Origin of the sequence: Facivitalis istanbulensis (assembly GCF_040560405.1) — a bacterium.
Taxonomy (GTDB): domain Bacteria; phylum Pseudomonadota; class Alphaproteobacteria; order Sphingomonadales; family Sphingomonadaceae; genus Sphingomonas; species Sphingomonas istanbulensis.
In genome coordinates this window covers 56,204-111,382 of the sequence record NZ_JAVSCQ010000007.1, presented here as the reverse complement: position 1 = coordinate 111,382, position 55,179 = coordinate 56,204, and the positions used below count along the sequence as shown (strand labels likewise).

The 55,179-nt window shown below is 68.1% G+C and carries 57 protein-coding genes (2 of these 57 only partly in view); 29 read left to right on the top strand and 28 right to left on the bottom strand.

The features are described from left to right. The 4 genes from RN629_RS06850 to RN629_RS06835 all read right to left on the bottom strand — a co-directional run. On the bottom strand, positions 1-374 hold the 5' portion of the coding sequence (locus tag RN629_RS06850; RefSeq protein ID WP_407034528.1) for a YbgC/FadM family acyl-CoA thioesterase. Its footprint begins 97 nt before the window's first position; 374 of the gene's 471 nt are visible here — the first part of the coding sequence; its start codon is at positions 372-374; its stop codon lies beyond the left edge, outside the window. Between the two features lie 110 nt (positions 375-484). After that, positions 485-1,279, bottom strand: a complete 795-nt coding sequence (locus RN629_RS06845; RefSeq protein ID WP_407034527.1) for a hypothetical protein — start codon at positions 1,277-1,279, stop codon at positions 485-487. A gap of 166 nt (positions 1,280-1,445) precedes the next feature. Beyond that, positions 1,446-2,492, bottom strand: a complete 1,047-nt coding sequence (locus RN629_RS06840; protein ID WP_407034526.1) for an NAD(P)H-dependent flavin oxidoreductase — start codon at positions 2,490-2,492, stop codon at positions 1,446-1,448. A gap of 84 nt (positions 2,493-2,576) precedes the next feature. Next, positions 2,577-3,827, bottom strand: coding sequence for an aspartate kinase (locus tag RN629_RS06835; protein WP_407034525.1), 1,251 nt, complete (start codon positions 3,825-3,827; stop codon positions 2,577-2,579). A 54-nt stretch (positions 3,828-3,881) separates the two neighbouring features. Here RN629_RS06835 and ubiG point away from each other — a divergent pair, with 54 nt between their 5' ends. The 3 genes from ubiG to RN629_RS06820 are packed head-to-tail and all read left to right on the top strand — an operon-like array spanning position 3,882 to position 6,807. Then, positions 3,882-4,619 carry a bifunctional 2-polyprenyl-6-hydroxyphenol methylase/3-demethylubiquinol 3-O-methyltransferase UbiG gene (gene ubiG, locus RN629_RS06830; protein WP_407034524.1) on the top strand — a complete coding sequence of 246 codons (738 nt, stop codon included), beginning with the start codon at positions 3,882-3,884 and terminating at the stop codon, positions 4,617-4,619. A gap of 11 nt (positions 4,620-4,630) precedes the next feature. Further along, positions 4,631-6,070 (top strand): hypothetical protein, encoded by a 1,440-nt coding sequence (locus RN629_RS06825; RefSeq protein WP_407034523.1) that lies wholly within the window; start codon positions 4,631-4,633, stop codon positions 6,068-6,070. Beyond that, positions 6,067-6,807, top strand: a complete 741-nt coding sequence (locus tag RN629_RS06820) for a DUF2334 domain-containing protein (RefSeq protein ID WP_407034522.1) — start codon at positions 6,067-6,069, stop codon at positions 6,805-6,807. Before RN629_RS06825 ends, RN629_RS06820 begins: the two co-directional genes overlap by 4 nt. 54 nt (positions 6,808-6,861) lie before the next feature. Here RN629_RS06820 and RN629_RS06815 read toward each other — a convergent pair whose 3' ends face one another. The 3 genes from RN629_RS06815 to RN629_RS06805 are packed head-to-tail and all read right to left on the bottom strand — an operon-like array spanning position 6,862 to position 9,525. After that, positions 6,862-8,046: a glycosyltransferase gene (locus RN629_RS06815; RefSeq protein WP_407034521.1), complete on the bottom strand. Its 1,185-nt coding sequence runs from the start codon at positions 8,044-8,046 to the stop codon at positions 6,862-6,864. Between the two features lie 10 nt (positions 8,047-8,056). Then, positions 8,057-8,593 carry a DUF2141 domain-containing protein gene (locus tag RN629_RS06810; protein ID WP_407034520.1) on the bottom strand — a complete coding sequence of 179 codons (537 nt, stop codon included), beginning with the start codon at positions 8,591-8,593 and terminating at the stop codon, positions 8,057-8,059. Continuing rightward, positions 8,590-9,525: a hypothetical protein gene (locus RN629_RS06805; protein WP_407034519.1), complete on the bottom strand. Its 936-nt coding sequence runs from the start codon at positions 9,523-9,525 to the stop codon at positions 8,590-8,592. The genes RN629_RS06810 and RN629_RS06805 overlap by 4 nt, the downstream gene beginning before the upstream one ends. 223 nt (positions 9,526-9,748) lie before the next feature. On the opposite strand from RN629_RS06805, the gene RN629_RS06800 reads away from it, so the two are divergent. Then, entirely contained in the window at positions 9,749-10,897 is a 1,149-nt protein-coding gene (locus RN629_RS06800) for a glycosyltransferase (RefSeq protein WP_407034518.1), read from the top strand. Here RN629_RS06800 and RN629_RS06795 read toward each other — a convergent pair. Genes RN629_RS06795 through pyrE form a run of 5 tightly spaced genes read right to left on the bottom strand, consistent with a single transcriptional unit; the run spans position 10,826 to position 14,684 of the window. After that, positions 10,826-11,911: an AI-2E family transporter gene (locus RN629_RS06795; protein ID WP_407034517.1), complete on the bottom strand. Its 1,086-nt coding sequence runs from the start codon at positions 11,909-11,911 to the stop codon at positions 10,826-10,828. The two genes, RN629_RS06800 and RN629_RS06795, sit on opposite strands and share 72 nt — an antisense overlap. A 5-nt stretch (positions 11,912-11,916) precedes the next feature. Further along, entirely contained in the window at positions 11,917-12,912 is a 996-nt protein-coding gene (gene lepB / locus RN629_RS06790; protein WP_407034516.1) for a signal peptidase I, read from the bottom strand. Then, positions 12,909-13,319, bottom strand: coding sequence for a holo-ACP synthase (gene acpS, locus RN629_RS06785; protein ID WP_407034515.1), 411 nt, complete (start codon positions 13,317-13,319; stop codon positions 12,909-12,911). Before acpS ends, lepB begins: the two co-directional genes overlap by 4 nt. 55 nt (positions 13,320-13,374) lie before the next feature. Next, positions 13,375-14,103: a pyridoxine 5'-phosphate synthase gene (locus RN629_RS06780; protein ID WP_407034514.1), complete on the bottom strand. Its 729-nt coding sequence runs from the start codon at positions 14,101-14,103 to the stop codon at positions 13,375-13,377. Further along, entirely contained in the window at positions 14,100-14,684 is a 585-nt protein-coding gene (pyrE, locus tag RN629_RS06775) for an orotate phosphoribosyltransferase (protein ID WP_407034513.1), read from the bottom strand. The genes RN629_RS06780 and pyrE overlap by 4 nt, the downstream gene beginning before the upstream one ends. A gap of 242 nt (positions 14,685-14,926) precedes the next feature. Between pyrE and coxB the strand changes: the two genes are divergently transcribed. From coxB to RN629_RS06750, 5 genes are all read left to right on the top strand, one after another. Then, complete coding sequence (gene coxB / locus RN629_RS06770) at positions 14,927-16,075, top strand: cytochrome c oxidase subunit II (protein WP_407034512.1); 1,149 nt, start codon at positions 14,927-14,929, stop codon at positions 16,073-16,075. A gap of 3 nt (positions 16,076-16,078) precedes the next feature. Continuing rightward, on the top strand, positions 16,079-17,752 hold the full coding sequence (gene ctaD / locus RN629_RS06765; RefSeq protein WP_407034511.1) for a cytochrome c oxidase subunit I: 1,674 nt from the start codon (positions 16,079-16,081) through the stop codon (positions 17,750-17,752). Between the two features lie 205 nt (positions 17,753-17,957). After that, positions 17,958-19,700, top strand: coding sequence for a DUF1800 domain-containing protein (locus RN629_RS06760; protein WP_407034510.1), 1,743 nt, complete (start codon positions 17,958-17,960; stop codon positions 19,698-19,700). 5 nt (positions 19,701-19,705) lie between these two features. Continuing rightward, complete coding sequence (locus tag RN629_RS06755) at positions 19,706-21,088, top strand: DUF1501 domain-containing protein (RefSeq protein ID WP_407034509.1); 1,383 nt, start codon at positions 19,706-19,708, stop codon at positions 21,086-21,088. A 35-nt stretch (positions 21,089-21,123) separates the two neighbouring features. Beyond that, positions 21,124-22,137 (top strand): alpha/beta fold hydrolase, encoded by a 1,014-nt coding sequence (locus RN629_RS06750; protein WP_407034508.1) that lies wholly within the window; start codon positions 21,124-21,126, stop codon positions 22,135-22,137. Here RN629_RS06750 and RN629_RS06745 read toward each other — a convergent pair. Beyond that, positions 22,077-22,652 carry a hypothetical protein gene (locus RN629_RS06745; protein WP_407034507.1) on the bottom strand — a complete coding sequence of 192 codons (576 nt, stop codon included), beginning with the start codon at positions 22,650-22,652 and terminating at the stop codon, positions 22,077-22,079. The genes RN629_RS06750 and RN629_RS06745 overlap by 61 nt on opposite strands. A 92-nt stretch (positions 22,653-22,744) precedes the next feature. After that, positions 22,745-23,959: a UbiH/UbiF/VisC/COQ6 family ubiquinone biosynthesis hydroxylase gene (locus RN629_RS06740; protein WP_407034506.1), complete on the bottom strand. Its 1,215-nt coding sequence runs from the start codon at positions 23,957-23,959 to the stop codon at positions 22,745-22,747. 126 nt (positions 23,960-24,085) lie between these two features. On the opposite strand from RN629_RS06740, the gene RN629_RS06735 reads away from it, so the two are divergent. Beyond that, positions 24,086-26,401, top strand: coding sequence for a DNA translocase FtsK (locus tag RN629_RS06735; protein ID WP_407034505.1), 2,316 nt, complete (start codon positions 24,086-24,088; stop codon positions 26,399-26,401). Between the two features lie 128 nt (positions 26,402-26,529). On the opposite strand, the gene RN629_RS06730 is transcribed toward RN629_RS06735, so the two are convergent. Then, positions 26,530-28,299, bottom strand: a complete 1,770-nt coding sequence (locus RN629_RS06730) for an AcrB/AcrD/AcrF family protein (RefSeq protein WP_407034504.1) — start codon at positions 28,297-28,299, stop codon at positions 26,530-26,532. A gap of 95 nt (positions 28,300-28,394) precedes the next feature. On the opposite strand from RN629_RS06730, the gene RN629_RS06725 reads away from it, so the two are divergent. Beyond that, complete coding sequence (locus RN629_RS06725) at positions 28,395-28,823, top strand: GtrA family protein (RefSeq protein WP_407034503.1); 429 nt, start codon at positions 28,395-28,397, stop codon at positions 28,821-28,823. Positions 28,824-28,827: 4 nt separating this feature from the next. After that, positions 28,828-29,556, top strand: coding sequence for a class I SAM-dependent methyltransferase (locus tag RN629_RS06720; RefSeq protein WP_407034502.1), 729 nt, complete (start codon positions 28,828-28,830; stop codon positions 29,554-29,556). Positions 29,557-29,575: 19 nt separating this feature from the next. Here the strand turns inward: RN629_RS06720 and RN629_RS06715 are convergent, their stop codons facing one another. Next, a complete protein-coding gene (locus tag RN629_RS06715; protein WP_407034501.1) occupies positions 29,576-30,352 on the bottom strand; it encodes a hypothetical protein in 777 nt (258 codons plus the stop codon). A gap of 246 nt (positions 30,353-30,598) precedes the next feature. Between RN629_RS06715 and RN629_RS06710 the strand changes: the two genes are divergently transcribed. The 9 genes from RN629_RS06710 (at position 30,599) to RN629_RS06670 (ending at position 37,678) form a co-directional block, all read left to right on the top strand. Continuing rightward, a complete protein-coding gene (locus tag RN629_RS06710) occupies positions 30,599-31,660 on the top strand; it encodes an NAD(P)-dependent alcohol dehydrogenase (RefSeq protein ID WP_407034500.1) in 1,062 nt (353 codons plus the stop codon). A gap of 187 nt (positions 31,661-31,847) precedes the next feature. Beyond that, on the top strand, positions 31,848-32,750 hold the full coding sequence (locus tag RN629_RS06705) for a heme o synthase (protein WP_407034499.1): 903 nt from the start codon (positions 31,848-31,850) through the stop codon (positions 32,748-32,750). After that, a complete protein-coding gene (locus RN629_RS06700; RefSeq protein ID WP_275044973.1) occupies positions 32,747-32,881 on the top strand; it encodes a hypothetical protein in 135 nt (44 codons plus the stop codon). The genes RN629_RS06705 and RN629_RS06700 overlap by 4 nt, the downstream gene beginning before the upstream one ends. Continuing rightward, positions 32,881-33,432: a cytochrome c oxidase assembly protein gene (locus RN629_RS06695; protein WP_407034498.1), complete on the top strand. Its 552-nt coding sequence runs from the start codon at positions 32,881-32,883 to the stop codon at positions 33,430-33,432. The genes RN629_RS06700 and RN629_RS06695 overlap by 1 nt, the downstream gene beginning before the upstream one ends. A gap of 36 nt (positions 33,433-33,468) precedes the next feature. Further along, positions 33,469-34,380 (top strand): cytochrome c oxidase subunit 3, encoded by a 912-nt coding sequence (locus tag RN629_RS06690; protein WP_407034497.1) that lies wholly within the window; start codon positions 33,469-33,471, stop codon positions 34,378-34,380. Next, complete coding sequence (locus RN629_RS06685; RefSeq protein ID WP_407034496.1) at positions 34,340-34,780, top strand: DUF983 domain-containing protein; 441 nt, start codon at positions 34,340-34,342, stop codon at positions 34,778-34,780. The genes RN629_RS06690 and RN629_RS06685 overlap by 41 nt, the downstream gene beginning before the upstream one ends. Next, positions 34,777-35,397: an SURF1 family cytochrome oxidase biogenesis protein gene (locus RN629_RS06680; protein ID WP_407034495.1), complete on the top strand. Its 621-nt coding sequence runs from the start codon at positions 34,777-34,779 to the stop codon at positions 35,395-35,397. The genes RN629_RS06685 and RN629_RS06680 overlap by 4 nt, the downstream gene beginning before the upstream one ends. 13 nt (positions 35,398-35,410) lie before the next feature. Beyond that, complete coding sequence (thrC, locus tag RN629_RS06675) at positions 35,411-36,799, top strand: threonine synthase (protein WP_407034494.1); 1,389 nt, start codon at positions 35,411-35,413, stop codon at positions 36,797-36,799. Between the two features lie 9 nt (positions 36,800-36,808). Continuing rightward, complete coding sequence (locus RN629_RS06670) at positions 36,809-37,678, top strand: class I SAM-dependent methyltransferase (RefSeq protein ID WP_407034493.1); 870 nt, start codon at positions 36,809-36,811, stop codon at positions 37,676-37,678. A gap of 22 nt (positions 37,679-37,700) precedes the next feature. Here the strand turns inward: RN629_RS06670 and RN629_RS06665 are convergent, their stop codons facing one another. From RN629_RS06665 to RN629_RS06650, 4 genes are read right to left on the bottom strand one after another with little or no spacing between them, the layout of a single operon-like run. After that, a complete protein-coding gene (locus RN629_RS06665) occupies positions 37,701-38,474 on the bottom strand; it encodes a methyltransferase (protein ID WP_407034492.1) in 774 nt (257 codons plus the stop codon). 3 nt (positions 38,475-38,477) lie between these two features. After that, positions 38,478-39,116 carry a heme exporter protein CcmB gene (locus RN629_RS06660; RefSeq protein ID WP_407034491.1) on the bottom strand — a complete coding sequence of 213 codons (639 nt, stop codon included), beginning with the start codon at positions 39,114-39,116 and terminating at the stop codon, positions 38,478-38,480. Continuing rightward, positions 39,113-39,703 (bottom strand): heme ABC exporter ATP-binding protein CcmA, encoded by a 591-nt coding sequence (ccmA, locus tag RN629_RS06655; RefSeq protein ID WP_407034490.1) that lies wholly within the window; start codon positions 39,701-39,703, stop codon positions 39,113-39,115. Before ccmA ends, RN629_RS06660 begins: the two co-directional genes overlap by 4 nt. Continuing rightward, positions 39,700-40,131 carry a metallopeptidase family protein gene (locus RN629_RS06650; protein ID WP_407034489.1) on the bottom strand — a complete coding sequence of 144 codons (432 nt, stop codon included), beginning with the start codon at positions 40,129-40,131 and terminating at the stop codon, positions 39,700-39,702. Before RN629_RS06650 ends, ccmA begins: the two co-directional genes overlap by 4 nt. A 2-nt stretch (positions 40,132-40,133) precedes the next feature. Here RN629_RS06650 and RN629_RS06645 point away from each other — a divergent pair, with 2 nt between their 5' ends. Beyond that, positions 40,134-40,478, top strand: a complete 345-nt coding sequence (locus RN629_RS06645; protein ID WP_407034488.1) for a 4a-hydroxytetrahydrobiopterin dehydratase — start codon at positions 40,134-40,136, stop codon at positions 40,476-40,478. Between the two features lie 45 nt (positions 40,479-40,523). On the opposite strand, the gene RN629_RS06640 is transcribed toward RN629_RS06645, so the two are convergent. Beyond that, the gene (locus tag RN629_RS06640; protein ID WP_407034487.1) at positions 40,524-41,525 is read right to left on the bottom strand and encodes a fumarylacetoacetate hydrolase family protein; all 1,002 of its coding nucleotides are present in this window, start codon (positions 41,523-41,525) and stop codon (positions 40,524-40,526) included. Positions 41,526-41,803: 278 nt separating this feature from the next. Here RN629_RS06640 and RN629_RS06635 point away from each other — a divergent pair, with 278 nt between their 5' ends. Continuing rightward, positions 41,804-43,171 carry a DEAD/DEAH box helicase gene (locus tag RN629_RS06635; protein ID WP_407034486.1) on the top strand — a complete coding sequence of 456 codons (1,368 nt, stop codon included), beginning with the start codon at positions 41,804-41,806 and terminating at the stop codon, positions 43,169-43,171. A 112-nt stretch (positions 43,172-43,283) separates the two neighbouring features. Continuing rightward, positions 43,284-43,550 (top strand): hypothetical protein, encoded by a 267-nt coding sequence (locus RN629_RS06630; RefSeq protein ID WP_407034485.1) that lies wholly within the window; start codon positions 43,284-43,286, stop codon positions 43,548-43,550. A gap of 32 nt (positions 43,551-43,582) precedes the next feature. Here RN629_RS06630 and RN629_RS06625 read toward each other — a convergent pair whose 3' ends face one another. After that, positions 43,583-45,508 carry a potassium transporter Kup gene (locus RN629_RS06625; protein ID WP_407034551.1) on the bottom strand — a complete coding sequence of 642 codons (1,926 nt, stop codon included), beginning with the start codon at positions 45,506-45,508 and terminating at the stop codon, positions 43,583-43,585. A 174-nt stretch (positions 45,509-45,682) separates the two neighbouring features. On the opposite strand from RN629_RS06625, the gene pdeM reads away from it, so the two are divergent. Then, positions 45,683-46,345 carry a ligase-associated DNA damage response endonuclease PdeM gene (gene pdeM / locus RN629_RS06620; protein WP_407034484.1) on the top strand — a complete coding sequence of 221 codons (663 nt, stop codon included), beginning with the start codon at positions 45,683-45,685 and terminating at the stop codon, positions 46,343-46,345. A 22-nt stretch (positions 46,346-46,367) separates the two neighbouring features. On the opposite strand, the gene RN629_RS06615 is transcribed toward pdeM, so the two are convergent. The 5 genes from RN629_RS06615 to rpmF form a co-directional block, all read right to left on the bottom strand. Beyond that, on the bottom strand, positions 46,368-46,736 hold the full coding sequence (locus tag RN629_RS06615; protein WP_407034483.1) for a MerR family transcriptional regulator: 369 nt from the start codon (positions 46,734-46,736) through the stop codon (positions 46,368-46,370). Continuing rightward, complete coding sequence (locus tag RN629_RS06610; protein ID WP_407034482.1) at positions 46,720-47,019, bottom strand: integration host factor subunit alpha; 300 nt, start codon at positions 47,017-47,019, stop codon at positions 46,720-46,722. The genes RN629_RS06615 and RN629_RS06610 overlap by 17 nt, the downstream gene beginning before the upstream one ends. Positions 47,020-47,123: 104 nt before the next feature. Further along, positions 47,124-48,092, bottom strand: coding sequence for a beta-ketoacyl-ACP synthase III (locus tag RN629_RS06605; RefSeq protein ID WP_407034481.1), 969 nt, complete (start codon positions 48,090-48,092; stop codon positions 47,124-47,126). Continuing rightward, positions 48,089-49,117, bottom strand: a complete 1,029-nt coding sequence (gene plsX / locus RN629_RS06600; protein ID WP_407034480.1) for a phosphate acyltransferase PlsX — start codon at positions 49,115-49,117, stop codon at positions 48,089-48,091. The genes RN629_RS06605 and plsX overlap by 4 nt, the downstream gene beginning before the upstream one ends. A 38-nt stretch (positions 49,118-49,155) precedes the next feature. Next, on the bottom strand, positions 49,156-49,335 hold the full coding sequence (gene rpmF, locus RN629_RS06595; protein WP_407034479.1) for a 50S ribosomal protein L32: 180 nt from the start codon (positions 49,333-49,335) through the stop codon (positions 49,156-49,158). A 204-nt stretch (positions 49,336-49,539) separates the two neighbouring features. Here rpmF and RN629_RS06590 point away from each other — a divergent pair, with 204 nt between their 5' ends. After that, positions 49,540-49,977, top strand: coding sequence for an MAPEG family protein (locus RN629_RS06590; RefSeq protein WP_407034550.1), 438 nt, complete (start codon positions 49,540-49,542; stop codon positions 49,975-49,977). Then, positions 49,974-51,617: a M28 family metallopeptidase gene (locus RN629_RS06585; protein ID WP_407034478.1), complete on the top strand. Its 1,644-nt coding sequence runs from the start codon at positions 49,974-49,976 to the stop codon at positions 51,615-51,617. The genes RN629_RS06590 and RN629_RS06585 overlap by 4 nt, the downstream gene beginning before the upstream one ends. A 22-nt stretch (positions 51,618-51,639) precedes the next feature. Here RN629_RS06585 and RN629_RS06580 read toward each other — a convergent pair whose 3' ends face one another. Further along, entirely contained in the window at positions 51,640-52,335 is a 696-nt protein-coding gene (locus tag RN629_RS06580; RefSeq protein WP_407034477.1) for an MBL fold metallo-hydrolase, read from the bottom strand. A gap of 82 nt (positions 52,336-52,417) precedes the next feature. On the opposite strand from RN629_RS06580, the gene pabB reads away from it, so the two are divergent. Next, complete coding sequence (gene pabB / locus RN629_RS06575) at positions 52,418-54,166, top strand: aminodeoxychorismate synthase component I (protein WP_407034476.1); 1,749 nt, start codon at positions 52,418-52,420, stop codon at positions 54,164-54,166. 51 nt (positions 54,167-54,217) lie between these two features. Next, positions 54,218-55,179, top strand: partial view of a pyridoxal phosphate-dependent aminotransferase gene (locus tag RN629_RS06570; RefSeq protein WP_407034475.1) — the 5' portion only. It continues 238 nt past the right edge of the window; 962 of the gene's 1,200 nt are visible here — the first part of the coding sequence; it begins with the start codon at positions 54,218-54,220; the stop codon falls past the right edge of the window.

Here is a 55,179-nt window from a genome sequence, read left to right as displayed (position 1 = left end):
GCGACGGTAACCTTGGCATCGGTCAGCTTGACCGTGCCGCACCTGACTGTCTGATGAATGACGACGCGCACCGGACTGAGTTCGACCAGGCGCGACGTGACGAGCAGATCGTCGTCGAGCCGCGCCGGGGCGGCATAGCGGATCGCGATATCGGTGACGGCATAGGCGCCCTCGCCCGCCTCATGCGCGGCGCGCTGGTCGATTCCGGCGACGCGCAGCATGTCGGAGCGGGCCCGCTCCATATAACGCAGATAATTGGCGTGATAGACGACGCCCGACAGATCGGTGTCCTCGAAATAGACGCGCACCGCAAAGCGATGCTCGCCCGCTTCGAAGCGGCCGCCCTTTGGCTGATCGTCGCACATCACCGTCATGGTGGGCGCCCGTTAACCCATCCGCCCCAGGGAAGGAAGGCACTTGCGCAAAGCGCGGACGCCGGCATGGCCACCGCCATGCCATGGGATGCTCCCCTGCGCCGCGCCGCTTACTGAAGCGCAGCCGGATCGACCGACAGGCTGGGCGGGCGGATCACCGGGCGCGGCGTATAGGGCGTGGCGGCGGGAACCGGCTGGCTCGACAGGATCGCACCGCCCGCGACACGCGGACCGACCGGGGCCACCGCGTTGCTCGCGACGGTCAGCGGCGCGGCGACCGTCCGGACCGGCACCATCGTGCCCGCACGCCACGCGTCATAGGCCCGGAAGAAGGCGATGAACGGGGCATCGAGCTGATCCAGCCGCTGCGCCGCCACGGTCTCGAACCCCTGGGCCGGGGCCGCGCTGATATCGGCCAGCACCTGGTCGGCCGCCGCGCAGAATCCCTTGCGGGCCGGAGTGATCGAGAAGAAATTGTAGAGCCGCGTCATCGCGTCGTCATAGCGATCACGCCAATCGCCGCCCTGCGCCTGATATTCGGCCGAATAGCGTTTTTCCGCCGCCGCCAGCGCCGTCTTCTGCGTGGTCAGCATCGTGTTGTAGCGGGTGACGATCAGCCCTTCGTCCGCACCGCGACAGGCGAGCGCCGCGACGTTGAGCGCTGAACGAAGATGCCAGATCGTGGCGGCGCTGGTCAGCGCGCGGTTCGGTGTCGCATAATTGCCGTCGGGCAACAGCGCGGGAATGCGCATCCCCGGCGTCGCCCCCGGCGGCAGCGGCGCGCGCGCGACCTGGGGCGCGGGCACCATCACCGGCGGCGGCGCGACCTTGGCAGTCTCCCGCGCCGTACAGCCCGCCAACGAAAGACCGATGGCCATGCCAGTCCAGATACGCGTCTTCACCATAACCCGATCCTCGGAAAACCAGCCCCCCAGCTTGAACGACTCCGATCATGCCGAATCGAGGTTAACAGGTCGTAAGCCGTGCGACGAAGCGAGCCACAGCTTCGGGGAATCAAGGATTTTGAAGAGGATGACGCCCATCGCCCCCGGATCGGCGCCGCCGCGCCGGTCAGGCGCTGCGCGCGACCAGCGCGGCGGCGGCTTCGGCCATGAGCTGCGCCAGGATGTCGGCGATCGGCTCTTCCTTCGTCACCATGCCGACCGACTGGCCCGCCATCACCGATCCATATTCGACATCGCCATCGATCACCGCGCGGCGCAGCGCCCCCGCCCAGTAATGTTCGATCTGGAGCTGCGCCTCGCCCATTGCGACCGCGCCCTCGTCCAGCGCCTGTGCGACGTCACGCTGCTTGGCGGTGAAGAGGTCGCCGCCCGCATTCTTGAGCGCGCGCACCGGAATGACCGGCAGGCGCGGATCGATCTGCACACTCGCCACCGCGTCGCGGGCCGAGGCGCGGATGAACGCCTTCTTGAAGTTCGGATGCGCGATCGATTCCGTGGCGCAGACGAAGCGTGTGCCGAGTTGAACCCCCGCCGCGCCCATGTCGAGATAGGCGGCGATCGCCTCGCCCCGGCCGATGCCACCCGCGACGAAGACCGGCACCTGCCCGGCGATCTCGGGCAGCATCTCCTGCGCCAGCACGCTGGTCGAGACCGGGCCGATATGGCCGCCCGCCTCCATCCCCTCGATCACCAGCGCATCGACGCCGGAACGGATCAGCTTCTTGGCGAGGCTGAGCGCGGGGGCGAAGCAGATGACCTTGGCCCCCGTCGCCTTGATCGCCTCCAGCGCGCCCTTGGGGGGCAGGCCGCCCGCCAGCACGACATGGCCGACCTGATGACGGCCGCACACCGCAATCAGGTCGAACAGCTGCGGGTGCATGGTGATGAGGTTCACGCCAAACGGGCGCGTCGTCATCGCCTTGGTCGCGGCGATCTCGGCGTCGAGCAACTCGGGCGTCATCGCCCCGCACGCGATCACGCCGAAGCCGCCCGCATTGGACATGGCGGAGACGAGATGCCGCTCCGACACCCAGGACATGGCCCCCGCCATGATCGCCATGTCGGCGCCCAGGAATGCCGCGCCGCGCGCCATGCGGGTGGCAAGGCGCTGTTCGCCGGTAGTGGTCGGGGTGGAAAGGAGCATGTCAGTCATCGACGCTCCATGCCGTGCCGGGGGACGGACGGCAAGCGGCGGCACGAAATCCTCCCCGTCGCCGGGCGGGGAGGATTCGGGCGCTCAGGCCGCTTCGGCGTCCAGCCCGTAGGCGGTGTGCAGCACGCGCACCGCCAGTTCGGTATAATCCTCCTCGATCAGCACGCTGACCTTGATCTCCGAGGTGGTGATGGCGAGGATGTTGATGCCGCGCGCGCCCAGCGTCTGGAACATGGTCGACGCGACGCCCGCATGGCTGCGCATGCCGACGCCGACGACCGAGATCTTCGCCACGCGGGTGTCATGCACCATCTTGGCATAGCCGATGTCGCCATTCGCCTTTTCCAGCACGTCCAGGCAGCGCGCGAGGTCCGCCGAGGGGACGGTGAAGGTCACGTCGGTCGACCCGGTCGAATGCGCGATGTTCTGGACGATCATGTCCACGTTGATCCCCGCATCGGCCAGAGGCGCGAAGATCGATCCGACCGCGCCGGGGCGATCCGGCACGGCGGTCAGGGTGATCTTGGCTTCGTTCTTGTCATGCGCGATGCCGGTGATGAGCTGGCGTTCCATATCGTCGATTTCCTCTTCGCCCACGATCAACGTGCCGCGATACCCGTCTTCGTCCCGTGCGTCGTCGAACGAGCTGAGCACCCGCACGCGCACCTGTTCCTTCATCGCCAGCCCCACCGAGCGGGTCTGGAGCACCTTGGCACCGACGCTGGCGAGTTCCAGCATCTCTTCATAGGTGACCTTCGACAGCTTGCGCGCGCGCGGCACGATGCGCGGATCGGTCGTGTAGACGCCATCGACATCGGTGTAGATGTCGCACCGCTCCGCCTTCATCGCCGCCGCCACCGCGACCGCGCTGGTGTCCGATCCGCCGCGCCCCAGCGTGGTCACGCGATTGCCCTCGGCGACGCCCTGAAAGCCGGGGATGACCGCGACCACGCCAGCCGCCAGGCTCTGGTCGAGCGCGGCGGTGTCGATCTCGCCGATCCGCGCCTTGGCGAACGCCGTGTCGGTATGGATCGGCAACTGCCAGCCCAGCCACGAGCGCGCGGGCACGCCCATCGCCTGGAGCGTGATCGCCAGCAGCCCGCTGGTAATCTGTTCGCCCGCCGAGACGACGACGTCATATTCCTGCGGATCGTAGAGCGACGAGGCCTCGCGGCAGAAACCGACCAGCCGGTCGGTCTCGCCCGCCATCGCGGAGACGACGACCGCGACCTGATGGCCCGCCTCCACCTCGCGTTTGACCCGCGCCGCCACGTTGCGGATGCGCTCGATTCCGGCCATCGAGGTGCCGCCGAACTTCATCACGATACGGGCCATGCGGTTTTTGCCAATCTCCTTGGGGTAAAACGGCGGTCCTGATAGGTAGACCTCATGACGAACGCAAGCGATTTGAACGATTCTACCATTATCGGGGCCGAAGCCGCACATTTCGGAAAGATGGCGGCAGATTGGTGGGATCCCAAAGGGTCGAGCGCGATGCTCCACCGGCTGAACCCGCCGCGACTCGGCTATATTCGTGAACAGATCGACCTGCATTGGGATGTCGATGGCCAGGGCTTCACGCCCTTGGCGGGCAAGCGCGCACTCGACGTCGGCTGCGGCGCGGGGCTGTTGTGCGAGCCGCTGGCGCGTCTGGGCGCGGACGTCACGGGGCTGGACGCCGCGCCGGAGAATGTCGCGGTCGCCGCCGCGCATGCCGCGCAATCCGGCCTGTCGATCCAGTATCGCGCGGGCAGCGTCGAGGGGCTGGCGGGCGGGACCTTCGACCTCGTCACCTCGCTGGAGGTGATCGAGCATGTCGCCGATCCGGCGCGATTCGTGCGCGGGCTGGCAGATGCGCTGGCACCGGGCGGGCTGGTGATCCTGTCGACCCCCAACCGGACGCCGCTGTCGAAGCTGGCGCTCATCACCCTGGCGGAGGGGACGGGCATGATCCCCAGGGGCACGCATGACTGGTCGAAGTTCCTGACGCCCGAGGAGCTGACCGCGCTGCTGACCGATGCGGGGCTGACGGTGCGTGACGTGCGCGGCCTGAGCTTCTCGCCGACCAAGGGGTTCATGGTCAGCGACTCGACCGCGCTGGACTATTTCGTCACCGCGACCCGCTAAGCCCCCGCATCATGATCCGTTCCGCTTCGACGCCGATGGTCCGGCGTCTGCTGGTCCTGTTCCTCGTCGCGGTGGCGGCGCGGGCGCTGACCTTCGGCAATCCGGTCGTCCATGTCGATGAGGAATTCTACTTCTTCACCGGCACGGCGATGCATCACGGCGCCTGGCCGTTCGTCGATGTGTGGGACCGCAAGCCGATCGGGCTGTTCCTCCTTTACGCGCTGCCCGCGGCGCTTGGCTATCCGGCAGGCATCTGGGGCTATCAACTGTTCGCGCTGGCCAGCGTGGTGGCGACCGCCTGGGCCATTGCGCGGATGGCCGATCGGCTGGGCTGGACCACGGGCGCGACGGCGGCCGGGATCGCCTATATCCTCTGGCTCGACCTGCTGGGCGGACAGGGCGGGCAGGCGCCGGTCTTCTACAATGCGCTGATGATCGGCGCGGCGTGGCTGATCCTCGAATCGGACCGACGGCGCGCGCGTGCGCCGGGGCTGGCCGCGATGGCGCTGGTCGGGATCGTCCTGCAGATCAAATATTCCGCCGTGTTCGAGGGGATGGTGTTCGGGCTCTGGCTGCTTGGTGCCGAATGGCGGCGGTCGCGCTCCCCGGGCGCGCTGGTCGGCTACGGCGCGGCGCTGGTCGCGGTCTCGCTGGCCCCGACCGCGATCGCCGCCGGAGTCTATGCCGCGATCGGCCAGTGGGATGCGTTTCTCTACGCCAATTTCCTGTCGATCTTTCATCGCAACCCCGATCCCCTGCCCGAGCTGGCGGCGAATCTGGGGCAGATGGTGCTGATCCTGTCGCCGATCGTCACGCTGGCCGTGCTGGGGCTCCAGCGGACGTGGCGGGCGCCGGACGCCCCTGCGGAACGGGGGTTTCTCGCGGTCTGGCTGGACGCGGCGATCGTCGGCGTGCTGCTGTTCCGTCCCTGGTTCGACCATTATGGCCTGCCTATCCTGCTGCCCGCCTGCACCGCCGCCGCGGCGATGCTGGGTCGCGCGGCGTGGCGACGGCGTCTTGCGCCCGCGCTGTTGCTGGTCGTCGCGCTGGGCGGACAGATCGTGCTGCTCGCGCTGCGGCATGAGCGGGGCGGCCCGGCCGAGTTCGCCGCCTTGTCGGCGGCGGTCGGCCGGGGACCGGGTTGCCTCTATGTCTATTCAGGCAGCACGATGCTCTATGTCGCGACGCGGCGGTGCGCCCTGTCGCGCTATATCGTGCCCGCGCATCTCAGCCGCGCGCGCGAGGCGGGGGCGACCGGCGTCGACCAGGATGCCGAGATCGCGCGCATCCTCCGCGCCCGGCCCGCTGTGGTCGTCATGCGGCCGCCCTATAATGGCGAGCGGCCCGCCGCCCATGCCCGCGTGATGGCGGCCATGGCGGACGGCTATCGCCTGACCGCCAAACTGCCGATGGGCAACGAGACGATCCGGGTCTATAAATCCATCCCATGAAACGCCTTCTCGCCTCGATCCATGACGTGTCCCCCCGTTTCGAGGGCGCGGTCGACGCGCTGTTCGACCGGCTGTCGGGGCATCTGGGCGGGCCGCGTCTCGCCATGCTGGTCATTCCCGACCATTGGAACAGCGCCCCCATCGCGCCCGGCACCCCCTTCGCCACCCGGTTGCGCAACTGGGCCGACATGGGGATCGAGATGTTCGTGCACGGCTGGTCGCACAAGGACGACATGGAGCATAGCGATCCACGCATCGCGCTGAAGGCCAAGCATATGACGGCGGGCGAGGGCGAGTTCGTGGGGCTCGACCGCGCCGAGGCGCTGCGCCGGATGCAACGCGGCACCGCGCTGGTCGAGGACATCATCGGCCGCCGCGCGACGGGCTTCATCGCCCCCGCCTGGCTCTATTCGGACGATGCGCGCGTGGCGCTGGGCGAGGCGGGCTTCGGCCTGGCCGAGGATCATTTCCGCGTCTGGACGCCGATCGACGGCAAGATCGTCGCGCGCGGTCCCGTCGTCACCTGGGCCAGCCGGTCGCGCGGTCGCCAGCTGAGTTCGCTCGCCGCCGCCGCCGTGCTGCGCCACGGCCTGCGCCCGGCCCCGGTCGCGCGGGTGGCGGTCCATCCGGGGGACAATGGCGTCCCCGCGCTGCTCGACAGCATCGACAAGACCTATTCGCGGCTCGCCAGGACGCACCGGCCGTCGCGCTATGCGGATCTGCTCGCCGCCGCCTGACCGGCCCGCCAGTGCGGCCTGGCCCGTGTAGGGTGAAGCCCGGGACGACGGACGTCAGGCCGCGGCCTGGTCCCGCCGCTCGCTGTCGAGCAATTGCTGATAGCGCGCGGTCAGCGCCTCGGCATGGTCGCGGTCGCTGAACACCTTGCCCGCCGCGATCCGCGCGGCGTGGCGCAACATCCGCTGGTCGCGTGACAGCAACCGCTCGATCGCCTCGGCACAGGCCGCGCCGTCGCGGGCGCGGAAGGTTTCGGCGAACAGCGGATTGGCGACCTCGGCACAGCCGCCATAATCCGGTACCACCAGCGGCAGGCCCGACGCCAGCGCCTCCGACGCGACCAGCCCGAACGTCTCGGTCTCGCACCCATGCACCAGCGCGTCGCAGCTCGCCATGATCCGGGCGAGGCGCGGACGATCATAGACCGGGCGGAACAGGCGGATATGCGGACTGCCCGCGATCCGTTTTTCCAGCGCGCGGCTGGCCACGCCGCCGCCGATCAGGATCAGGCCGACAGGGCGGCTCGCCGCCACGCGCTCGACCGCGTCGATGACCATGGTCCAGCGCTTCTCGGGGTGATGCCGCCCCAGCCCGAGCAGCAGATGCGCATCCTCGGGCAGCGCGCATTGCGCCAGAAGCGCGGCGCGCAGGCGTTCGTCGCGGTGGTCGGGCGAGAAGAAATGCCGTTCGATGCCCAGCGGAATCCCTTCGTCCACCCGCACGCCGCGCTTGCCCAGCCGCTTGACCAGCGCCGGACCGTTGGACAGCACCAGATCATAATGGTCGAGAAAGCGGTTCATGTAGCGGCTGTACCAGCTGAACCAGTCCTCGACGCGCTCCTGCGCGACAAAGCCGTCCAGCCAGCGGACCGGATAGGTGCCGACATTGTCGTTGTGCATGAAGAAGACCTTGCGCGCCCGGCCCTGCCAGTTGGCGACGAACCAGGCGGGCTTGGCGGGCGAGGAGACCTCGACGATGTCGGGATCCAGCTCGTCGAGCAGGCGGCACACCGGCGCGCCGTCCCAGAACATGCCGTAATTGGTGTCCAGGATCAGGCGTGGCGCCTTTACATAGATGATCTTGCCGCCGCCGGGACGCTCCTCGACCCGATCCTCGGTCCCCGGCGCCAGGACGATCAGTTCATGGCCCATCTCCGCCAGGATCGCCATCTTGCGATCGATATAGGTCCGCACGCCCCCGCCGGTGGGGGAGTAGAACTCGTTGACGTCGACGATGCGCATCCGCTCTCTCTCAGTCGATGGGGCCGAAGCCACCCAGACCACGTAGATATTGGGCACGAATGGTGACATTTGCCACCCCGCTCGGCACATCGATCAACGCGGAGGCGAGCGGCGGCTTGCGCCGGCCCAGCTTGGTGTTGGCGGGAAAGCCCGCGCCATCGGTCCAGAAATTGAACTTGTTCTTGCCGTCCCGGTCATGGGTGAAGAGCAGGGCATAGCGGCCCGGATGCGGCACGCGGATGCACATGGCCAGCGGCCCGCTGCCCGCCGGGGTCGGCACCTGGACGCGGCGGAACGTCTTGCCCGCCCGCTCCAGCACGCCGTCATCGGCCAGGAAATCCTCCTCATCGGCGGGATAGAGTTCCAGCTTCAGATTGCCCTTGCGATCCTTCAGCCCCTCGATCCGCGCCAGGATCGCCGGACCGCCGCCGCCGGTGCAGGCCGCCGCGTCGCTGCCCAGCACCTGCGCGCCCGCCGCGCGCGGCAGCATGATGGCCATCGCCGCCGCCACCGCCGCCGTCATCCACTTCGTCCACGCACGGGTCATGCCCGAACCCTCCGAACCAGTTCCGCCAGGCCGAAGCCCGCGATCAACACCACATGCACGAGCAGCGTCAGCGCCGCCGTAAACGCTATCAAATCGCTCAGTTCCTGATCCTGCCCGATCAACAGGATCGCGAAATTGGCGAAAAGAAGATCCTTGTTGGGCACCAGCGGCAGGCGCGAGACGAGCAGCCGCGCCGCCGACAGGAACAGCCACATGCCCAGCGACACCTCGGGCATCCCCAGATGCCATGCCAGCGCGATCAGCACCGAACTGGCGATCAGGCGCAGGCAGTGGACCATGAACACCCACCACAGGGTATTCCGGTCGAGCGAGAAGACCCGCCGCGAAAAGATCAGGAAAGGCAGCGAGGTCGCCATCACGATCCCGATCGAGCCCCAGACGATGCGCAGTTGGTCGGGGGTCAGCAACTCGCGGCCAAAGGGCAGCGCGAGGCCGATCATCACCAGCGTGATCGCATTGCCCGCGATCGCCGACAGGATGCCCACATCCTTGACCGCGCCAAAGGGGGCCGCGACCATCTTCGCATTGGCGCGGGCCCAGGCGTAGAAATAGGCCTCACCCGAATAGCTGAACGCCACCTCATTGGCGATCCGCTTGCGGATCAGCGCGGCCAGGCCGCTGGGCGGGATGTTCCACAGGCGGCGGAAGATGACATAGTCGCCGATCGGCAGCGCCATATAGAGGGCGACAAACACCACGTAGAAAAGCGGATCGGTCGGCACCGAATGGCTCAGCCCCACCAGCCCGCGGCCGAGCAGTTCATGCCCCAGCCCCACGACCATGGCGAGCGTCAGCAGCGCGCCGATGATCGTTGGCCAACGGCTCTTGACCGTCTTCAACGGCTCCAGCTCGGCCAGATCGGGCACGACCGCCCCGGCCTGGCCGGGCGAAATCGCCTGTTGCGGGATCATCGGGTCATCTCGTTCATTTTGCACGTCTAGGACAATCCTCGGCGGCGCGCGGACACCGATGCGCCCGCTAACCTCAACTCTGCTTTCTTACACCTGAATATGGAACCCGCTGTGTCTTTGGAATGTGTCCGCGATAGGGCTGAGCCTGACATAATTGCGCGACAAGGTGCGATTATTGCGGCCCCTCCTTTAGAGATCCGCCTGTAGAGCCCTGCCTCCCACCATGCCTGCAGATCATATTCTCACCTATGCCCTGGCCATGCGTGGCGGGGTCGAAGCCGCTTTGGGGCGGATGCTCGGCGGCTGGATCGCACAGGGGCGACGCGTGTCGCTGATCCTGGGCGAGGCCAGCGGCAGCTTCCAGCATTCGGTTCCGCCGGGCGTCGAAACGACGATGCTGGGGCACCAGAACTATGCCGGTCTGGCCGCCGCGCTGCCCGGCCTGGTCGCACAGGCCCGGCCCGACATCATCTTCTGTCCGGGCAATCATTATACGGCGATGGCCGCCTGGACCCGGTTGCGACTGGCCCGGTCGTGCCCGCCGATCGTCGCCAAGATGTCCAATGCCGCCGAGCGCGGGGACCATCACCCGCTCTTCGCCTGGGGGCAGCGGCAATGGCTGGCGCGGCATCCGCAGTTCCTGGACGCGTTGGTGGCGATGACGCCCGCGACCGCCCGCGCGGCGCAGATCGCAACGGGCCTGTCGGTCGCGGTCATCCCCAACCCGCCCTCGGCCCTGCCCGCCGCAACGGTCGATCGGGGCGCGTCGCCCGGTTCCGGGGGGCCCCGCCATATCCTGGGCGTCGGTCGGCTGGAGCCGCAAAAGCGCTGGGACCGGCTGATCACCGCGATGACGCATCTGCCCCCCGACGTGACGCTGACCATCCTGGGAGAGGGCAGCCTGCGGCCCGCGCTGACCGCGCAGATCGACATCCTCGGGCTGGCCGACCGGGTGTCGATGCCCGGCCACGCCGCCGACGCGCCCGCCGCCATGGCCGCCGCGCAGGTGCTGGCGCTGCCGTCCGATTATGAAGGCGTGCCGGGAGTGCTGCGCGAGGCGCTGGCGGTGGGGACGCCCGTCGTCGCCACCGATTCGAGTCCCGCCGTGCGCGAGATCGTCCGCGATGCCAGCCTGGGCAGCGTGGTGGCGCGCGACGATCTGGCCGGACTGGTCGCGGCGCTGCGCCACTGGGTCGACCCGGTCGTGGCGCGCCCGGCACCGGTGCCGCAGCCGGGGCAGGATTCGGCCCGCCGCTATCTGGCCCTGTTCGATTCGGTGGTCGCCACGCGGGCGGCGGGTTCAGCCGAGATCGGATTCGGCCCGCATGCCGTCGCCGTCGCGCGCCGCTTCGCGCTCCGACCGGCGCTGTAGCGCGGACTTCGCCATCGCGGTCATCGGATCGGCCAGCGCCAGCCCCAATATCCCGAACAGCGCGCTCGCCATGATCTGCGTCGACAGGGTCAGCGCGGGCGGCAGGTCGACGGTGCGCTTGGCGACCATCGGCACCACGACATAACCGTCGAAGGTCTGCACGATCAGATAGGTCCCGATCGCCCAGAAGCCCGTGTCCATGCCGGCCGAAAAGCCGACCGAGACCATCAGCGTGCCGGTGATGATCGCGCCGATATTGGGAATGAAGGCCAGGATCCCCGCGATGATGCCGAGCAGCAGCGCCATCGGCACGCCGCCGATCATCAGCGCGATGCCGGTCAGCACCCCCTCCACCGCCATGCCCAGCAGCCGCCCGGCGAGCAGCCGCCGCAGGGTCGACATGACGCACGCCTGGGTAATCGCGAATTCCGCGCGCGCCGCCCGCGGCACCATCCATTGCAGCCCGCGCGCATAACCGTCCGGGTCCATCGCCAGGAACAGGCCGATGATGAGGATCATGAACATCGAGGTGATCGCGCCGATCGCGGTGCCGACCCAGGAGGTCAGCCGTCCGATCGACCCCAGCGACTGGCGCAGCAGGCCGTTGATGTCCGACGTCCGGGGCATCAGCCCCTGTCCGGCCAGCCAGTCCGTGACGCGCACGGCCTGGGTCTCCAGCGTGGCACGCAATTGCGTCACCTGCTGCGTCATCTCCACCCCGGTCAGGTAGAAGGTGCCGAGCAGGAAGATCGTCACCGCCAGCACGACGATCAGCAGGCGCCAGCCGCGCCCGATCGGCAGCACCCGGCCGAGCAGCCGCACCCCGCCGTCGAGCAACGTGGCAAAGACCAGCCCGGCGAAGATCATCAGCAGCGGCTGCACCAGCAGCACGGCGATCGCCATCGCCGCGACCAGGCCCAGCCAGATGGCGGCCCGTGTCAACTCCCGCCGGACGAAGCCGTCCCGCATCTCCATCGGTGCGGGACGGTCCGTCAGCGGGGTCGGATCCGTCATGGCGATCAGTTCACCGTGGTCGGGTGCAGCGAAGTGCCCGCGCGGCCCGCGCGAAGCGAACTCCACCAGGTCAGCGGGTTGAGCGTCGCATCGCCGTCCAGGCTGAACGTCACGAACTCGGCCCGGCCGCCGATATTCTCATAGGGCACCGGCCCGCCCAGCCCCAGCTCGGCCAGCGGGAAACGGCTGTCGGCCGAACGGTCGCGATTGTCACCCATCAGGAAGACATGGTCGGCCGGAATGGTGATCGGCCCGTAATTGTCGCCCGGGCTCCAGCCCAGTTCGACCGTGTCGTAGCGGCGGTGATTGGGCAGCGTCTCGGTCACGATCGGCAGGTGGCAGACCCATTCGCCGCTGGGCAGGCGCACCCGCGCCTGGTCGCCATAGTCCGACGCCTTGCACGGACTGTTCGTGTCGACCGGGATGTCGATATAATGCAGCGGCCCGCGCTCGACCGGCTTGCCGTTCAGGATGACCACGCCGTCGCGCACTTCCAGCCGGTCGCCGGGCAGCCCGATGACCCGCTTGATATAGTCGTTATGCGTCCCCGGCGGGGTGACGATCACCACATCGCCGCGCTTGGGCAGCGAGCCGAACAGGCGACCATGGATGAACGGCAACTGCCAGCTCCAGCTTTCCTCGGGCTGGCGCAGGACGACGGATTTGAAGATCGCGACCGGATTGGGAATGGTCGGCGACACGAACGACCAGCCATAGGCGAATTTCGTCACCACCAGCCGGTCGCCGACGCGCAGGCCCGGCAGCATCGATTCCGACGGGATGTAGAAGGGCTTGGCGATGAAGCTGTGAAAGCCCAGCACGATCAGCAGCAGCCAGAACAGCCCCTTGACCTCAGACCACCAGTCGGTGCCCTTTTTCTGTACGGGCGGAGTCTGCGTTGGCGGAGTCTGGGCCGGCGGAATTTGGTCGGGGGGCGGCGTCGTGCTTCCCGTCCTATCGGCGGGCGCGCCCTGGTTCGTGTCCAACACCGCGTCCTTCATGCGGAAACTTCCGGTAACGCCTCGATCACGACAAAGGCCTGCGCCCAGGGGTGATCGTCGGTCATGGTCAAGTGGATATGGGCGACGTGGCCCGGCGGGGTCATCGCGTCAAGTCGTTCGCGCGCGCCGCCGGTCAAAGCCAGGGTCGGCGCGCCGCCCGGTTTGTTGACGACACCGATGTCGCGCAGGAACACGCCCTGCGCAAAGCCGGTGCCGACCGCCTTGGAAAAGGCTTCCTTGGCGGCGAAACGCTTGGCGTAGGTGCCCGCGCGGGTAAAGGGGCGTCCAGCCGCCTTCGCCCGCTCGATATCGGTGAAGCAGCGCGCCTCGAAGCGCGCCCCATGCCGGTCGAGCGCGGCCTGGATCCGCGCGATATTGCAGAGGTCAGAGCCGAGTCCGATGATCATGGGAGCCTCTCCGGCACCGCCGGGCGACGGCCCCCCTCCCCAAACCGGGGAGGCGTCAACGTGCGACGTCCATCGCGGCGCGCATATTGCGCACCACGGCAGGCAGCCCTTGGAACAGCGCGTCGGCAATCAGGAAATGGCCGATATTCAATTCGCGCACCTGCGGAATGGCGGCGATGGCGGCCACATTGTCATAGGTCAGGCCATGACCCGCATGAACCTCGATACCGTTCTTCGCCGCCAGCGCGGCGGCATCGGCCAGGCGACGCAGCTCGTCGGCGCGCGCCGGCCCCTCGACCTCGGCATAGCGGCCGGTGTGCAGCTCGACCACGGGCACGCCCAGATGCAGTGCCGCCTCGATCTGGCGGGGATCGGGTTCGATGAACAGCGAGACGCGGATGCCCGCCTCGCCCAGTTGCGCGACCATGGGGGCCAGCCATTCGCGCTGCCCGGCGGCGTCGAGCCCGCCCTCGGTCGTTCGCTCCTCGCGCTTTTCGGGCACGATGCAGGCGGCGTGCGGCCGATGCTTGAGCGCGATGCCCAGCATCTCCTCGGTCGCCGCCATCTCCAGGTTGAGCGGGACGGACAGTTCCGCCGACAGCCGCGCGATATCGGCATCGGTGATGTGCCGCCGATCCTCGCGCAGATGCGCGGTGATGCCGTCCGCGCCAGCCTCCGCCGCGATCAGCGCCGCCTTGACCGGATCGGGATAGCCGCTGCCCCGCGCGTTGCGGACGGTCGCGACATGATCGATATTGACGCCCAGGCGCAGGTGACCGGTCATGCCGCCGCGCGGCTCCCCGGCTTGATCGCGGGGATCGCCGCCAGTTCGGGGGGCAGGTCGTCGGGGCTGTAGGTCGGCACGTCGAGCCGGATCAGCGGGAAGAAGGGCACGCCCAGATCGGCGGTGCCGTTGGAGCGATCGACCAGCGAGGCCGCGGCGATCGTCGCGCCCCCCGCCCGGCCGATGGCGGCGATCGCCTCTCGACTCGACAGGCCGGTGGTCACCACGTCTTCCATCATCAGCACCTTCTGCCCCTGGTCCAGGCGGAAGCCGCGGCGCAGCTCGAAGGTTCCCTCGGGCCGTTCGAGGAACATGCCCGGCACGCCCAGCGCGCGCGCCATCTCATGCCCGACGATGACGCCGCCCATGGCGGGCGCGACGACTGCGCTGATCTGCGCCCGGATCTCCGCCGGGATTTTCGCCGCCACCGCCTCGCACAGCCGGGCCGCGCGCGCCGGGTCCATCAGGACGCGCGCGCATTGCAGGTAACGCGGGCTGCGCAGCCCGGAGGACAGGATGAAATGACCTTCGAGCAACGCCTCGGCGGCGCGAAACTCGGCAAGGACGTCTTCATCGGTCATGGGGCAACTCCGGCAAGGGAACAACAGGTGACCGCGCCTCATAGGATCGCCCCTCGCCCCGTGCAATGATGCGCGGTGGCATGGCGTACAGCTTTGGGTTGAGGGGGCGACGTCCCGTGCTATAGTCTGGCCAACAAAAAGACATAAGACCCCGTCGAGCCCAGGATGGGCCGGCGAGGGCGATGGGAGGCGAGAGCGGGATGAGCGAGGTCGAGCGCATGTCCGGACCCCGGAGGATGAGGATGCCGATTCGGATGAAGACGCTGGCGATCGCCGCCGGGCTGGGATGCGCCGCGCTGTCCGTGGCGGCCACGGCCGCCCCGGTCGCCGCACCGAAACCAACGCCGCAGACATCCGCCCAAGCTCCCGCCGCCAAAGCGACCAGCACCGCCCCCACGACCAGCCCGCTGCTCGCGCAGGACGGCGCGCCCGCGACGACGATCGACCCGCATGTCGGCCAGCCGATCGACGGCCGCATCGGGCTGCAGCCGCAGGTGACGAAGAATGGGAAATTCGCCCACTGGATGCACAATGGCGTGCTGCTGCCAGTCATCACCGCGATCTGCATCCTGGTGCTGTTGCTGCTCGCCTGGGTGGTGGTCCGCTTCCGCCGCGCCGCCAATCCGGTGGCGTCGAAGACCAGCCACAACACGCTGGTCGAGGTGCTGTGGACTCTGGGCCCGGTCGTCGTGCTGGTCGCGATCGCGGTGCCCTCGATCGGGCTGCTCCAGGCGCAGTTCAAGCCCGCCCCCGCCGGAGCCGTCACGCTCAAGGCGATCGGCAACCAATGGTATTGGACCTATCAATATCCGGACCATGGCGGGATCGAGATCACCGCCAACATGCTGAAGGAAAAGGATCAGGTTGCGCCGGGCGAACGCGCGCGGACCGATGCCGACGGTCCGCGCCTGCTGGCGGTGGACAATCGCATCGTCCTGCCCGTCGGCGTCCCGATCCGCCTCATCACCACCTCGAACGACGTCATCCATAGCTGGGCGATCCCGGCCTTCTGGATGAAGCTGGACGCGGTGCCCGGCCGGTTGAACGAGACGAGCTTCACCATTGAAAAGCCGGGCCTGTATTTCGGCCAATGCTCCGAATTGTGCGGCGCGCGCCATGCCTTCATGCCGATCGCGGTGCAGGCGGTCAGCCCGGCGCAGTTCGCCGCCTGGGTCGCGGCCAAGGGCGGCAAGATGCCGGGTGCGGCGGCCCCCTCCTCGGCCGTGATCCCGCAGCCCGGGGCCGAGGGCTCGGCCGTCGAAGCCGCACAGGCCAATGCGGCGGAGGCCGTGACCGGCCCCGCCGCCAACGAAGCCGCCCCCACCCCATCCTCCCCTTCCGCGCAGGGCGCCACCGGCAATCCGGCGGGCCCCGGCAACGCTGGACATTAAGCCATGACCGACACCGCACTGCACCCCGGATCGGCTTTCGTCGGTCATGAACCGCACGACCACGCGCATCATGGCGCGGACCACAAGCCCGGCTTTTTCGCGCGCTGGTTCCTGTCGACCAACCACAAGGATATCGGCACGCTCTACCTGATCTTCGCGATCGTCGCGGGGATCATCGGCGGCGCGATCTCCGGCCTGATGCGCGCCGAGCTGCGTGAGCCGGGCATCCAGTATCTGGGCATCTGGGCGGGGATGCTGCACGGTGGCGCGCAGAGCCTCGACCAGTCGCTGCACCTGTGGAACGTGCTCATCACCGCGCACGGGCTCATCATGGTGTTCTTCATGGTGATGCCCGCGATGATCGGCGGGTTCGGCAACTGGTTCGTGCCGATCATGATCGGCGCGCCCGACATGGCCTTCCCGCGCATGAACAACGTGTCCTTCTGGCTGCTGATCCCGGCCTTCACCCTGCTGCTCGCCTCGCCCTTTTTCGGGTCGGGCGCGGGCGTGGGCTGGACCGCCTATGCCCCGCTATCGACCTTCGGCGAGCCGGGGCCGTCGGTCGACATGGCGATCCTCGCGCTCCACCTGGCGGGGGCGTCGTCGATCCTGGGCGCGATCAACTTCATCACCACCATCTTCAACATGCGCGCGCCGGGGATGACGCTGCACAAGATGCCGCTCTTCGTCTGGTCAGTGCTGGTGACGGCATTCCTGCTGCTGCTGTCACTGCCGGTGCTGGCCGCCGCGATCACCATGTTGCTGACCGACCGTAATTTCGGCACGACCTTCTTCGATCCCGCCGGGGGTGGCGACCCGATCCTGTACCAGCATCTCTTCTGGTTCTTCGGCCACCCGGAAGTCTATATCATGATCCTGCCGGGCTTCGGCATCGTCAGCCAGATCATCGCGACGTTCAGCCGCAAGCCCGTCTTCGGCTATCTCGGCATGGCCTATGCCATGGTCGCGATCGGGGTGGTCGGCTTCGTCGTCTGGGCGCACCACATGTTCGCCACCGGGCTGAGCGTGAATACCAAGATGTATTTCACCGCCGCGACGATGATCATCGCGGTGCCGACCGGCATCAAGATCTTCTCATGGATCGCGACCATGTGGGGTGGATCGCTGTCGTTCAAGACGCCGATGGTCTGGGCGATCGGCTTCATCTTCATGTTCACCGTCGGCGGCGTGACCGGCGTGGTGCTGGCGAATGGCGGCATCGACGATTACATGCACGACACCTATTATGTCGTCGCCCACTTCCACTATGTGTTGTCACTGGGCGCGGTGTTCGCGCTGTTCGCGGGTTTCTATTACTGGTTCCCCAAAATGTCGGGGAAGATGTATAACGAGCTTCTCGGCCAGCTGCATTTCTGGGTGTTCTTCGTCGGCGTGAACCTGTTGTTCTTCCCGATGCACTTCCTGGGGTTGCAGGGGATGCCGCGCCGCTATCCCGACTATCCCGACGCCTATGCGATGTGGAACGCGCTGGCGACCCATGGCTATGAGATCATGGCGCTGGGCATGGTGATCTTCTTCGTCAACCTGGTCTGGTCGCTGGTCGCGGGCAAGCCCGCCGGCGACAATCCCTGGGGCGAGGGCGCGACGACGCTGGAATGGACGCTGTCCAGCCCGCCGCCCTATCACCAGTTCGAAACGCTGCCCCGCATCGATTGAGGCACGGAAACCCGATCCGTCGACAAGGGCCCCGGACACCGCTTTCGGGGCCCTTATTGTATGAGGCGGCCGCCGGATCAGGACCGAACAGGCCCAACGGCCTTGGCGGCACGACAAGCCGAGACGCATTTTCATGATTTGTTAGCCATGAAAATCCCATTTTCCCGGCGGTCGCCGACATATGGCCATAGCGGGATTTTTCAGGATGATGGGGCGGGCTGAAGGGGCGGGGCCGGTAATGGCGACCGTCGGGGACGATAGCGGCGGGCGCGCCGTCATGCGGGATGCCGCGCCATCCGCCTTGTCGACGGGAGCGGCGCTGTTGCCTTTCCTCGCGCTGGCGGCCTGTGGCGAGGGCAGCGGGCCAGTGGGCGGCAGCGGCACGGGCGGCTCGGGCAACACCGGCGGTGGCTCCACCCCGGTCGTCGTCGTCACCCCCGCCCCCACCACCACCGAGGCGAGCCGCTTCCTGGCCCAGGCGACGATGGGAGCGACCCGCAGCACGATCGATGCCGTCGTCTCGCGCGGCTATGATGGCTGGCTGGACGATCAGTTCGCGATGGCGCGCGCCACCACCCATTGGGACTGGCTGATCGCCAACGGCTATGACGCCGCGACCAACATCAATTCCGCCGCAGGCCTCGACCCGACCCTGTGGCGGCAGATGATCGTCGAGCCCGACCAGCTCCGCCAGCGGATCGGCATGGCGCTGCTCGACATCCTGGTGGTCGGCGCCGACAGCCTGACCGGCCAGTGGCGCGCGTTCAGCATGGCCGCCTATGTCGACATCCTGCTCGACAATGCCTTTGGCAATTATCGCGACATATTGGGCGCGATCACGACCAATTTCGCCATGAGCAGCTTCCTGACCTTCCTCTACAACCGGAAGGCCAATCCGACGACCGGCGCGGAGCCCGACGAAAATTACGCGCGCGAGTTGATGCAGCTGTTCACACTGGGCCTTTACCAGTTGAACATGGACGGTTCGCAGAAGCTGAGCAACGGGCAGCCTGTCGAGACCTATAACCAGGCCGATGTGTCCGGGCTGGCGCGCGTGTTTACCGGGCTGGCGCCCGCCTCGACAAACACCTCGACCCCGGCGCGCAGCCGCGCGCCGCTGGGGATCATCGCCGGGATGAACGAGACCGGAGCGTCGAGCTTCCTGGGCACCACCGTCACCGGCGGCGGCATGGCGGCGATCAAGGCGGCGCTCGACGCGATCTTCGCCCATCCGAATGTCCCGCCCTTCATCGCCCGGCAACTGATCCAGCGGCTGGTCACCAGCAACCCCTCGCCCGCCTATATCAACCGCGTCGCGACCAAATTCGCCGACAATGGCCAGGGCGTGCGCGGCGACATGAAGGCGGTGATCCGCGCCATCCTGCTCGACAGCGAGGCACGCACCCTGCCGACCACCACCAATGCGGGCAAGCTGCGCGAACCCGTGCTGCGGCTGACCGCCTGGGCGCGCGCATTCGGCGTCACCTCGCCTTCCAATGCCTGGGCCATCGGCGACACCTCCAGCCCCTCGACCCGGCTGGGCCAGAGCAAGGGGCACAGCCCCTCGGTCTTCAACTTCTACCGCCCCGGCTACACGCCGCCGGGCACCAGCCTGGCCAATAGCGGGCTGGTCGCGCCGGAGTTTCAGATCACCAACGAACAGAGCGTCGTCGGCTATGTGAACTTCATGTACGGCCTGATCGCCAACGGCATCGGCGATGTGAAGGCCGATTACAGCGCGATCCTGACCAAGGCGGCGGATTCGCAGGCGCTGGTCGACGAGGTCAACCTGGTCCTCGCCGCCGGTCAGTTGTCGAGCGCGACGCTCGCGGCGATCCGCGGCGCGGTCGACAGCGTGTCGGCCACCGCGACCAACGGCCCGATCAACCGGGTCGGCATCGCGATCCTGCTGACCATGGCCTCTCCCGATTATCTGACCCTGCGGTGATCCCCATGACCCAAGACCAGTCCCGTCGCGCCTTTCTGAAGCGCAGCGCGCTGCTCGGCCTGGCGGGAACCGCCACGCCCTTCGTCTCCAGCCTGGCCGCGATCGGCGAGGCGGCGGCGGCCACCGCCTCCGATTACAAGGCGCTGGTGTGCGTGTTCCTGTATGGCGGCAATGATTACGCCAACACGCTGGTCCCCTATGACGAGACCAGCTTCGCCGCCTATCGCGCCGCGCGCGCCAATATCGGCTATCAGCGCGACGCGCTGGCGGGCAGCGTGCTCAACCCGGCCGTCGCGTTGCCGGGCGGGCGCGCCTATGCGCTGTCGCCGTCGATGCCCGAAATGAACCAGCTGTTCGCGGCGGGCAAGATGGCGGTGGCGCTCAACGTCGGCACGCTGATCGAACCGGCCACCAAGGCGCAGTTCAACAACCGCAGCGTCCGGCTGCCCCCCAAGCTGTTCAGCCATAACGACCAGCAGAGCTTCTTCCAGGCGTCCAGTCCCGAGGGCGCGCACAGCGGCTGGGGCGGGCGGATCGGCGATGTGTTCCAGAGCGGCAACGGCACCGCCGCGCTGACCTGTATCAATGCCAGCGGCAATGCGGTGTATCTGAGCGGGCGGACCGCGATCCAATATGCGGTGGGCACCGGCGGCCCGGTCGCCTTGCTGGGCAACAGCCGGACGGCCTATGGCTCCTCGACCGCGCTCGACACGCTGCGCGGGTTGATGACCACCGAGTCGAGCTTTGCGATGGCGAGCGAGCATGCCCGCATCTCCAAGCGCGCCTTCGACGTGCAGGCGCAGTTGAGCAGCGCGCTGGCGGGCGCTCCGGCGAGCGGCTTCCCGCTCTTTCCGTCCAACAACAACCTGGCCGACCAGTTGCGGATGGTCGCGCGGATGATCGCGATCAGCCAGACGCTGGGGCTGAAGCGGCAGGTCTTCTTCGTGTCGATGGGCGGGTTCGACCTGCACGACCATCTGGTCGCGCAGCATCCCGGCCTGCTGGCCAAGGTGTCGGCGGCGATGAAGGGGTTCTACGACACCACCGTCGCGCTCGGCGTCGCCAACCAGGTGACCAGCTTCACCGCGTCCGATTTCGGCCGCACGCTGCAATCCAATGACGATGGCTCCGACCATGGCTGGGGCGGCATGCACTTCGTCGTCGGCGGCGCGGTGCGTGGCCAGCGTTTCTATGGCAAGGCGCCGGTCGTCGGGACCGGCACCAGCGACGATGTCGGCCAGGGCCGGTTGCTGCCCACCATGTCGGTGGACCAATATGCCGCGACGCTGGCGAGCTGGTTCGGGATCGACTCGAACGGCTTGCGCACGGTGCTGCCCAATATCGGCAATTACGATGCCTCGACCTGGAACCAGGGCTTTCTGGGATAAGTCGCCGCGCCTTGATAGCATCGACCGAATCGCCGATGATCGGGGTTATGACAGTATCGCCGCCATGGCCCGCCGACCTGCCGCTCGCGCCCTGGCTGTCGGTGTGGCACGCCCCCGATGGCTGGGCCCATCGCCGCTATGACCGGGCGCGCGCACCGGGCAGCGCGCGGCGCGGACGGTTGCTGTTCCAGACCGGCCGTGCCGACATGATCGAGAAATATGGCGATGCGATCGATCATTTCCGAGCGAACGGCTGGGACGTCACCGCCTTTGACTGGCGCGGGCAGGGCGGATCGGGGCGGCTGGCGGTCGGCGACACGGGCCATATCGATCGGCTCGACCGGCTGAACGACGATCTGGCGGCCTTCTACACGCAATGGGTGGCGGAGGGCGAAGGCCCGCATGTGGTGCTGGGCCAATCGATGGGCGGCTTCGTCACCCTGTCGACGCTGGCGGCCGGGCGGATCGCGCCCGACGCGGTGATCCTGATCGCGCCGATGCTCGCGCTGCGCTCGCCGGTCGGGCAATGGGCCGGAACCCGTTTCGCACGCTGGCAGGTCGGTCGCGGTGATCCGCTCCGCCCCGCCTGGCGTCGGCTGGAGACACCCGCCGCGTCCGCCGCGCGGCAAAAAAGGCTGACCCATGACCTGACCCGCTTCGCCGACCAGCAGGACTTTCGCCGCCGCTGGCCCGATTTGTGCCTGGGCTCGCCCAGTTGGCATTGGGTGGCCGAGGCGTTTCGCGCCACCGCCGCGCTACGCGACGATCCGGCGCTGTCGCGAATCGCGATCCCCGTGCTGATGCTGGTGGCGCAGGCCGACCGGCTGGTCGATGCGCGCGCCGCGGGCCGCGTGGCGTCGCGATTGCCGCACGGCGAGCTGGTCTGTTTCGGCAAGGGCTGCGCCCACGAAATCCTGCGCGAGGCCGATCCGGTCCGCGCCAACGCCTTTGCCGCGATCGACGCGTTCCTGGCGCGCCGCCTCCAGCCTCACACCAGGCGCGCGACGAGCGCCAGCAGCACGATCAGCAGCGCCGCGACGCTGGCATAGAAGGTCAGCGCGAAGCCGAAGGCCCGCGCCGCCGCGCCGCGCGCATAATTCGCCCAGAACAGCATGCGCCCGACCGAGAACAGGCCCGCCAGCGCAGGGATCATCGCCCCCGACCCCTCGACCACCCAGGCGAGCGCGACATAGGCGGGGATGGCCAGCACCGCCTGTTCCAGCGTGTTGCGCAGCACCGCATTGCCGATCGCGACTCGCGGTGAATCGCCGCCGCCACCCGCCGCCGCATCGATATCGGCGGCCGATTCGAAGCGCAGCATCGCGACATGCCCGATCGCGGCGGCCAGCCACAAGGCGACCACGGTGACCGCCGCCGCGGCGCGGATCATCCGGTCGGTTGGCGACAGGACCGGCGCGAGACTCCAGGCGATCATCAGGGTCGACAGCACGACGACCAGCGCCAGCCCCATGCCGCGCGCCACGCCGAACTGGCGACGGTCACGGACCGGCTCCCGCGTGGGGCGATGCTGGCGGGCGGGCGAATCGGGCGCAGGGATCGTCATTGCCAAGGCTCCAGACAATGCCACGCCGCGCGCGGCGCATCGTCATACCGAAGACAGGCCATGGTGTCGTGCCGCATAAGCCCCTCGAAAGGTTACACCATCACGCCCTGCAACAACCGGGGCAGCTGTCCGGTTTCGCCGCGCGCCTCGGCCATGAAACGATCCTTGAGCGGCGGGATATGGTTGATCGCACGGATCCCCAGCCGCCGGATCGCGCTCGCCGTCTTGCCGGGCACGCCGAAGATCCGGTTGAAGCTGTCGGTCGCGACCGACACCATCAGCGTGTCGAGCCCGCGCCATTGCTGATAGCGTTGCAGCAGCGCGGCATCGCCCAGGTCCATGCCGGTCCGCTTGCCCTCGACCAGCACCTCGACCAGCGCGGCGACATCGCGATAGCCGAGGTTCACGCCCTGCCCCGCAATCGGGTGGATGCCGTGCGCCGAATCGCCGACCAGCACCAGCCGATCGCCCGTCATCGTCGCCGCGCGGTGAAAGCCCAACGGATAGGCCGAACGCGGGCTGGCATGGCCAAGCGTCCCCAGGAACCCGCCCATGCTCTTCTCCGCCTCGGCCAGGAAGGCCCGGTCGGACAGCTTGAGCATCGCATCGCCATCGCGCCCCGGCACCGACCAGACGATCGCCGAGCGGTGCCCGATCTCGTCATCGGGCAACGGCAGCAGCGCGAACGGGCCCGACGGATAGAAGATCTCGAACGCGATATTCTCGTGGCTCTCTTCATGGTGGAAGGCGCTGATGATCGCCTTGTGGTCATAGGACCAGCGCGCCACCTTGATCCCCGCCGCCTCGCGCGTCGGCGATTGCCGCCCCTCCGCCGCGACCAGCAGCGGCGCGCGCACCGTGCTGCCGTCGCTCAACCGCGCGATCACGCCCGCCGGCCCGCGTTCCACCGCCAGCGCGCGGGTCTGCATCCGCAGGTCGACCAGCGTCGCCTCGGTCGCGGCGGCATGGATCGCGCGGCGCAGCAGCTTGTTTTCGAACATCGTGCCCAGCGCGCCGTCATCGGCATCCGGGATGAAATCGAGCGCGCCCGGCTCCAGCCCGTCGCTGACCCGGATATGCCGGATCTCGCACCCCTGCCCGGCCAGCTTCGCGCCGATGCCGATCGCATCGAGCATCCGCCAGCTCGCCGAGGCGACGGCCGAGGCGCGCCCGTCGAAACCGGGGGCCAGCATGACCGCCGGGTCGGCGGGATCGACGATGACCGAGGACAGGCCGTGCGCGGCCAGGCCGACACCGAGAGTCGCGCCGACCAGGCCGCCGCCGAGGATGATGACATCGCTATCCATAACCATGGGTTCCTAAACCGTCGCGCGATCGCAAACAATGCGGTGCGGGCGTCCCGCCTTGACGTGGGAACAACCAGAGGCGATGAATTTTCCCCGGCTTTTCGGACATTTTTGAGGACACGATTCATGGCCAGCCGCGCGCAGCCGGTATTATGGCGCGAGACGGTGAAGGCGGGCGCGGTGCGCAGCGGCGCGCTGTTCGCCGCCGTCGCGCTGTTCGCGGTCACGCTGATCCTGGTGCTGTCGCTGGCCAGCTACCATGCCAGCGACCCCGCGCTCAACACCGCCTCGGGCGCGGTGCCCGCCAACTGGATCGGGCAGCCGGGCGCGTGGATCGCCGATATCGCGCTGACCCTGTTCGGGCCCGCGGTCGCGCTGATCCTGCCGGTGGGGCCGATCATCGCCGGGCGGCTGTGGCGCGATCGCCCGGCCGGGCGCTGGGTGCGGATGCTGCGCCAGTCGATGATCGGCGTGGCGATGATGGCCTGCGCGCTGTCCTTCGTGTCCGATTCGGCGGTGCTGGCGCTGCCCGCGGGCTGGGGCGGGGTGATCGGCCTGTCGGTCGCCAGTTTCGTCCGCTGGCTGCTGGAATTCAGCGGCCAGGCGGCCGTCGTCACCTGGGGCTCGGCGGCGATCGGGCTGGCCTTTGGCGTGGGCGGGGCGCTGGTCTGGGGACGCAGCCTGGAACTCGATCTCGCCGAGCGCGGTCTGGCGCGGCTGCGCCGGCGCCGGGCGACGAGGGGCGACGGGGAGCATGGCGCGCCGTGGGACGACGAGGATGCCGCACTCTACGAGGATGAGGATGACGAAGAACCGCTGACGCTGGCGCGCAAGGCGGTGCCGGTGCGCGAGGATCGTCCCGCCCCCGTCATCGCCGACCGCCAGATTTCACCTGCCCCCGCCCGGCCCAAGGCAGCGGCCGACCGCGACGCGCCCTATCAGCTCCCCGCGCTCGACCTGCTGACCCCGGCCGCGCCGACCCCGGCGGGGACGATCGACAAGGCGGGGCTGGAGCGCAATGCCCGGCTGCTCGAAAATGTCCTCGACGATTTCCGCGTGCAGGGCGCGATCGTCGAGGTTCGCCCCGGCCCGGTCGTCACCATGTACGAGCTGGAGCCCGCGCCCGGCATCAAGGCCAATCGCGTCATCGCACTGGCCGACGACATCGCGCGCAACATGTCCGCCATCTCGGCGCGCGTCGCGGTGATCCCGGGGCGCAACGTGATCGGCATCGAACTGCCCAACGCCAAGCGCGAGATGGTGTCGCTGCACGAACTGGTCGCGTCGCAGAGCTTCGCCGATCAGGCGGCGCAGCTGCCGATCATCCTGGGCAAGAATATCGCGGGCGATCCGGTCGTCGCCGACCTGGCCCCCATGCCGCATCTGCTGGTCGCGGGAACGACCGGGTCGGGCAAGTCGGTCGGCCTCAACGGCATGATCCTGTCGCTGCTCTATCGCCTGACGCCCGAGCAGTGCCGGATGATCATGATCGACCCCAAGATGCTGGAATTGTCGATGTATGACGACATTCCGCATCTGCTCTCCCCGGTGGTCACCGATCCGGCCAAGGCGGTCCGCGCGCTGAAATGGGCGGTCGAGACGATGGAGGACCGCTATCGCCAAATGTCCTCGGTCGGCGTGCGGAGTCTGGCCAGCTTCAACGACAAGGTGCGCGCGGCCAAGGCCAAGGGGCAGCCCTTGGGGCGCAAGGTCCAGACCGGCTATCACCCCGAGACCGGCCAGCCGGTCTATGAGGAGGAAAAGCTCGAATATGAGCCGCTGCCGCAGATCGTGGTGATCGTCGACGAGCTGGCCGACCTGATGATGACGGCGGGCAAGGAAGTCGAATTCCTGATCCAGCGGCTGGCGCAAAAGGCGCGCGCGGCGGGCATCCACCTCATCATGGCGACGCAGCGCCCCTCGGTCGACGTCATCACCGGCGTCATCAAGGCCAACCTGCCGACCCGCATCAGCTTCCACGTCACCTCCAAGATCGACTCGCGCACCATCCTGGGCGAACAGGGGGCCGAACAGCTGCTGGGCCGGGGCGACATGCTCTACATGCCCGGCGGCAAGGGGATCGTGCGCGTCCATGGCCCCTTCGTCTCGGACGACGAGGTCCACCGGGTCGCCGATCACTGGCGGTCGCAGGGGCAGCCCGACTATATCTCCTCGGTCACCGAGGAACCGGCGGAGAGCTTCGCGCTCGACGGTGCGCCGACGGGCGAGGATTCGGCGGAGGACCAGCAATATCGCGCGGCGATCCAGCTGGTGTGCGAGAGCCAGAAGGCGTCCACCTCCTGGCTCCAGCGGCAGTTGCGGATCGGCTATAACTCGGCGGCGCGGCTGATCGAGCGGATGGAGACGGACGGCATCGTCGGTCGTCCCGACCATGTCGGCCGCCGCGAAGTGCTGCGCGATACCGAGGGGCATCCGATTTAAGCGCGCCAATCGCGCACGCCTCGCCGTCGCTCCGCGCGAACGGGCCATCGCCCCGGAAGGCCAGATGTCCCGTCGGCACAGGCTGCGGGAACGCCGAGGGCGGGGGAAGCCCGTCCCTTCGCGCCGCCTCAGTAGATCCGGTACAGCCGCAGCGGCGAGCCCTTGGGCAGCGGCAGCGGGGTGAGCCAGTCCGGCACCCAGCCATGCGCCATCCGGTCGTAAAAGCCGCCCGGCGCCCGCGCGCGGTAATTGGTCGACTCGGCCATGTCGGGGCAGATCATCAGCATCGTCGCGCCGTGGCGCTTCATGATCGCGCGCGCCTGTGCCTCGCTGCCCTGAAATGCATGCTGCACGTCCAGGATCGCATCGCCATTGCGGTGATAGGGCCCAGCGACCGCGTCATGATGCGTCGTCACGATCAGGCGCGGCCCCAGGTCGACAAAGGTGAAGACCGTCGCCTTCGGATAGGCATTGACCCGCGCCAGCACCGAGGTGCGCACGCATTGCCCCGTCGCGCGATTGACACGCGCGGCATAGGCATTGGGCTGCGCGATGGGCAGATACTGGAAGGCGAGCCCGGCGGGAATGCCGGTCACGGCCAGCACCACCGCCACCATGACCGGCACCCGCAGCCAGGGCGAACGCAGCCGGTTGATCCATGGCGCGACGATCCAGATCAACGCGGCGATGCCGGGCACCGCCAGCATCTGCGCCGCCGGGGCCGCGCGCACCTGCCACAACAGCATCGCGCAGGCGAAGACGGTGAACAGCGCCACCGCGGTCCAGCCGATGGTCCGGTGCCGCCACGCCGCGACGATCGCGCCGATCATCCCGATCACCGGCATGATCCCCATCGGCAGCGCGGTGCGCAGCGGATGCTTGTAGATCGGCTTGGCCTCGCGCACATTGTCCAGCCAGTTGCGCTGAAGCTCGGGGCTGACCTGTTCGGGGCGGGTCAGGCATTGCGGGAACAGGCTGGCGAAACCGCCCGCGATCACCGCGCCCGCCACCACCGCGAGGCTCAGCCGCGCGGCGCGCGACGCCGGATTGATCCGCGCGAGCAGGAACAGCAGCGCCCCCGCCACCACTGTCACCGACAGCCAGACCGGGGTCAGCGCGTCGCAGCGCATCGCGTAATTGGCGTTGGAGGCAAAGGCGGCAAAGCCCGCCGCGCTGCCCCCGCCCAGCGTCAGCGCATAGATTGACAGGCGCGGTGCCTCCGCCCGGTCCCAGACCCAGCGCAGCGTCAGGATCGCCCCCGCCATCGCGGCATAGGGCAGCATCTCCAGCCCGATCGCCAGCGACACCGCGCTGGCCAGCCCGACCAGCGCGCCACCGCGTCGCCCGTCGGGATCGCACAGACCCGCCACGGTGACGGCCAGCATCGCCAATTGCCACCCGTGATGGTCGATGCGCATCGGCATGAACATCAACAGCGTGGCATGCGCGCAGAGCAGGATCAGCAGCCCCAGCGGCCAGGCATGGGGCGCAATCAGCCGCCGCAGCGTCGCCGCCAGCGACAGCATCACGATCGACAAAGGCAGGAGCGGGGCCAGCCCGCAGGCCAGCCGCTCGGCCCAGGCAGGCGTGGTGAACAGGCGGAAGAACAGGATCAACCCGGCAATCGGCAGGTCGACGATCCGGCTCCAATGGATGTCAAATCCGGCCGGCGGATTGAGCCGGTACTGGCGCAGATCATACCATCCCTGTCCCGCCATCCAGGCGCGCACCTGCATCAGCCGCATATTGTCGTCGGTGTCGCCCAGCGACCACCAGCGGATCTGTCCCCAGCGATCATGAAGATACCAAGCGGTAATCGCGACCCAGGCGATCAGCACCCAGCGGCGCCAATTGCGATCGATCTCGGCCTGCAGACGTTCCAAAGACGCTTCCCTCATACCCGCCCGCGGCTTAAGGCCCGGACGATAGGACCAGTATCGCGCCGCTCTATCGCGGGCGGCGCAAAGGGCAAGTTTCGGGATAAGACGGCGGCGTGGCGACTCTTCAGCATCAGATCGATCGGTGGCGGAGCAGCGGGATGCTGGGCCAGCTCATCCGCTTCGGCATCGCCGGGGGATTGTCGACGGTCGTCTATTCGGCGGTGTATCTGCCGCTGACCTATTGGGTATTGCCCCATCGATGGGCCGTGCTGGCGGTGCCGCCCGCCTTCCTCGTTGCGGTCGTCGCCGGCTTCTTCCTGCACAGCGGCTGGAGTTTTCGCGGGCACGAGGCGAGCGCCGATGGCGGCAGGCTGCACCTCAAATTCTTCATCGTGCAGAGTTTCGGCTTTGCGCTCAACACGCTCTTCACCTGGGTCGTGACGGGGCTTTTGCATCAACAACCCTGGATCGCGTTGATTCCGGCCGTCACGATCACGCCGATCGCGACCTTCGCGCTCAACCGCCAATGGGTCTTCGGATAAGTTCATGGACCGTATCGTTTACGACCGCATGGCGGCGCATGATTCCACCCATTGGTGGTACCGCGCGCGGCGCGACATCCTGGCCGATTATCTGGATCGGTACGGCAAGCTGCCCGGAGATGCCCGCATCCTGGAGATCGGTTGCGGCACCGGGCACAATATTCCGATGCTGGCCGCGTTCGGCACGGTGGATGCGATCGAGATCGATCCGGCGGCCCGCGCCATCGCGGCGCAGCGGCTAGGTCGTCCCGTCGGCGATGCGCCGCTGCCCGAACTGCCGGGGATCGCGCGCGGAGCCTATGACCTGGTCGCCGTCCTGGACGTGGTCGAGCATATCCAGGACGATGTCGCCGCGCTCGCCGCGATGAAGACGTGCCTGAAGCCCGGCGGCAAGATCCTGATCGCGGTTCCGGCGCATCAATGGATGTGGTCGGCGCATGACGTGGTGAACCACCATCATCGCCGCTATTCCAAGACGACGCTGGTGAACGCGATCAAGAAGGCCGGCCTCGCCCCGCGCAAGCTGACGTATTTCAACTCGCTGCTCTTCCCGCTGGCCGCCGCCGCACGCATCGCCGGGCGGATCAGCGGCCGCGACGACAGCGACGATTCGCCGCCGCCCGCGCCGCTGAACGCCGCGTTCGAGGCGATATTCCGGCTGGAGCGGCACATGGTCGGTCGCGTGCCGATGACGCCCGGCGTGTCGATCGTCACCCTGGCCGAACCCGCCTGACCATCGCCCCGGCGCCCGGTCACGCGGCGGGCTTCAGCGTGGCCGATTCGAGGTGCCAGCGCCGTTGGGCGACCGTGGCGCCGTCGACATCGTTGACGCGGCGGACGACATATTGGCCAACGAAACGCTGCCGCCGCCCGTCGTCGAGCTGTGCGTCGACCGCCACCGGCACCGTGGCATAGACCGACCCCGCCCCGCCCTCGCTCGGGGCCATCCGGCCGATCGTCACCCGCGTGGCCCGGGTATGGGCAAAGCCGCGCGCGAAATCCTGATAACGCTGCCCCGGACGGCCGTTATCGCCCCATTGCTGCCACGCGGTGCCATAGTCTCGCGCGTTGATCGCGGCATAATAGCGGCGCACGACGGCCGCCGCCGCCGCATCGCTCTTCGGATCGACCTCGCATCCGGGCGTCTTGGCCGCATCGTCGCCGATCAGGGCGCAACTGCGCGCGATCTCGTCCTCGATCATCGCACAGCTATTGGCGACATTGCAGGGCGGATGGGTCGCCGGACTGACCGAGGTGCAGATCTTCACCAGCCGGTCGGCGGCGGCCCGTCCGCGCTCCGCCGAACAGGACAGGCTCCCCTCGCCGTCCTTGACCGGACGGCTGATCGGGGCGGCGGCGTTCGCCGTCCCCTCCGTATCAGGCGCATCGGGCGAGGGCGCGGGAGAAGGGACGGTCGTCGCGGTCTCATTGGCGCGCACGGTATAGGTTTCGTTCTGCCTGTCGCCGCCGCCACAGGCGGTCAGCGGTAGCAGGATCGTACAGGCCATCAAAGGCAAGGGACGGATCATCGCCATTCACTCCATCGCATTCGCACCGCCCAACGCGCGTGAACGCGGGCGGCTCCCTTCCCCTTCCCGGCCACGCGACGCGGAACCCCGAATGGAACAATATAATATATTGTAATTCAGCAACTTTTCGATCAACATCAATCGGAAAAACTGATGCTCCGTCTGGCTGGCACCGGCTCCGCACCGCCCCATATGAGCGCCGCGACCCTCCGCGCTCGCACCCCAATCATTCTCAGAGGAGCTTCCATGCCCACTCCCACCCGGGGCTATGCCGCCCAGTCGGCGGAAACGCCACTCGCCCCCTTCTCGTTCGAGCGCCGCGATCCCCAGGCCGACGATGTCGCGATCGACATCCTGTATTGCGGGGTCTGCCACTCCGATCTCCATACCGCGCGCGGCGAGTGGGCGGGGACGCTCTACCCTTGCGTCCCCGGCCACGAGATTGTCGGACGCGTGACCGCCATCGGCGATGCCGTCACCAAATACGCGGTCGGCGATCTGGTCGGCGTCGGCTGCATGGTCGACAGTTGCGGCCACTGTCCGTCCTGCCATGACGGAGAGGAGCAATATTGCGAGACCACCGGCTTTGTCGGCACCTATAACGGCCCCGATCCCGTGATGGGCGGCCACACCTTTGGCGGCTATTCGGACCATATCGTCGTCAAGGAAGGCTTCGTCCTGAAGATCAACCATGACGAAGCCGATCTGGCGGCCGTCGCGCCGCTGCTCTGCGCCGGGATCACCACCTATTCGCCGCTTCGTCACTGGAAGGTGGGACCGGGCCAGAAGGTCGGCATCGTCGGGCTGGGCGGCCTGGGCCATATGGGTGTGAAGATCGCCGCGGCGATGGGCGCCGAGGTCTATGTCTTCTCGACCTCGCCGAACAAGGCTGAGGATGCCAGGCGGCTGGGTGCCAAGGGCCTGATCGTGTCGAAGGACGCCGATCAGATGGCCGAACATGCGGGCAGCTTCGACTTCATCCTGAACACCGTCGCCGCGCCGCACGACCTGGACGCGCTGCTGGTCCAGTTGAAGCGCGACGGCACGATGACGCTGGTCGGCGTGCCCGACGCGCCCCACCCGTCGCCCTCGGTCGGCAATCTGGTGTTCCGTCGCCGCGCGCTGGCGGGCTCGCTCATCGGCGGCATCGCCGAGACGCAGGAGATGCTCGATTTCTGCCATCGGCATGGTCTGACCGCCGATATCGAGATGATCGACATGGCGTCGATCAATACCGCCTATGACCGGATGCAGAAGAGCGATGTGAAATATCGCTTCGTCATCGACATGGCGACGCTGAACGGTTGAGGAACCGGGAAGGGGAAGGGAGGCCGCCTGAACGGCGACGGCGGGGCCGCGACATCGACAGGCCCGTCCCCGCCTGCCTCCTTCCCTCCCCGACGATCCGGGCGTCGCCCCGCCGCCGTCCTTCGTGGGGGAGGACAATTGACCCAATTTGCCCGCCCTGCCGCCACCCCCTATATGTGGAAGGTCCATGTCCAGCTTGCCTTCCTCTGTCTTCGTTCCCGCCGACTGGCGCGACTTCCTCGCTCTGACCAAACCACGGGTGATGACACTGGTGGTCTTTACCGGTCTGTGCGGGATGCTGGCCGCGCCCGTGCACGTCGATCCGGTCATCGGCTTCACCGCCATCCTGTGCATCGCGCTGGGCGCGGGCGCGGCGGGGGCGCTCAACCAATGGTATGAGGCGGACCTCGACGCGCTGATGAAGCGCACCGCCCGCCGGCCACTGCCCGCCGGCCGCATGAGCCGCGAATCGGCGTTGCATTTCGGCGTGGGACTCGCCTGTTTCTCGGTGATCCTGATGGGCTTGGCGGTCAATTGCGTGGCCGCGTTCATCCTGACCATCTCGATCCTCTTCTATGTGCTGATCTATACCGTCTGGCTGAAGCGCCGGACGCCGCAGAACATCGTCATCGGCGGCGCGGCGGGCGCGTTCCCGCCGCTGATCGGCTGGGCCGCCGCGACGGGCCAGGTCGCGCTCCTCCCCGTCCTGCTGTTCAGCCTCGTCTTTCTGTGGACACCGCCACATTTCTGGGCGCTCGCGCTGTTCGTGAAGACCGATTACGCCAATGCGGGCGTGCCGATGCTGCCCGTTGTCGCGGGCGAGCGGGTGACTCGCGCGCAGATCGGGCTCTACACCATCCCGATGGCGATCGCCGCCGTCGCGCCCTGGCCGCTGGGGCTGACGGGGCCGATCTATGGCATCGTCGCCACCGCCGGGACCGCGCTGTTCGCGCTCTCCGCCGCGATGGTCGCGGTTCGGCATACCCAGCCCGCCGACGCGATGAAGCCCGAAAAATGGCTGTTCAAATATTCTATCCTGTATCTTTTCCTTCTCTTCGGCGCGCTTGTGGTGGATCGTTGGGCGTCATGACGCCTGATGATTCGAATCGGATTCGCGCCAAGCAGCGCGCCCGTGCCACCGCCATGGCCTTGCTGCTGGGCTTTCTGGTGGTGCTGATCTTCTTCATCACCCTGTCCAAGATCCGGGCGGGGATGCACTGATGCCCGCCCCCCGGCGCCTTTCGCGACAGGGCCGGACGGTGATAATCGCGCTGGGCGCGGTGGCGTTCATGACCGGGCTCAGCTGGGCCAGCGTCCCGCTCTACCGCATATTCTGCCAGGTGACGGGCTATCAGGGGACGACGCAGCGGGGACTCGCCGCGCCCGGCAGCGTGCATCGCCGGATACGGGTCGATTTCGACGCGAATGTCTCCTCCCGGTTGGCCTGGACCTTCAAGCCCGAAAATCCGCACGAAACCGTCGATATCGGCGCGCGCGACATGGTGTTCTTCACCGCCACCAACAATGCGAAGGTACCGATCACCGGCACCGCGACCTTCAACGTCACGCCGGATCAGGCCGGGCGCTATTTCACCAAGATCCAGTGTTTCTGCTTCACCCAGCAGACGCTGCAACCCGGCGAAACGGCGCGGATGCCGGTCATCTTCTTCGTCGACCCCAAGATCCTGGACGACCCGGACGCCAGGGACATCGAAACGATCACCCTGTCCTACACATTTTACCCGGTGGATTCGGGGAAGAAAGCGGGTTAGCCTCCCCCTCAAAACATAGAATGATGGGACGGGATCATGGCTGGCGCGAAGAACCACGACTATCATATCCTGCCGCCGAGCCCCTGGCCGCTGGCCAGTTCGATGTCGGCGCTGCTTCTGGCCTCCGGCGCGATCATGTGGATGCACAAGGTCCCGGGCGGCGGCTGGGCGTTCCTGGCGGGGCTGGCCGCGCTGCTGTTCTGCATGGGTAGCTGGTGGGCCGACGTGGTGCGCGAGGGGCATCAGGGCGACCATACCCCCGTCGTCCAGCTGCATTTCCGCTATGGCATGATCCTGTTCATCGCCTCCGAGGTGATGTTCTTCGTCGGCTGGTTCTGGGCCTTTTTCGACTTCGCGCTGTTCCCGACCGCGATGAGCTTCGTCGACGGCCAGGTCGAACGCGCCGCCGAGGGGACGACCGCCATCGTCGCGCAATGGCCGCCCAAGGGGCTGGAGGTGATCGACGCCTTCAAGCTGCCGCTGCTCAACACGCTGATCCTGCTGACCAGCGGCACCACCGTCACCTGGGCGCACCATGCGCTGATCCACAACCAGCGCGGCGGCGAGAAGAAGGGGCTGTGGGGCGCGCTCGGCGTCGGCGACCGCGACGGGGTGCTGAAGGGGCTGTGGCTGACCGTCATCCTGGGCCTGATCTTCAGCACGATCCAGGCCTATGAATATATGCACGCGCCCTTTCCCTTTAAGGGGCTGAACTACGGCGCCGCCTTCTTCATGGCGACCGGCTTTCACGGCTTCCATGTGATCGTCGGCACCATCTTCCTGATCGTCTGCCTGATCCGCGCCTATCGCGGCGACTTCACCCCGCGCCAGCATTTCGGGTTCGAGGCGGCGGCCTGGTACTGGCATTTCGTCGACGTGGTGTGGCTGTTCCTGTTCGTCACCATCTATGTCTGGGGTGGCTGGGGCGCGCCGGTCCACAGTGGCTGAACCGACGCCTCCGACGATCGCGCAGGCCGCGTTTCGGGGGCTGTGTCCCCGGTGCGGCCAGCCCCATCTGTTTGCCGGGCCGCTGTTTTCGGCACAGGTCGTGACCTTCGCCGATCGGTGCAGAGGCTGCGGGCTGGACTTCACGCGGTTCAATGTCGGCGATGGGCCAGCCGCCTTCCTGACGCTGATCCTGGGCACGGTCATCACCATCGCGGCGATCGCGGTCGAACTGACGCTGCATCCGCCGCTCTGGCTGCACATGCTGATCTGGCTGCCGCTGACCGCGCTGGCGGTGGTCTATGCGCTGCGCGTCGCCAAGGGCGCGCTGATGGCGGCGGAATATCGCAACGAAGCGCGCGAGGGCGCGATCGTCCGGCCCGAAGCCGAAGAGGATCGATGAGCCGGATTCCGATCCTGCCCACCATCCTCGTCGCGCTGGCCGTGGCGGGGATGATCGCGCTGGGCCTGTGGCAGCTGCGCGACCGGCTTCCGCGGAAACAGGCCTATCTCGCACAGCTCGCCGCCAATCCCGCGCGACCGCCCATCGCCTTTCCGCTTGTCCCCGACCAGCGCCTGCTTTTCCGCCGGGCCAGCGCCGATTGCCGCCCGCCCGTCGCCATCCGGCGGGCGGGCGCGGGCGCGGCGGGGTTCCGGCTGATCGCCACCTGCTCGGTGCCGCATGGGGCGATGCAGGTGCAGTTGGGCACCAGCCATGATCCCCGCGCCGAGACCGGCTGGTCCGGCGGGCGGGTCAGCGGCTATGTCGCCCATGCCCCCGATGGCCGTTCGCTGATCCAGTCGGCCTTCGACCATCGGCCGCAGGCGATGATGCTGGTCGCGGACCGCCCCGCCCCCGGTCTCGATCCCAATGCCAGCCCCGATCTGGACGCCATTCCCAACAATCATCTGGCCTATGCGGTGCAATGGTTCCTGTTCGCCGCGATTGCCGTAATTATCTATGTCATGGCGGTGTTTCGGCGCAATCGAATGGTTGTGGTCGCGGACGCGCACCGTTAAGCCCCGGCGCATCATGCGCTATATCAGTACCCGTGGCACCGCCCCCATCCTCGACTTTCGCGGCGCGACGCTCACCGGGCTGGCCTCGGACGGGGGGCTCTATGTCCCCGAGACCTGGCCCACCCTGAGCGCGCAGGAGATCGAAGCGCTCGCCGGCCTGTCCTATGCGCAGACCGCTGCGACGATCATGGCGCCGTTCGTCGGCGACAGCCTGACGACCGAGGAACTGCAACGCCTGTGCGACGCCGCCTATGGCCGCTTCTCGCACAGCGCCGTCACGCCCCTCGTCCAGCTCGACCATGACCAGTGGCTGCTCGAACTGTTCCACGGACCGACGCTCGCCTTCAAGGACGTCGCGCTCCAGATGCTGGGGCTGTTGTTCGAGCGGTTCCTGCGCGGGACCGACACAAGGCTGACCATCGTCGGGGCGACCAGCGGCGACACGGGGTCGGCGGCGATCGACGCGGTGGCGGGCCGCGCCGATATCGACATCTTCATGCTGCACCCGGCGGGCCGCGTCACCGATATCCAGCGGCGACAGATGACCACCGTGCTGGCCCCCAATGTCCACAACATCGCGATCGAGGGCAATTTCGACGACGCACAGGCGCTGGTGAAGGCGATGTTCAACGATCGCGCCTTTGCCGATCGCCATACGCTGTCGGCGGTCAACTCGATCAACTGGGCGCGGTTGATGGCGCAGGTCGTCTATTATTTCTACGCCGCCGTCCGGCTGGGCGCGCCCGGTCGCAAGGTCGCCTTCTCGGTCCCGACCGGCAATTTCGGCGACGTGTTCGCGGGCTATGTCGCGGCGCGCATGGGCCTGCCCGTCGCGCGGCTGATCGTCGCCACCAACGTCAACGACATCCTCCACCGCGCGCTGTCCTCGGGCGATTATTCCAAGGGGCAGGTCCAGGCGACCGCCACGCCGTCGATGGACATCCAGGTCAGCTCCAATTTCGAGCGGCTGCTGTTCGACGCCAATGGCCGCGACGGCGTGGCGCTGGCGGCGCAGATGAAGGGCTTCGAAGCCTCGGGCGCGATGCGGCTGACCAATGCGCAGAGCCAGGCGATCGCGCCGCTCTTCACCAGCACGCGCGTCGATGCCGATGACATGAGCCGCGCGATGCGCCGGGCCTGTGACGAAACGGGCCAGGTGCTCGATCCGCACACCGCCATCGCGCTGTCGGCGGCACGCGCCAGCGACCTTGACGTGCCCGTGGTGACGCTGGCCACCGCGCATCCGGCCAAGTTCACCGACGCCGTCGAGCGCGCGACCGGTGTGCGCCCGCCTTTGCCGCGTCGCGTCGGCGACCTGTTCGAGCGCGCGGAGCGCTATACGACGCTGCCCGCCACCTTTGAGGCGGTTACGGCCTATATCGACGGGCATGGTTTGCGCTAACGGGGGCGCATGACACTCTTGACGATGATCGGTGAGCCCTGGGCGGATTACGGGCTCGTGGACTCCGGCCATGGCCGCAAGCTGGAACGCTATGGCCGGTTCCGCTTCATCCGCCCCGAGCCGCAGGCCATGTGGGCCCCGGCCAGCGACGACTGGCGCGCGGCGGCCGAATTCGTCCCCGGTTCGGACGAGGATGGCGGCGGCCGCTGGAATTTCGCCGAGCCGGTGCCGCGCGACGGGTGGCCGCTCAAGTGGAACGAGGTGCGCTTCACCGCTCAGACCACGCCCTTCCGCCATCTGGGCTTCTTCCCCGACATGGCGCCGGTGTGGAGCTGGATGCGCGAACAGGTCGATGGCCTGGCCGAGCCCGAATGCATGAACCTGTTCGGCTATACCGGCGTCGGCACGCTGGCGATGGCCAGTGCGGGGGTCAGGATGGTCCATGTCGACGCCTCCAAGAAATCGGTCGAGGCGGCGCGCGGCAATGCGATGCTGTCGGGGCTGGGCGATGCGCCGGTGCGCTGGATCATCGACGACGCCGCCAAGTTCGTCGCGCGCGAGGGGCGACGCGGGCGACGCTATGACGGCATCCTGCTCGACCCGCCCAAATATGGCCGCGGCCCCGAGGGCGAGGTGTGGCGGCTGGAGGAAGACCTGCCTGGCCTGATCGCCGATTGCCGCAAGCTGCTCGACACGGAATCGCGCTTCCTGTTCCTGACCGTCTATGCGGTGCGCATGTCGGCGCTGGCCATCGGCGAGATGCTGCGCCAGGCGATGGCCGGCCTGCCCGGCAAGGTGGAGTGTGGCGAACTGGGCGTGCGCGAGGAAGCGCGCGGACTGGTCCTGCCCACCGCCATCTGGGCGCGGTGGAGCCGCTAAGGGCGCACCACACCCCCGCCGCTCAGGCCGGACGGGGGTCCGGGATACGGAGTTCGATCAGCGCGACCTCATAGGCGGCCACCGCACCGGCCGCCTCGAACCACCTCGCGATCCGGCGCATCGCACCCTGCGGAATCGGCCGATGCCCCTCACGCGGCGTCCCCGCCCCGATCGCCCGCAACGCGCGCATGAAGTCCGCCGCCGAGCCATGCCGCTGTTCGAAACGTCGCAGGGTGACGTCCAGTCCCGGCAGCGCCATCGCCGCCAGCGCCTCGGTCGATGGATAGGCCGGGCTTCCCGCCGCATATCCCTCCGCCCGGTGGGCGTCATGCCACGCCGCGAACGTTCCCTGTGCCAATGTCGTCACCAGCATCCGCCCGCCGGGCCGCACCAGCGCCGCCAGCCGCTCGAGCCCGGCCTCCAGGTCGGTGAACCACTGGACCGCCAGGCTGCTGACGATCAGGTCGAAGCCCGCCTCGCCCGGCAGGTCGGGCCGCTCCCCGTCCATCACCCGCCCGCGCAGCCCCGGCATCCGCGCCAGTCCGCGCGCCAGCATTCCGGGCGCGATATCGGTCATCAGCCAGTCGGGGCGATCGAGCCGGGGCCACGCCTCCTGCGTCAGAAAGCCGGTGCCGCAACCGACCTCCAGCACGCGCGCGCCCGGCGGCGCGACCGCGACAATGCGCGCGGCCAGCCATTGGGCGACCTGTCGCTGCACCACCGCATGGCCGTCATAGGCCGCCGCCGCGTCGAAGGCGCGCGCGACCCGCGCGGTGGACGTTATCGGCTCGCACATGATTCAGTCCCGCACCGATCGGATCGCCGCCGCCGCCAGCCAGGGCGCACCCACGACCAGCAGCAGCGACGTGGCGGCGAGCAGCTTTACCCCGCCGGTGCCGCCATCGCCTGCACCAAAGATCAGCAGCGGCAGCGCCAGCGGCAGGAGCAGCAGCCCCGACACCGCGCCCGCGCCGCGCAGTCCGGCGGTCAGCGCCCCCGTCGCCACCGCCAGCGCGGCCAGCCCCGGCGTGCCGAGCAGCAGCCCCGTCTCGACCCGGACCAGCACGTCGCCATCCAGCCCGAACAGCCCCGCCGCGACCAATGCGGTCGCCAGCAGGGGCGGCGCGAAGGCCAGCCAATGCGCGACGATCCGCAGCAGCAGCACCAGCGGCAGGGACAGTCCGCGCACCACGACCTGATCGAACCAGCCCGATTCGCAATCGGGCGCCACCAGCCGGTCGACGGGCAGCAACGCCGCCAGCAACGCCGCGACCCAGATCGCCCCGCCGCCGATCCGCGTCAGCATCGCGCGGTCAGGCCCGATGGCGAAGGGGAAGAGGACCACCGCCAACAGGAAGAAGCCGCAGACCAGCGCGGCCCCGCCCCCCGCATAGCCGCGCCGCACATCGCGCGCGATCAGCACCCAGGCCACGCTCATGCCGGCACCCGGTCCTCGAGCGCGATGGTCCGCGCCGCGTCGATGGCAAGGGGCTGGTGCGTGGCCAGCAGCACCGCGCCCCCTTCGGCCCGGTGCGCCACGATCACCCGCGCCAGCATCGCCAGACCGGCAGTGTCGAGGCCGTTGCCCGGCTCATCGAGCAGCCAGAGCGTCGCGCCCGACGCCAGCACCCGCGCCAGCGCCGCCCGACGCCGCTGCCCCGTCGACAACAGCCGGACCGGAATGGCGGCCAGCGCCGCCAGTCCCACCGTCTCCAGCGCCGCCGCCACGCGCAGGCGCGGCGCGGCGCGCGCATCGAGCCGTGCCCAGAAGACCAGCGCCTCGGCCAGCGGCTGTTCGGCATCGAGCGCCAGATCCTCGGTCAGCAGCGCGACCGGGCCGGCCCGCGTCACCCCCCCTTCGAACGGCGCAATCAGCCCGGCGGCGAGGCGCAGCAGGCTGGACTTGCCGATCCCGTTGGGGCCGGTGACGATCGCCGCGCCGCCCGCCTCCAGTTCCAGCGACAATCCGGCGAACAACAGCCGCCCGCCGCGCGCGCAGGCGACGTCGGAGAGCGACAGGATCACGCGGCGGAGTCGTCCGCAGATTCGTCCATCGCCTCTTCCAGTGCATGCATGTCGTCATCCGACAGGCCGAAATGATGGCCGATCTCATGGATCATCACATGCGTGACCAGATCGTCGAGCCGCTCGCCGCCCTCGACCCATTCGTCCAGGATGGCGCGGCGATACAGATGGATGCGGTCGGGCAGCCCGCCCGAATCCATGCTGCTCTTCTCGCCCATCGGACGGCCATGATACAGGCCGGTCAGGTCGAGCGGATGCTCAATGCCCAGCGCCGCCAGCGTCTCGTCATCGGCGAATTCCTCGACGATCAGGACGACATCGCCCAGATGCGCGCGGAATGCGGACGGCAGGCGCGCCATCGCGTCCCGCGCGATCGCTTCGATCGTCCCGGCGTCCGGCGCTTCACCGATCGCGACTTGCCCGCTCATGCATGTCGTCATACCGCTGTGACACGCAAAAGAACAAGAGATGCAAGGGGACGGCAATGGTGGAGCGGCTGAACGATCTGGACCGGGACGAGGCGCTGGACGGCTTGCCCGACTGGGACTGGGACGAAGGTCGCGACGCGATCAGCCGCCGGTTCGTCTTCGCCGACTTCAACGAGGCGTTCGGCTTCATGACGCGCGTGGCGCTGCTGGCCGAGAAGGCGGACCATCATCCCGAATGGTCGAATGTGTGGAACCGTGTGGACATCGTGCTGACCACGCATGACGCGGGCGGCCTGTCGGCGCGCGACATCGACTTGGCCGAGGCGATCGACGCGCTGGTCGGCTGAACGCCCGGTCCTCCCCAAGCCCGCTTGGGGAGGACGCCGTGGCCGTTACGCCACGGTCTGTTCGATCGCCCCGAAGATCGCGTGGTGCCGGTCGTCCTCCATCCAGATGCGGACCGTGTCGCCCTTCTTCAGGAACGGCGTGACCGGCGCCCCGCCCCGGATGGTCTCGATCATCCGCACCTCGGCGATGCAGCTATAGCCGACGCCACCCTCGGCGACCGGCTTGCCCGGACCGCCATCGGTATCGCGGTTGGACACGGTGCCCGATCCGATGATCGTCCCCGCGCCAAGCGCGCGGGTCTTCGCCGCATGGGCGACCAGCGTCCCGAAATCGAAGGTCATGTCCTCGCCCGCATCGGCGCGGCCAAAGGGCTGTCCGTTCAGGTCGACCTTCAGCACCCGGCGCAGCTTGCCGTCCTGCCACCAGTCGCCCAGCGACCCGGGCGTGGCGAAGACCGGCGAAAAGGCCGAGGCGGGCTTGGACTGGAAGAAGCCGAAGCCCTTGGCCAGTTCCCCGGAGATCAGGCCGCGCAGCGACACGTCGTTGGTCAGGCCGACCAGTCGGATCGCCGCCAGCGCCTCCGCCCGGCTCGCGCCCATCGGCACATCGCCGGTCACGACCACCACCTCGCCCTCCAGGTCGCAGCCCCAGCTTTCATCGGCCAGCGGAATCGGATCGCGCGGGGCCAGGAACCCGTCCGACCCTCCCTGGTACATCAACGGGTCATGCCAGAAGCTCTCCGGCAATTCCGCGCCGCGCGCCTGCCGCACCAGCGCCACGTGATTCACATAGGCCGATCCGTCCGCCCACTGATAGGCCCGCGGCAGGGGCGAGGCAGCGTCATGTTCGTGGAAACGCGCGCGCGGGATCGCTTCATGGTCGAGGTCGATCGCCAGGCTGGCCAGCGCGGGGGCGGTCCGGTCCCAGTCGTCGAGCGCAGCCTGGAGCGTCGGCGCGATATGCCCCGCATCGGCATACCAGGCCAGGTCGCTCGACACGACCACCAGCTTGCCGTCGCGACCATCTTTGAGACTGGCGAGTTTCATGGGGGGACTCCTCTTCGCTATTTGGTATCAGATGTAACCATCTCGCGCCGGTTGTCACGCCCGGTCTCGTGCGATCCTGCCCGAAACTTGACTTTTGACAAGACAAGGCGCACATGGCGCAGGTCGAGGCGTCCACTCGCAGCGTGAACGGACCTTCCGGTCCCGGCTCCGCCCCGACCCTGTCTTCAGGCTTCCCTTGTCACGCGGGGTGTCATCAACCCCGGCGCCGCCTCTCGCGGCCCTTCCGTGACTCGCGCGCCATGTCAGAAAGCAATTCCATGTCCTTTTCCGAACTCGGCCTGGCCGAGCCGCTCGTCCGCGCGCTCGAAGCCAAGGGCTATGCCGAACCCACCCCGATCCAGCGCGACTCGATCCCGACGCTGCTCGAAGGCCGCGACCTGCTGGGTATCGCGCAGACCGGCACCGGCAAGACCGCGGCGTTCGTCCTCCCCTCGATCCAGCGGCTGGTCGACGCGAACAAGCGCGTCCTGCCGACCCATTGCCGGATGCTGGTGCTGGCCCCGACCCGCGAACTGGCCAGCCAGATCGCCGAGAATGCGCGCGGCTATGCCAAATTTTCCAAGCTTTCGGTCGCGACCGTCTTTGGCGGGACCAGCATCAACAAGAACCGGCAGGACCTGTCGCGCGGCGTCGACATCCTCGTCGCCACACCGGGCCGCCTGATCGATCTGGTCGAGCAGGGTTTCCTGAACCTGTCGATGATCGAGATCCTGGTGCTGGACGAGGCGGACCAGATGCTCGACCTGGGCTTCATCCATGCGCTGCGCCGGATCGTGAAGATGCTGCCGCGCAAGCGCCAGACCCTGTTCTTCTCGGCCACCATGCCCGCCGCGATCCGCGATCTGGCCGACAAGTTCCTCGACAATCCGGCGACCGTCACCGTGACTCCGGTGGCGACCACCGCCGAGCGCGTCGACCAGTCGGTGACCTTCGTGACTCAGGCGGAGAAGCAGGCACTGCTGACCATCCTGCTCGCCGATCCCGCGATCGAGCTGGCGCTGGTCTTCACCCGCACCAAGCATGGCGCGGACCGCGTCGTGAAGCTGCTGGCGGGCAACGGCATCGGTGCCAACGCGATCCATGGCAACAAGAGCCAGGGCCAGCGCGAGCGGGCGCTGGGCGAGTTCCGCTCGGGCCAGACCCGCGTGCTGGTGGCGACCGACATCGCCGCGCGCGGCATCGACATTCCGGGCGTCAGCCATGTGTTCAACTTCGAGCTGCCCAATGTCGCCGAGCAATATGTCCATCGCATCGGCCGCACCGCGCGCGCGGGCCGCTCCGGTCTCGCCATCGCCTTCTGTGCCGAGGATGAACGTCCCTATCTCAGGGACATCGAGAAGCTGACGCGGCAGAAGATCCAGGTTGTGCCGCTGCCCGCCGACTTCGTGAAGCGCGCCGAGACGATCAAGGCGCAGCGGGTGAAGGCGATCGGCGCGGACCCCGCGCCGCGCGTCGACCGTCCGCGCGATCCGGCGCGGCCGCGCGCGACCCATCATCCGCGTGCAACCGATGCCCGCGCGCCGCAGGGCCGCCAGCCCCGTCGCCGGAGCGGCGGCGGCGGGCGCGGCCGCGGCGGCCAGGGTCGTCCCGGTGGCGGCGGCGCGGGTCGCGGCGCACAGGGCTGATCCTCGAAAGGCCGTCCCTCGCAAAAGCGTCGGGCGGCCTTTCCATGCCTGAACCCCAACCCGCTCCCGATGCGTTGAGCGCGTAACGATCCACAGGTCAGGAGTGGTTGCCATGGACATCTCCCACACCCCCGCCGCCGAACGCATCGCCCGCGTGCTGTGCGGGCAACGAGTGAGCGCCAATGCGGGCGGCGATTCCGAGTCCGCCGCCAAGCTGGTCGATGCGCATTGGCGCGACCATATGTCCGATGCGCTGGCGGTCCTGCGCACCTTGCGCGAACCCGATCAGGCGATGGCACGGGCGGGCGATCCCGCCATCTGGGAGAAGATGGTGCTGGTCGCGGTCGAGGCCGCCAAGCCGCCCAAGGTCACGCTGTAGCCCGGCCCTCCCCCCGATGCGGGGAGGGAAGATCAGACCGTCACCTGCTCGCCGAGTTCCAGCACCTTGCCCGGCGGAATGCGCAGGAAATCGGTCGGGTCGCTGGCGTTGCGCTGCAGGAACATGAACAGCCGATCCTGCCAGAGCGGCATGCCCTTGTCCGCCTCGGGCTTCAGCGTGTTGCGACCGATGAAGAAGCTGGTCTTCATCGGGTCCAGCCCCGAACTGTTGGTCTCGATGCCCAGATCGCGGCTCAGGTCGCGCGGCACATCGGGCGTTTCCATGAAACCATAGGTCAGCACGACCGTGGCGAAATTCTCGTCCAGACGCTCCACCTTGGCCCGGCATTCGGGCAGCACCACCGGGCGATCGGCGGTGCGGATCGTGACGATCAGATTCTGCGCGTGCAGCACCTTGTTGTGCTTCAGATTGTGGAGCAACGCACCGGGGGCGGAGGCGGGGTTCGCGGTCAGGAACACGGCCGTGCCAGGCACCCGTTCGGGCGGACGCCTGGCGAGCGCGGCGGCCAGATCGGCGAGCGGGATCGCCTGCCGCTTCTCAAAGGCCGACACGATGCCGCGTCCCCGAACCCAGGTGTAGATGAGCAGCCCGACCCCTGCCCCGACCAGCAGCGGCACCCAGCCCCCCTCCACGACCCGCAGGATATTGGCCCCGAAGAATACAAGGTCCAGCGCGAGGAACGGCAGGATCGCCGACAGCGCCAGCGCGCGCGACCAGCCCCAGCGATGGCGCACGACCAGATAGGCCAGGCACGTCGTGACCACCATCGTGCCGGTCACCGCGATGCCATAGGCCGCCGCCATCGCCGAGGAGGTCTTGAACTGGATCACCAGCACCAGCACCCCGAACAGCAGCAGCCAGTTGATTGCGGGCAGATAGATCTGCCCCTGAAAATCGGCCGAGGTCTGGCGCACGCGCAGGCGTGGCAGGAAGCCGAGCTGGATCGCCTGCTGGGTCAGCGAAAACGCGCCGGTGATCACCGCCTGTGCCGCGATCACGGTCGCGAGCCCCGCGAGCACGATCAACGCCGGGCGCAGCGACTCGGGCGCCATCAGGAAGAACCAGTCCTGGTTGGTGAAAGGCTGGCCCGCTCTGGCCGCCGCCTCCAGCGAGGACAGCGCGAACGCGCCCTGCCCCAGATAGTTGAGCGCCAGCGCGGGCAGGACCAGCGAGAACCAGCCGATCCGGATCGGCAGCCGCCCGAAATGCCCCATATCGGCGGTCAGCGCCTCCGCCCCCGTCACGGTCAGGAACACCGCGCCCAGCACGAACAGCCCGACCACGCCGTGGTTCGCCAGGAAATGGAGACCATAGCTGGGCAGGATCACCCGCACGATCGAGGGTTCATCGGCGATGTGCCAGATGCCCAGCCCGCCGATGACCAGGAACCACAGGATACAGATCGGGCCGAACAGCCGCGACACCTGCGCCGTGCCGCGCGACTGGAGCAGGAACAGCGCGATCAGGATGACGATGGTGCAGAGCCGGATCGTGCCTTCGTCAAAGACCGTCGAGGCCGAGGGAATGGTGCGCAGCCCCTCCATCGCCGACAGCACCGACAGGGCGGGCGTGATGATCGCATCGCCATAGAAGAGCGACGCCCCCGCCGCGCCCAGGATCAGCGCCAGCTTCGAGCGAATCCCCATCGACCGGCGGGCCAGCGCGGCCAGTGCCAGCACCCCGCCCTCGCCCTGATTGTCGGCGCGCATCAGGAAGGAGACATATTTGACCGAGACCACCAGGAAGAGCGTCCACAGCGCCAGGCTCAGCACGCCCAGAATCTCGCTCGGGTCGATGCCGTCCGCCGCCGACTGGGCGAGGGCCTCGCGAAAGGCGTAGAGCGGGCTGGTCCCGATATCGCCGAACACGACACCGATCGCACCGATGGTCAGTGCGGCCAGCGCCGGATGGCGGTGCCCGGCCCGATCGTCACCCATTTCCGAAGCATTGATCTGGCCCGTGATGTCGGTCGCTTTCGCCGTCATACCCGTGCGAACCCCCTGTGCCGAAAAGGACGGCGCGCTTTACGCTTCTCCGTCCGGGAAGCAAGGGCTTTCCCCGCCCCGCTGCAAACGCTTGATATTGCAGAGCGTCAAGCGCATGAGCGGACAATGGTTCCCTTTTCGTTCGGTGGTCGCGACTTGACGGCGCTGGCCGAGGGCGCGCTGTTCTGGCCCGCCCGGGGTGCGTTGCTGGTCGCCGACCTGCATCTGGAAAAGGCCAGCTGGTATGCCGGCGGCGGGCAGATGCTGCCCCCCTATGACTCGCTCGCCACGCTGACCGAGTTGACGGAGTTGGTGGCGCGGACCAGCGCGCGGGAGGTCTGGTGCCTGGGCGACAGCTTTCACGATGCCGACGGATGCGACCGGCTTGCGCCACAGGCGCGCGCGCTGTTGCTGGCGCTGACCGGATCGACCCGCTGGACCTGGATTACGGGCAATCACGATCCCGTGCTGCGCGATCGCTGCGGCGGGACGGTGGTAGAGGAAGCCGACGTCGATGGCCTGATCCTGCGCCACGAGGCCGATCCGCGGGAGTCGCGCCCCGAATTGTCGGGCCATTTCCATCCCAAATTGCGGCTGCGCGTCCGGGGCAAGCTGGTCGCCCGGCGCTGTTTCGTGGCGACCGCCGACAAGTTGATCCTGCCCGCGTTCGGGGCGCTGACCGGTGGGCTGGACGTCGATCATCCCGCGCTGGTCCGGGCCGTGGGCCGCCCGGCCGAAGCATTGGTGCCGATGCGCGACCGGATGCTGCGCTTCCCCGTCGCCGCCTGAACCCGGCGGAGAATGACGTCCTTTACCGGGCGTCCCACCGCGCGTCGATCGCCAGCGCGTCGACCAGCGAGTCGCGAATGCTGCGCAACATGGTCAGCGGATCGTCCTTCGCGCGCGCCTCGGTCGCCAGCAATTGCTGCACGCCGCGCACGGTATAGCCCTGCTGGTTGAGCAGCGCGTCGATCCGGCGGATCAGCGACAGATCGGCCGGACGATAATAGCGGCGATTGCCCGCCCGCTGTACCGGGCGAAGCTGGGGGAACCGGCCTTCCCAGTAGCGCAGGACATGCTGCGCCACCCCGGTCTCGCGCGAGGTTTCGCCGATGGTGCGCAGCGCATCATCGGCCTTGCCGCCATCGGCGGGACGCTCGGGCCTATCCCGCCGCGACAATGCGATCGCGCATCATCTGGCTGGCGCGGAAGGTCAGGACGCGGCGCGGCGCAATCGGCACCTCCACCCCGGTCTTGGGATTGCGGCCGATCCGCTCCCCCTTGTCACGCAGCACAAAGGTACCGAAACCCGAAATCTTGACATTCTCCCCCCGCGAGAGCGCGTCACACATTTCGGTCAGAATCTGCTCGACCACTTGCGTGGAATCGGCCCGCGAAAGGCCCACTTCCTGATGCAATGATTCCGCAAGGTCGGCGCGGGTCAACGTACCTGGATTCGTCATAGCCATCCCCCAATGGTTGCCGGTTTCAGCGCCTATCATAGGCAACATTCGGATCGAAAGGGATTTATCCCCGTGATCCGCGTTCCTTCATCGCAAGCGAACGATCAGAAGCGAATGACCGCGGCACCCCAGGTGAAGCCGCCGCCCATCGCTTCCAAAACGATCAAATCACCCTGCTGGATTCGCCCGTCGCGCACCGCCGTATCGAGCGCCAGCGGCACCGACGCGGCCGAGGTATTGGCGTGCTGGTCGACCGTCACCACGACCTTTCCGGCCGGGAGGTTCAGCTTGCGCGCGGTCGCGTCCAGGATCCGCGCATTGGCCTGGTGCGGCACGACCCAGTCGATATCGGCGGTGGTCAACCCCGCGGCGCCCAGCGCTTCGTCCATCACCTGCGCCAGATTGACGACGGCATGGCGGAACACCTCGCGCCCCTTCATCCGCAGCTTGCCGACGGTGCCCGTGGTCGAAGGGCCGCCATCGACATAAAGCAGGCTGTTGTGGCGGCCATCGGCATGGAGCCGGGTCGCCAGGATGCCGCGATCCCCATGATCGGCGCTCTCGCGCGCCTCCAGCACGATCGCGCCCGCCCCGTCGCCGAACAGGACGCAGGTGGTGCGGTCTTCCCAATCGACGATGCGGCTGAAGGTTTCGGCGCCGATCACCAGCGCGCGTTGCTGCACCCCGCTGCGCAGCATGGCATCGGCGACCTGCACGGCATAGAGAAAGCCCGAGCACACTGCGGCCACGTCGAACGCGACGCAATCGGCAATGCCCAGCATCGCCTGCACCTTGGTCGCGGTGGCGGGAAAGGTCTGGTCCGGCGTCGCGGTCGCCAGCACGATCAGGTCGATATCCTGCGCCGACAGCCCGGCGGCGGCGATCGCGGCCCTGGCGGCCTCGGCAGCCAGCGTCGCGGTGGTTTCCTCCGGCCCCGCGATATGCCGGAACCGGATGCCGGTGCGCTCGACGATCCAGGCGTCCGAGGTGTCCACCTTCTCCGCCAGCTCGTCGTTCGACACCCGCCGGGTTGGAAGCGCCGAGCCCGTACCGGTGACGATCGATCGAATCATGCCGCTGCCTCGAAGTTCAGGAGATCCTCGGCGATACGCCGGGTCAGGTCGGCGCGCACCATCTTGGCCGCGTTGCCGATCGCGGTGGCGACGCCCAGTTCATTGGCGCTGCCATGGCTCTTCACCACCAGGCCGTTCAGGCCCAGAAAGACCGCACCGTTGTGATTGTTGGGGTCGAGATGGTCGCGCAACAATTCGGTCGCGGGGCGCGAAATCAGGAAACCGATCTTCGACCGGGTCGAGGAGCGGAAGGCGCGCTTCAGCAGGTCGCCGACGAAACGCGCGGTCCCCTCGGCGGTCTTGAGCGCGATATTGCCTGCAAAGCCGTCGCACACGATCACGTCGACTTCACCGCGCGCAAGCTGGTTGCCCTCGATGAAGCCGGTAAAGTTGAGCGGCAAATGGCCCTGCCCGCGCAGGACCGCGGCGGCATCGCGAATCTCGTCGGTGCCCTTCTGATCCTCGGACCCGATGTTCAGCAGCGCGACGCGCGGATTGTCCAGCTCAAGCAGCGTGCGGGCATAGGCCGCGCCCATCACCGCGAACTGGACGAGATTGCGCGCGTCGCACTCGGTATTGGCGCCGAGGTCGAGCATGACCACGTCATTATCGCCCAGCGTCGGCAGCGGCGCGGCGAGCGCCGGCCGGTCGATACCCGGCAGCGTGCGCAGGCTGAGCTTGGCCATGGCCATCAGCGCGCCGGTATTGCCCGACGACACGGCGGCGGCGGCGCGCCCCTGCTTCACCAGATCGATGGCGATGCCCATCGAAGTCGTGCGTGCACGCCGAATCGCCTGGCTCGGCCTTTCGCTCGAGCCGACGATTTCGGGGGCGTGGACGATCTCGGACGCGGCCGACAGATTGGGATGGGATTTCAGCCCTTCCGCAATCTGCACCTCATCCCCGACCAGCAGGAAGCGCATGCCGTCGAAGCGGCGCCGCGCCCTGGCGACGCCGGCGAGCATCACGGCCAGCCCGTCGTCGCCGCCCATCGCATCGACGGCGATCCAGGCGTTATCGGCCATGCGTGTCCTCTGACGGTCGTTCGTTACGGAAAGAGGGGTCAGCCCTCGACCGAAACGACTTCACGGCCGTTATAATGGCCGCATGCGGTGCACAGATTGTGCGGACGCTTCAGCTCGCCGCAGTTCGGGCATTCCTGGAACGCCTCGATCGACAGCGAGTCGTGGCCACGGCGCATGCCGCGCTTGGAGGGCGAAGTCTTTCTCTTGGGGACGGCCATTGCGGCACCTTATCAATTCGAACAATGGGTGGATACGCCACGGTCAGCACCCATTGCGCGCCCGGATCGATGACCCGGCCGCGTGAGCACCCAGCCGGACGCATCGCGAAGCCCCGCGCCTATAGCGAGTTTTGCCGAGGTTGCAAGCTTTGGCGGGGAATGGCACTCCCGACCATCATCCCGCCACCGGAGAATCCGCCGCTTATGGTCCTGCCCGTCACTCTCAGCATCGCCGCGGCGGCGGCACTGGTCAATTTATGGCTCGCCCTGCGAATCGTCGTCGGGCGGGTGCGCGGCAAGATCCTGATCGGCGATGGCGGCGATTCGCGACTCGCGACCGGCATGCGCGCGCAGGCCAATTTCGTCGAATATGCGCCCTTCGTCCTGATCCTGATGGCGTTGATCGAGCTGGCCGGGGGATCGCCCTTCTGGCTGTGGATTCTCGGCGGCGCGTTCATCGTCGCGCGAATCGGCCATGGCTGGGGCATGATGCGCCCCGTTCCCAATATCGGCCGCGCCGGAGGTGCTCTGGGAACCTGGGCGATCCTGGCCCTGCTGGCGGGATGGGCCATCGGCATCGTTTACACGACCAGCACGGCCCCGGTGAGCGGCATCACTGTTTACAAGGTTGAGCAGCGATGACTCGTTTTCCCCTGATCGCCCTGCCCGCGATCGCCCTGTCCGCCGTTGCGCTATCCGCCGCCGCGCCCGATCCGATCTCGCCCGCGCGGCTGTCGGCGGATGTGAAGACGCTGGCCTCCGACGCGTTCGAGGGCCGCGCGCCCGGTACGCCCGGCGAGGCGAAGACGGTCGACTGGCTGGTCGCGCAGTTCAAGGCGATGGGGCTGCAACCCGGCGGCCCGGACGGGCAATGGACGCAGGCCGTCCCGTTGATCCGCACCCGGATCGGACAGGGGACGATTCGCGCCGGGGCGATGCCGCTGGTGCAGGGGCAGGACATCTATGTCTCGACCGTCCGCCCGGTCGACCGCGTGGCGATCCAGGACGCCCCGATGGTCTTCGTCGGCTATGGCGTCGATGCCCCCGAGCGCGGCTGGGACGATTTCAAGGGCGTCGACCTGAAGGGCAAGGTCGCGGTCTTCCTGGTCAATGACCCCGATTTCGAGGCGGTAGCGGGCGACGATGCCAAGGGCAGGTTCGGCGACCGGCGCATGACCTATTATGGCCGCTGGACCTATAAGTTCGAGGAAGCCGCGCGACAGGGCGCGATCGCCGCGCTGATCGTCCATGACACGCCCGGCGCGGGCTATGGCTGGGCGACGGTGACGGCCCCGGCGGGCGAGAATTACGACATCGTGCGCGCCGACCCCAGTTCGCGCGTCGGGTTGCAGGGCTGGCTGTCAGGCGAGGCTGCGGCGAAGCTGTTCGCCACGGCCGGGCTGAACCTCGCCGAACAGCGCAAGGCCGCGCGCCGCGCCGATTTCAGTCCCGTCGAACTGAAGGGCCCACGCTTTTCGGCCGATCTGCCCGTCACCACGGTGCGCGCCGAAAGCCGCAACGTGCTGGCCAGGCTGCCGGGCAAGACGCGCCCCGACGAGGTCGTGATGTTCGGCGCGCATTGGGACGCCTATGGCAAGGGCGCGCCCGATGCGCAGGGGCGGACCATCCGGCCGGGCGCGAATGACGACGGCCTGGGCGTGGCGGGCGTGCTGGAGCTGGCGCGTGCGTTCAAGGCCGCTCCGCGTACCGATCGCAGCCTGGTCTTCGCGCTATGGACCGGCGAGGAGCGCGGGCTGCTGGGATCGGAAACCTATGCCGAAAAGCCGGTCTATCCGCTCGCCAGGACGGTCGCGAACCTGACGCTCGACATTCTCCAGACGGCGGGCCCGGCGAAGGACGTGATGCTGGTCGGCGACGGGCAGAATGATCTGGAGGATCGGCTGCGCACCGCCGCCGCCGCGCAAGGACGGGTGGTGACGCCCGAGGCCCTGCCCGAACGCGGGCTGTTCTACCGCGCGGACCATTTCTCGGTCGCGCGGCGCGGCGTGCCGACGTTGCTCCTGATGGCGATCAGCGGCGCGCCCGATCTGGTCGCGGGCGGGCGCCCGGCGGGGCAGCAATGGCTCGACGGCTATATGCGCTGCTACCACCAGACCTGCGACGCGTGGGACGCGAAATGGGATCTGCGCGGCGCGGCAGCCGATGTCGGGTTGTTCTATCGCATGGGGCGCGACCTGGCCGACGGGCACGATTGGCCCGAATGGCGGGACGGCTCCGAGTTCAAGGCGATTCGGGCAGAGACGGCGCGCGCGCGACGGTGAGGCAAGCTCCGCGCGCGCCGTCTCACCACCCCTGGCCGCGCGCCAGCACCCGGTCCGCCACGAACGCATTGCTCTGCCGCTCATGTCCGAAGGTGCTGGGCTGGCCATGTCCGGGAATGAACGCGGTCTCATTCCCCAGCGGCCACAGTTTGTCGACGATCGAGCGGATCAGCTGGTCGTGATCGCCACCGGGCAGGTCCGAACGCCCGATCGAGCCCTGGAACAGCACGTCGCCGACCAGCGCGAAACGCGAAGGCGCGTGATGGAAGATCACATGGCCGCGCGTGTGCCCCGGCGTTTCGTACACATCGAGCGTCAGGTCGCCGATCGTCACGCGGTCCCCCTCGGACAGCCAGCGCGTCGGCTCCAGCACCTGCGCGGGGATGCCATAGGCCTGTCCGTCCTCGTCCAGCCGCGCGAGCCAGAACCGGTCCTCTTCCTGCGGCCCTTCCACCGGCACGCCCAGCGCATCCGACAGCGCCTTCGCCCCGCCCGCATGGTCGATATGGCCGTGCGTCAGCAGGATCTTCTCCACCGTCACCCCGGTCTTGGCGATGGCGTCATGGATGCGCGGCAGGTCGCCGCCGGGATCGACCACCGCCGCCTTCATCGTCGCGGTGCACCAGACGATCGAGCAATTCTGCTGAAGCGGGGTGACGGGGACGATCGCGGCGCGCAGTGGTGGGCTTTGCGGCGGAGCCTGGTGAGGATCGGTCATGCTCCAGGAGATAGGGGCTGGGACAGGAACGGCCAATCGATACTTGCAAGCGCGGGGCCGCCCCGTGCATGGATCGTCGTTCATGATGCGCCCCGACGCCCCTTTCGTCCTGCTCGACGACGCCCGTGACGGGGGCGCGGCGGCGCGCCTCTACACCGCGCCGGTCGGGATCGTGACCGCGCATCACCCGGACGCGGTCGCGCCCGCGCTGGACCGGCTTCGCCGCGCGCGGCTCGACGGGCTCCATGCCGCCGGGACCATCGCCTATGAGGCCGGGGCCGCGTTCGAACCGGGCGTGCCTTTTCCCGCCACCGCCGGACCGCTGCTGTGGTTCGGTCTGTTCGCCGGCTATCGCACGATCACGGTCGAGGACATGCTGCCCGATCCGGCGGGTGCATGGATCGGCGACCTGGCGCCCGAACTGACCGAGGAGCGCCATGCCGCGCAATTCGCGGCGGTCCAGGCGCTGATCCATGCGGGCGATCTCTATCAGGTCAATCTGTCCTTCCGCGCGACCGCGCCGGTCGCGGGCGATCCGCTGGCGCTCTATGCCGGGCTGCGCGCCCGGTCGCGCGCGGGCTGGGGCGCTGTGGTGGCGACGGGTTCGGACATGATCCTGTCGCTGTCGCCCGAGATGTTCTTCGCGCTGGACGATGGCCGCCTGACCGCCAGACCGATGAAGGGGACCGCGCGCCGACGGCCCGAGCCAGAGGCGGATGCGCGGGCGGCGCGGGCGTTGCGCGACGACCCCAAGCAGCGCGCCGAAAACCTGATGATCGTCGACCTGATGCGCAACGACCTGTCGCGCGTCGCCCGGCCAGGCAGCGTGGCGGTGCCCGATCTGTTCGCGGTCGAACCCTATCCCACGGTGCACCAGATGGTCTCGACCGTCACCGCCGACCTGGCCGAGCGGCGCGATGCCATCGACGTGCTGGCCGCGCTGTTTCCCTGCGGGTCGATCACCGGCGCGCCCAAGATCCGCGCGATGCAGGCGATCGCCGCGATCGAGGACTCCCCGCGCGGTCTCTATACCGGCGCGATCGGACGGCTCGATGCGAATGGCGACGCGATGTTCAACGTCGCGATCCGCACCCTGACCTGGCCCGATGGAGAGGGGCACGCGACGCTGGGCCTGGGCTCGGGCATCGTCGCCGACTCGGTGGCGGCGGACGAATGGGACGAATGCCTGGCCAAGGGGGCGTTCCTGGCCGGCGGGCGCGGCGAGTTCGACCTGATCGAGACGATGGCTTTCGATCCCGTCGAGGGCATCCAGCATCTGGAGGCCCATCTGGCGCGGATGAAGGCGAGCGCCGCCGCGCTGGACTTCACCTTCGACCGGCACGCCGCGCGCAACGAGTTGCAGGCCGCAACCTTCCGCCTGCGCGAGGCGCGGCGCGTCCGCCTGCTGCTCGCACGCGGCGGCGCGATCGTCGTCGAGGTCGGTCCTGCCCCCCGTCCCTTCGACGCGGTCGTGCCCGTTCGGATCATGCCGCTGCCCGTATCCCCCGCCGACCTGCGCCTGCGTCACAAGACCAGCGCGCGCGGCTTTTACGATGCGGCGCGCGCGGCGGCGGGCACGGCGGAGATCGTGTTCGAAACGGCCGACGGGTCGCTGACCGAAGGCAGTTTCACCAATCTTTTCGTCCCGCGCGGCGACCGGCTCGTCACCCCGCCGCTGGCCCAGGGCCTGCTGCCCGGCGTGTTGCGCGCGCACCTGATCGACAGTGGCCAAGCGGTCGAAGGCCGGGTGACCCGGATCGATCTTCGCGACGGATTCTTGCTCGGCAACGCGCTTCGTGGATTGTTTCGTGCGGAGATGGTTGCGGATTGAGCGCGCCGCGCGCTAAGGCGCGCGCATCTTCCTGTCGCAAAGGTTCCTACCATGCAGCCCTCCGCCGCGCTCGGCCGTATCAGCCCCTCCCCCACGCTCGCCATCACCAGCCGCGTGATGGAGCTGAAGCGCGCGGGTGTCGACGTGATCGGGCTGGGCGCGGGTGAACCGGACTTCGACACGCCCGATTTCGTCAAGGACGCCGCGATCCAGGCGATTCGCGACGGCAAGACCAAATATACGAACGTCGACGGGACGCCCGAGCTGAAGGCGGCGATCGCGGCCAAGTTCACGCGCGACAATGGCCTGACCTACAAGGCCGATCAGATCAGCGTGAATGTCGGCGGCAAGCACACCCTGTTCAACGCGATGGTCGCGACGATCGACGCGGGCGACGAGGTGGTGATCCCCGCGCCCTATTGGGTCAGCTATCCCGATGTCGTCCAGTTCGCCGGCGGCGTGCCGGTGATCGTCAAGGCCGGCCCGGAGCAAGGTTACAAGCTGACCCCCGAAGCGCTTGACGCCGCGATCACGCCCCGGACCAAATGGGTGATCCTCAACTCGCCGTCGAACCCGACGGGCGCGGGCTATACCGCCGACGAGTTGAAGGCGCTGGGCGAAGTGATCCTGCGCCATCCGCAGGTCTGGGTCTTCGCCGACGATATGTACGAGCATATCGTCTATGATGGCTTCCGCTTCGCCACCATCGCGCAGGTCTGCCCCGAACTGTATGAGCGGACGCTGACCGTGAATGGCTGTTCCAAGGCCTATGCCATGACCGGCTGGCGCATCGGCTATGCGGGCGGCGCGCCCTGGCTCATCAAGGCGATCGCCAAGCTGCAGTCGCAATCGACCTCCAACCCCTGTTCGATCGCGCAGGCCGCGGCGACGGCGGCCCTGACCGGCGACCAGAGCTTCCTCGCCGAGCGCAACGCAGCGTTCCAGGCGCGACGCGACATGGTGGTGGCGATGCTTAATGAAATCGACGGCATGTCCTGCCCGACGCCGGAAGG

Coding starts and splice junctions, on each gene's coding strand:
- RN629_RS06845 (WP_407034527.1), bottom strand. CDS start 1,279: ATGGTGAAGACGCGTATCTGGACTGGCATGGCCATCGGTCTTTCGTTG.
- RN629_RS06840 (WP_407034526.1), bottom strand. CDS start 2,492: ATGACTGACATGCTCCTTTCCACCCCGACCACTACCGGCGAACAGCGC.
- RN629_RS06835 (WP_407034525.1), bottom strand. CDS start 3,827: ATGGCCCGTATCGTGATGAAGTTCGGCGGCACCTCGATGGCCGGAATC.
- ubiG (WP_407034524.1), top strand. CDS start 3,882: ATGACGAACGCAAGCGATTTGAACGATTCTACCATTATCGGGGCCGAA.
- RN629_RS06825 (WP_407034523.1), top strand. CDS start 4,631: ATGATCCGTTCCGCTTCGACGCCGATGGTCCGGCGTCTGCTGGTCCTG.
- RN629_RS06820 (WP_407034522.1), top strand. CDS start 6,067: ATGAAACGCCTTCTCGCCTCGATCCATGACGTGTCCCCCCGTTTCGAG.
- RN629_RS06815 (WP_407034521.1), bottom strand. CDS start 8,046: ATGCGCATCGTCGACGTCAACGAGTTCTACTCCCCCACCGGCGGGGGC.
- RN629_RS06810 (WP_407034520.1), bottom strand. CDS start 8,593: ATGACCCGTGCGTGGACGAAGTGGATGACGGCGGCGGTGGCGGCGGCG.
- RN629_RS06805 (WP_407034519.1), bottom strand. CDS start 9,525: ATGATCCCGCAACAGGCGATTTCGCCCGGCCAGGCCGGGGCGGTCGTG.
- RN629_RS06800 (WP_407034518.1), top strand. CDS start 9,749: ATGCCTGCAGATCATATTCTCACCTATGCCCTGGCCATGCGTGGCGGG.
- RN629_RS06795 (WP_407034517.1), bottom strand. CDS start 11,911: ATGACGGATCCGACCCCGCTGACGGACCGTCCCGCACCGATGGAGATG.
- lepB (WP_407034516.1), bottom strand. CDS start 12,912: ATGAAGGACGCGGTGTTGGACACGAACCAGGGCGCGCCCGCCGATAGG.
- acpS (WP_407034515.1), bottom strand. CDS start 13,319: ATGATCATCGGACTCGGCTCTGACCTCTGCAATATCGCGCGGATCCAG.
- RN629_RS06780 (WP_407034514.1), bottom strand. CDS start 14,103: ATGACCGGTCACCTGCGCCTGGGCGTCAATATCGATCATGTCGCGACC.
- pyrE (WP_407034513.1), bottom strand. CDS start 14,684: ATGACCGATGAAGACGTCCTTGCCGAGTTTCGCGCCGCCGAGGCGTTG.
- coxB (WP_407034512.1), top strand. CDS start 14,927: ATGCCGATTCGGATGAAGACGCTGGCGATCGCCGCCGGGCTGGGATGC.
- ctaD (WP_407034511.1), top strand. CDS start 16,079: ATGACCGACACCGCACTGCACCCCGGATCGGCTTTCGTCGGTCATGAA.
- RN629_RS06760 (WP_407034510.1), top strand. CDS start 17,958: ATGATGGGGCGGGCTGAAGGGGCGGGGCCGGTAATGGCGACCGTCGGG.
- RN629_RS06755 (WP_407034509.1), top strand. CDS start 19,706: ATGACCCAAGACCAGTCCCGTCGCGCCTTTCTGAAGCGCAGCGCGCTG.
- RN629_RS06750 (WP_407034508.1), top strand. CDS start 21,124: ATGATCGGGGTTATGACAGTATCGCCGCCATGGCCCGCCGACCTGCCG.
- RN629_RS06745 (WP_407034507.1), bottom strand. CDS start 22,652: ATGACGATCCCTGCGCCCGATTCGCCCGCCCGCCAGCATCGCCCCACG.
- RN629_RS06740 (WP_407034506.1), bottom strand. CDS start 23,959: ATGGATAGCGATGTCATCATCCTCGGCGGCGGCCTGGTCGGCGCGACT.
- RN629_RS06735 (WP_407034505.1), top strand. CDS start 24,086: ATGGCCAGCCGCGCGCAGCCGGTATTATGGCGCGAGACGGTGAAGGCG.
- RN629_RS06730 (WP_407034504.1), bottom strand. CDS start 28,299: ATGAGGGAAGCGTCTTTGGAACGTCTGCAGGCCGAGATCGATCGCAAT.
- RN629_RS06720 (WP_407034502.1), top strand. CDS start 28,828: ATGGACCGTATCGTTTACGACCGCATGGCGGCGCATGATTCCACCCAT.
- RN629_RS06715 (WP_407034501.1), bottom strand. CDS start 30,352: ATGATCCGTCCCTTGCCTTTGATGGCCTGTACGATCCTGCTACCGCTG.
- RN629_RS06710 (WP_407034500.1), top strand. CDS start 30,599: ATGCCCACTCCCACCCGGGGCTATGCCGCCCAGTCGGCGGAAACGCCA.
- RN629_RS06705 (WP_407034499.1), top strand. CDS start 31,848: ATGTCCAGCTTGCCTTCCTCTGTCTTCGTTCCCGCCGACTGGCGCGAC.
- RN629_RS06700 (WP_275044973.1), top strand. CDS start 32,747: ATGACGCCTGATGATTCGAATCGGATTCGCGCCAAGCAGCGCGCCCGT.
- RN629_RS06695 (WP_407034498.1), top strand. CDS start 32,881: ATGCCCGCCCCCCGGCGCCTTTCGCGACAGGGCCGGACGGTGATAATC.
- RN629_RS06690 (WP_407034497.1), top strand. CDS start 33,469: ATGGCTGGCGCGAAGAACCACGACTATCATATCCTGCCGCCGAGCCCC.
- RN629_RS06685 (WP_407034496.1), top strand. CDS start 34,340: ATGTCTGGGGTGGCTGGGGCGCGCCGGTCCACAGTGGCTGAACCGACG.
- RN629_RS06680 (WP_407034495.1), top strand. CDS start 34,777: ATGAGCCGGATTCCGATCCTGCCCACCATCCTCGTCGCGCTGGCCGTG.
- thrC (WP_407034494.1), top strand. CDS start 35,411: ATGCGCTATATCAGTACCCGTGGCACCGCCCCCATCCTCGACTTTCGC.
- RN629_RS06670 (WP_407034493.1), top strand. CDS start 36,809: ATGACACTCTTGACGATGATCGGTGAGCCCTGGGCGGATTACGGGCTC.
- RN629_RS06665 (WP_407034492.1), bottom strand. CDS start 38,474: ATGTGCGAGCCGATAACGTCCACCGCGCGGGTCGCGCGCGCCTTCGAC.
- RN629_RS06660 (WP_407034491.1), bottom strand. CDS start 39,116: ATGAGCGTGGCCTGGGTGCTGATCGCGCGCGATGTGCGGCGCGGCTAT.
- RN629_RS06650 (WP_407034489.1), bottom strand. CDS start 40,131: ATGAGCGGGCAAGTCGCGATCGGTGAAGCGCCGGACGCCGGGACGATC.
- RN629_RS06645 (WP_407034488.1), top strand. CDS start 40,134: ATGTCGTCATACCGCTGTGACACGCAAAAGAACAAGAGATGCAAGGGG.
- RN629_RS06640 (WP_407034487.1), bottom strand. CDS start 41,525: ATGAAACTCGCCAGTCTCAAAGATGGTCGCGACGGCAAGCTGGTGGTC.
- RN629_RS06635 (WP_407034486.1), top strand. CDS start 41,804: ATGTCCTTTTCCGAACTCGGCCTGGCCGAGCCGCTCGTCCGCGCGCTC.
- RN629_RS06630 (WP_407034485.1), top strand. CDS start 43,284: ATGGACATCTCCCACACCCCCGCCGCCGAACGCATCGCCCGCGTGCTG.
- RN629_RS06625 (WP_407034551.1), bottom strand. CDS start 45,508: ATGGGTGACGATCGGGCCGGGCACCGCCATCCGGCGCTGGCCGCACTG.
- pdeM (WP_407034484.1), top strand. CDS start 45,683: ATGGTTCCCTTTTCGTTCGGTGGTCGCGACTTGACGGCGCTGGCCGAG.
- RN629_RS06610 (WP_407034482.1), bottom strand. CDS start 47,019: ATGACGAATCCAGGTACGTTGACCCGCGCCGACCTTGCGGAATCATTG.
- RN629_RS06605 (WP_407034481.1), bottom strand. CDS start 48,092: ATGATTCGATCGATCGTCACCGGTACGGGCTCGGCGCTTCCAACCCGG.
- plsX (WP_407034480.1), bottom strand. CDS start 49,117: ATGGCCGATAACGCCTGGATCGCCGTCGATGCGATGGGCGGCGACGAC.
- rpmF (WP_407034479.1), bottom strand. CDS start 49,335: ATGGCCGTCCCCAAGAGAAAGACTTCGCCCTCCAAGCGCGGCATGCGC.
- RN629_RS06590 (WP_407034550.1), top strand. CDS start 49,540: ATGGTCCTGCCCGTCACTCTCAGCATCGCCGCGGCGGCGGCACTGGTC.
- RN629_RS06585 (WP_407034478.1), top strand. CDS start 49,974: ATGACTCGTTTTCCCCTGATCGCCCTGCCCGCGATCGCCCTGTCCGCC.
- RN629_RS06580 (WP_407034477.1), bottom strand. CDS start 52,335: ATGACCGATCCTCACCAGGCTCCGCCGCAAAGCCCACCACTGCGCGCC.
- pabB (WP_407034476.1), top strand. CDS start 52,418: ATGATGCGCCCCGACGCCCCTTTCGTCCTGCTCGACGACGCCCGTGAC.